Genomic DNA, 55,893 nt, shown 5'->3' on the forward strand with positions numbered 1-55,893 from the left:
GTGGGCGTCGTGGCGCGGTGTTCGGTGAGTTCGAGCTCGATGAAGGCCGCGATCATGGCGCGCCAGACCGCTTCGGCGACCTCGGGGGCCAGGCCCTCGGCCTCGGCCTTGGCACGGGCAGCGGCGACGACGCGTTCCACCCGGTCGGGGGCGCGTACCGCGTCCTCGTCCTTCTTGAAGCCGGCCGCTGCCCGGACCAGCGTCTGGCGGCGGGCCAGGAGGCCGACCAGTTCGGCGTCGACGGCATCGATGCCCGCGCGAACTTCGTTCAGGGACACATGGGTTGATGTCATGATCCCATTGTCGGCATACGGGCGGCCAGGCCGTCCAGGAAGGCCGTGAGGCCGTGAGGCCGTGAGGCCGAAGCGGAACAGGGACTCGGGGGTCAGGCCGGCCTCCGGGGCGGCCGCGCCGAAGGCGGGGAAGGTGCCGCCGGCGAGCAGTTCGGCCATCCGGTCCTGCTGAGCGGCCATCCCCTCGGGCCGCGGCACCTCGCAGGCGCTGATCGGCGCGTACGTGCCGGCCGGCGAGCCGGCCGAGTGCGGCGGGGACCACACGGCGGCGTTCGCCGCCTACGAGCGGGCGATGCGCGGTTACGTGGCGGAGCACCAGGCCCTCGGGCGTGAGGGCGCGGAGCGCTCCTTCATGCCGGCGCCGACCCGGGAGATGCTGGACGTGCTCGCGGCCGACGCCCCGGAGAACACCCGGACCGAGCCGGTCCGGCTGCGCGACTACCCGGCGGACCCGGCCCCGGCTCCGGCGCCGTCCCCGGCCTCGTCTCCGGCCGCCGCGAGCAGCTGAGCGGTCGTGACCACCTCGGCGAAGCCGCCGCCGTGGAGGCTGACCGCGGTGGCGGTGGCCAGTTCGTCCGCCGTCAGGTGCAGGCCGAACGGGCCGGCCAGGTCGAAGGTGTGGGTGGCGTCCAGCGGGAGGACGACCCGGTGGCCCAGGTTGCCGCCCATCCGGGCGGTGGTCTCCACGCACATGTTGGTCTGGACGCCCACCACGACCAGCTGGCCGATGCCCGCGGCCGTCAGCCACTCCCCCAGGTCCGGGGTGCCGTAGAAGGCGGAGTTGACCGTCTTGGTGACCAGGAGCGCGGCCTCGGCGCGCCGCTTCTCGACGAAGTCCCTGAAGCCGTTTCCGGGGGTGCCGGCCGCCAGCGGGCTGCCGGGGTTCACCGAGTCGTGGCGGACCAGGACCACGGGGCGGCCGGTGCGCTGCCAGGCGTCCATCAGGGCGGCGATGTTGCCCTCGGCGTCCGGGTTGTTGCGCGGGCCCCAGAAGCCGGCGTCCTCGAAGCCCTGCTGCACGTCGATGACCACCAGGGCCGCGTTCGGGTCCAGGGGGAAGCTGTCTCGCGTCGTCGTCATGGCTTCATCCTCGTGACAGGGGCGCGGCGGAAACAGCGGTGGCGCTGACCGGAACCGATGGGATCCTGCCCTAGTGGCAGGAATGCGGGTGCTTGCGGTGACATCATGGGGTGATGCAGCGTGTCGCACTGGTCGCCCAGCCCGGTATCCGCGGTTTCGACCTCGCGGTGATCACCGAGGTGTGGGGCGGACCGCCGGACCGCGTCCGGCCGGGGGTGCCCGCCTTCGAGCTGCGCCGTTGTGCCGCCGGACCGGATGCGCTGCCGCTGGCCGACGGACTGACCCTGAGCCCGGACCGGGGGCTCGACTGGCTGGCCGAGGCCGACCTGGTCGTCGTACCGGCGCTCTCGGACCCGGCCGGTCCGGTCGCCGGGCCGGTGCTGGAGGCGCTGCGGGAGGCGCACCGGCGCGGGACGCCGATCGCCGCCCTGTGCGCGGGGGCGTTCGTGCTGGCGGAGGCCGGGCTGCTGGACGGGCGGCGGGCGGTGACCCACTGGTCGCTGGTCGCGGAGCTGCGGGAGCGCTATCCGGCGGTGCTGGTCGAGGACGCCCCGCTGTTCGTGTCGGACGGCGGGCTGTGGACCTCGGCCGGGGTGGCCTCCGGGATCGACCTGTGTCTGCACCTGGTCCGGGAGGCGCACGGCTCGGAGGTGGCCGCGACGGTGGCCCGGACGATGGTCACCGGCCCGTTCCGGACCGGTGCCACCGCCCAGTACCTGGACCGGCCCGTACTCGCCGGGGACCGTACCGCCGAGGCGCTGGCCGCCGTACGGGCCCGCGCTCTGGGGCGGCTGCACGAGCCCCTGGACGTGGCGACGCTGGCCTCGTGGGCCGGGATGTCACCGCGGTCCTTCGCCCGCCACTTCCGGGCGGAGACGGGCACCACCCCGCACCGCTGGCTGCTGGACCGGCGGCTCGACGAGGCGCGGCGGCTGCTGGAGCGGACCGACCATCCGGTGGCCGAGGTGGCCCGGCGGGCCGGGTTCGGCAGCGAGGTGACGTTCCGCCAGCACTTCTCCGCCGTGGTGGGCTCCGGTCCGCGCGCCTATCGGGCGGCGGCGCGCGGGCGGAGGTAGCGGGCGCGGCAGGCCCCGTACGTCAGAAGTCGACGAGGGCCCGTACGTCGGCCCGGCCGACGGACTCCAGCTCGTACAGGGCGCAGTAGCGGTCGCGGATGTACTCGATGTCGGCGTTCCGGCGGTGCGCCTCGGTGGCGGGGTACATCACGGTCAGTTCCCAGGACTTCTCCCGGTTGATGTCGCCCTCGCGGTCGCGCCACTGGCCGCGGCCCTCCTGGAGGGTCAGGCCGGAGGGGAAGCGGGGGGTGATCACGTCCGCGACGAACGTGTTGAACTCGTCGTCGGAGATGGGCGGGTGGCCGTTGTGCCGGCCGGTCCCGAAGTACAGGTGGGTGGACACCCACGGGGCGCCGACCTGGCCGGCCGTCTCCCGGTCCGCGGCCGACGCGGAGGCGGCGGGGGTGCCGAAGGCGACCTCGGAAACGGGTCTGCCGAAGGTGAGGACGAGTACGGCGGCCAGCAGGACGGAGGCCGCGGGCATGGTGATGCGGATCGGTCGCATGGTGTGGTGTTCCTATCGGTGGTGTGGGGTGGAGGCGGCGGTGCGGGCCGCGGTGGCGGGCAGGGACTCCAGGAGGTGGACCGCCGCTTCGCGCAGCGGTGCCGGAGTACGGGCGTGCCGGCGCAGGCCGGCCGCCGTCCTGCCGAGGGTGTCGAGGGTGCGTACGGAGCCGATGGCGGCGACGCGCGGAGCGATGTCCGCGATCAGGCCGGCCGTCTCGGTCCAGGCTCCGGCCCGGGCCAGGGCGGAGAGGAGTTCGGCCGTGAACAGGTGCCGGTAGGCGGGTCCGGGGGCGGTGGCCGCCGCGTGGAGGAGCGGAAGGGCCCGGTCCCACTGCCGCAGCCGGGACAGCACCCAGCCTTCGTGGCCGGTCAGTTCGGCCTCGTCGATCCACCAGGCCCAGTCGGGGTCGTGGCGGGAGATGCCGTCCTCGAACCGGACGCGGGCGCGGGCGATCAGGTCCAGGGGCTCGGCGTGGCCGCCCAGGACGGCCGTGGCGTGGGCCCGGCGGATCAGGACGAGGGTGCCGACCCGGTGGGGGGTGCGGCGTCCGGCCACCCGGGCGGCGGACTCCAGGGCGGCCCGCGCGTCTCCGGTGTGGGTCTGCAGCATGCTGTGGTTGAGCAGGACCAGCCGGGCCGTCCGGGCGTCTCCGCAGAGCTCGGCGAGGGCCAGGGCGCGGGCGTTGGCCCGGGCGGCCTGCCGGTGGAGTCCGGCGTCGAACAGGATCCAGCCGATGACCTCGCAGAGCTCGGCCAGGGCGGCGGTCCGGTCGGTGTCGAGCGGGGCGGCGTCGGGCCGGGAGGTGGTGAGCTCCGGGACGGTGCGTAACACCTCACGGGCGGCACGCACCGCGGTGGTGGCGCCGGGCCCGGCGTCGAGGGCCAGCAGGTGCCGGGTGGTGCGCACCAGGTCGGAGACCGCGAGCACGGGCGGGTGCGCGGGCCGGTGCGGCGGCGGGTGCTCGGGCGGGTGCGGCGGGCCGGTCACCATGCCCCGGTCCTCGCCCCGTGTCCGGCCAGGGAGGAGAAGGAGGAGGCGACCTCGGACAGCCATTCCACCTCGTCGCGGAAGTCCTCGTGCGGCGGGCGGGCCGGGATGTCGGACTCCTCGCCCTGTTCCGCCCGCTCGGCCCGTTCCTCCGCCGGGCGGCCCAGTACGGCGCGCAGTTGGAGGGCCTCGCCGAGCGGTGAGGTCGGGTCCTCGGGGAGTTCCAGGGAGCGTGCCAGGTCGGAGAACTCGGCGAGGGAGAGCGAGGAGCGGAGCATCAGCTGGCCGTCGCGTATCTCGATGACCCGCCGGTAGAGGCGGTAGTGGAGGTCCCGGGGCGGTACGAGGTCGCGCGGCCAGGACCGCGGGGGGTCCAGGGCGATGTCCGGGGACGCCTGGTGCAGGGCCCACCACAGGGGGCGCAGCCGCAGGTAGCAACGGTAGCTGCGGATCCAGCCGGTGGTGCGGGTGATGTGGATGCCCCAGGAGGGGATGGTCCAGCCGGTGACCTGGAGCAGGGCGCCGATGCTGCCGCAGGACCACTGGACGGGGTCGAGGGCCGCGGCGTCGTAGTGGAGCCGGGTGCCGGCGATCTGGATGCCCCGGGTGACGCAGTAGACCAGGATCAGGGCGGCCCCGACGGTGACGGTGCGCATGCCGACGGCGAGCCACTGGCGGTTGGCCATCTTGGTGAAGCGGAGCGAGAGCCGCACCGTCTCGAACTGCCCGATCGCACAGATCAGCAGGTAGAAGGTCATGTAGAGGGCGTAGCGGCCGTCCTGGATGCTGAGCAGGATCGTGGAGGTCGCCGTTTCCGCCTTCGTGACGGGGCCGACGGCGAGTGAGGCGATCACCAGGACGACGAGCAGGACGCCGAAGAACAGCACCCGGCGGCGGGCCGTGCGGCGGGCCTCGTCGGGGGGCGAGGACCAGTGGACGAGGACGACCTGCTGGGCGGCGGTGAGGACGACGACGGCGACCTGGGTGATGAGCGAGGTGATGTTCGGCAGTCCGAAGAACCCGGAGATGTGGAGCCGGAGGAGGTCCAGGTCGACGAGGAAGCTGATGCCGGAGCACAGGAAGTAGACGCACAGCGCCCACAGGGCGACGTCGCCCTTGCGGCGCAGGGCGTCGGGGAGGCGGTAGGCGAAGGCCGCGAGACCGACGAAGGCGCAGACCCAGGCGAGGATTCCGTAGATCAGGGTCACGTGTGGTCCGCTTTGCCGTTGACGTTGAGGCTGACGTTGCTGCCGCCGCTGCCGCTGCTGCCGTTGACGTGGCCGATGCCGTGTTCGATCCGGGCGACGATGTCGGCGGCCTCGTCCGGGACGGCCCAGACCGGCTCCACCCACCGCTTCGTCGCCCGGGCCAGGATCAGCGAGGCCATCGTCTCCGCCTCCTGCTCCTCGTCGTCGCTGTAGCGGGAGCGCATCAGGACGCCCCGTACGGCGGCGGGATCGATCTCCGTCACCGCCCTGCCCGGATCATCGCCGTCCGGTTGCACCGAGCCCCGGTGCTCGAAGGCGATGTGGGCCAGTTCGTGGGCAATGATGTGTTCCTTGTGTGACGGCGATGCGGATTTCTCGAATGCGACGACGTCGAAGTCGTCCAATTTCAGCCATATGCCGAAGAGATGACGTTCGGGGAAGGAAGTCGGGACCAGATGGATGGGGCGCCGGCGCTGCTCGCTCAGATATCGGTGGAGTTCGTCGATACCGCAGCCGTGCTCCATACCCCAATCCGCGAGCAGTTCCGCACAGGTACGGCGCACTTTCTTCAGGCGACGCCTGAGCAGCCGGTCCTCCGAGGCCGGTGCCGCAGAGCCAGGTAACTTCATTCTCAGTCCTCCGGCGAACCCCAGCGGCCACCCTCGCGCGGTCATGATGCCATATGCCGAACAGGCTCACGGATAGGCAGAGTTCCATTCGGCCATTATCGTTCGGCGGCGCGCGGTCGGTGCGCGGATCAGTCGGCCGGGACCTCGGCGGAAAGGGGTCCGGAGGTGAGGAGCATCTCCGAGGACATGTCGACGAGCTGGCGCAATGCGGCCGAATAGTGTTCGTTACCGCCGAGTTCGTCGAGAATGCGGTGCGCCTGCGTCCGGTACGCCTCGATGTCCTCGCGGTACCGGTCGAGGGTGGCGGGCGCGAGCAGCAGGGCCAGGAGCTCCGACCGCGCCGCGTCGGAGTCCACGGCGGCTGCCGACAGGTCCAGGACCTGCCGACGGAGCTGGGGGGACGCGTCATCGAGGACGGAGGCGAGGAGATAGGTGACGGTCCCGTTCCGCAGGTCCTCGTTGCGTCCGGTGGTGATGTCCCACTGGTCGTTGAAGATCTGCCAGAGGATGCCGAAGACATCGCCGAAATCGCGCCACAGTTCCGTTCTGCGGGCGTCCTGGCCGGCCAGTATGGCGGCCATGGCGGTTATCATCGCGTAGGGTCCGCCGGATTTGCCGCGGTATGCGGTGACGACGGACTTCCTGGTGGCATTGGCGAGATCCCCGCGCATGTCGACCAACTGGCCTTCGACGCCGTTGATCCAGCCGCTCGCGAGTTCCGTGATCAGGGCGCCGCGCACCGGATCCGGAAGCCGCTGCGCCTGGATGAGCCGAATGGGCAGCGCATTTCCGGTGATGACCGATGCCAGCACCGCTTCGTTCGCGTCGAGGTGGGAGGCGGGAGCCGCGCCGTGTCCGTCGGCAAGGTCGTCGAGATAGCACGCCGAGGTCCACCAGAGCACGTGCACCGCGGCGAGCGGGACGGCCGGGGCGGTGGCGCCCGTCTCCACGGCGTGGATGAGCATCGGCAGGACGGACAGCGGGTACTTGAACTGCTGGTGCCGCAGGAGCTGGCGGACCCCCGCGCGGACCTCGTCCGCCGCCGGGCCCAGACCCAGCAGTGCGGCGTCGATCTCCGCCTGTATGTCCGCCGAGACCTCCCGGTGCAGGTCCTCGTACGTCATGGAATCCATCGGGCCGCTCCCTGTTCAGATGTGTCGCGAGCACCGGTGCGGCGGCGCCAAGGCCGATTCGATCATTCCGGCCGAAGAGGAGCCAGAGCGATTTTCGGCCATGGCCGGTTTCGGATGGACGGCGGCCGCGGCCGCCCGCGGCACTGCGCAGGACCGCATGGGACGGTGCAGTATCGCAGGGGACTCGGGCAGGTGGTGGCCGACCCGGCGGTCAGGTGAGGGCTCCTTCGAAGGCGGCGTAGGCCTTGGCGTCGAAGAGCACGAAGCGGACCTCCGCGACGGGAGCGGCGGAGGCCGTGCGGACGGTCTCGACGGCGATGCGGGCGCCGTCGTCCATGGGCCAGCCGTAGACACCGGTGGAGATGGCGGGGAAGGCGACCGTACGGGCGCCCAGCTCGGCGGCGATGCGGAGGGATTCGCGGTAGCAGGAGGCGAGGAGGGCGCTGCGGTCCTCCTCGCGGGACCAGACCGGCCCGACGGTGTGGATCACGTGGTCGGCGTGCAGGCGGCCGGCGGTGGTGGCGACGGCCTGGCCGGTGGCGAGGCCCCCGCCGTAGTGCGAGGCGCGCAGGGCCCGGCACTCCTCCAGGATCTCCGGGCCGCCGCGGCGGTGGATGGCCCCGTCGACCCCGCCCCCGCCGAGGAGGGAGGAGTTGGCGGCGTTGACGATGGCGTCCGCCCGCTGCTCGGTGATGTCTCCCTGCACGAGGGTGATCTGCACCATCGGGGTCTCCTTCGGTTCAGCGCGCCGACCTGAGCCGGCGCCAGACGGCCTTGGCCGCATTGTGCCCGGACATGCCGTGCACTCCGGGGCCCGGCGGCGTGGCCGAGGAGCAGATGAACACGGCCGGGTGTGCCGTCGCGTACGGGAAGAGGGTGGGCTTCGGGCGCAGCAGGAGCTGGAGACCGGAGGCGGCGCCGCAGGCGATGTCGCCGCCGACGTAATTGGGGTTGCGGGCGGCGAGCTCGGGCGGTCCGGCGGTGGCCCGGGCCAGCACCAGGTCGCGGAAGCCGGGGGCGAAGCGCTCCAGCTGCCGCTCGATCGCGTCGGTGAGGTCCCCGTCCCAGCCGTGCGGGACGTGGCCGTACGCCCAGAACACGTGCTTGCCCTCGGGGGCCCGGGAGGGGTCGACCAGGCTGGGCTGGGCGGTGATCAGGAACGGGGTGCGGGGGGCGCGGCCCGAGGTGGCGAGTTGCAGGGCGGCGTCGATGTCGCGGGTGTGCGGGCCGAGCTGTACGGTGCCGGCCCGGCGGGCCTCCCGGGCGGTCCACGGGACGGGGCCGGACAGGGCGTAGTCGATTTTGAAAGCGGCGGCGCCGTACTTGTACCCGCGGTACGCCTGCCCGAGCCCGGCGATCCTGGCCAGCGCGGTGGGCGAGGTGTCGAAGACGTAGGCGCGGGCCGGCGGGAGGTCGTCCAGGCGCTTGACCTCGAAGCCGGTGTGGACGGTGCCGCCGAGGTCCTTGAGATAGGCCGTGAGGGCGTCGGGGACGGCCTGCGAGCCCCCGCGCGGCAGGGGCCAGCCGTGGGCGTGCGCGGCCAGGGCGAAGACCAGGCCGACGGCGCCGGTGGCGATACCGCCGAGCGGGCTCATGACGTGGGCGACGAGGCCGGCCAGGAGGGCCCGGGCCCGGTCGTCGTGGAACCGGTTCAGCAGCCAGGTGGCGGGCGGCAGGCCGGCCAGTCCGAACCGGGCCAGGGTGGCCGGGTCCCGGGGCAGGGCGGTGGACGGCAGGGACATGAAGTCCCGGACCAGGGTGTCCCACTTGCCGTGGAAGGGGGCCACCAGGCGGCGGTAGACCCCGGCGTCGCGCGGCCCGAACGAGGCCGCGGTCTCGGCCACGGAACGGGACAGCACCGCGGCCGTGCCGTCGTCGAAGGGGTGGGCCATGGGCAGCGGCGCGTGCAGCCACTCCAGGCCGTACCGGCCGAGCGGCATGGTGGAGAACACGGGCGAGCCGATGCCGAGCGGGTGCACCGCCGAGCAGGGGTCGTGGCGGAACCCGGGCAGGGTGAGTTCCTCCGTACGTGCGCCGCCGCCGACGGTGTCGGCGGCCTCGAAGACCTGCACCGAGAAGCCCCGCCGGGCCAGTTCGACGGCGGCCGTCAGCCCGTTGGGCCCCGCCCCCACGACGACAGCATCGAGAATCGACGGCACGTTGCGCCTCCTTCGTCTCTTTCGGCTGCCCGGCTGACCCGGCCCTCCAGGGTATGACCGCGTCGTATACCGAAGGGTATTACCGCTCGCCCCGCAGCAGGCCGACGATGCGCCGTGCGGTGGCCTCGTCCCGGGCCACGCTGAACGGCAGGGCGTTGTCCCGGTCGATCCGGAACGGCTCGTCCGCCACCGTGGTCTGTGCCCCGCCCGCCTCGGCGACCAGCAGCAGTCCGGCCGCGTGGTCCCAGGCCGAGGGCCAGGTGAAGGCGAGGGCGTCCACCTCGCCGCGGGCCACCTTCAGGTACTCCAGACCGGCCGAGCCGCAGGGCCGGGCGGCCACTCCGGGAACGTCCAGCCGGGACAGCAGGTTCTTGTCATGTTCGCTGGTGTAGAGGGGGTGGGCGATGGCGACGCGGAGCTCGGCGCCGGGCTCGGGGGATCCGCTGCGGATGGCCTCCCCGTTGACGTACGCCCCCTGGCCGCGGACCGCCGTGGCGATCGTCTCCAGGGCCGGCGCGTACGTCCAGGAGGCGAGGATCTCGCCCCGCCGGGCGAGGGCCACCAGGGTGCAGAAGGCGGGCTCCCCGCCCACGAACTGGCGGGTGCCGTCGACCGGGTCCACGATCCAGACGGGGGCGTCCTCGCGCAGGGCCCCGTAGACGGCGGGGTCGGCGTGCACCGCCTCCTCACCGACCACCACCGAGCCGGGCAGCAGACGGGTGAGCGAGGCCGTCAGGTGTTCCTCGGCACTCCGGTCGGCGATCGTCACCAGGTCGTGGGGGCCGGTCTTCTCGACCACCTCGTGCTCGGCGAGCTGCCGGAACCTCGGCATGATCTCGACCGCCGCGGCCTTGCGGACGGCTTCTTCGACATCGGACAGCTGGTGTGCCAGAAACTCATCGATCATGCCGTCCATCTCACCACGCCACGCCGACATTCCCCACCGGCCCGGGTGGACGGGGGGTGAAGACCGTCACCTCGGGCCTACGACGGCACCCCGCCGCCGGGCCGCCCGCGCCGTTGGCACACCGCAGCAGCCCTCCCCGGCCGCGTCCTCGCGGCCCGGGAAGGCGGCGCGGTCAGCCGTTGACCGCCGGGATGACGTGCTGCCCGTACGCGTCGATGGTGGCCTCCCTGGCGTCGTGCATGTCGTAGACGGCGAACTGGTGGACCCCCAGGTCGCGCAGCGCCCGGAGCTTCTCGATGTGCGCCTCCGGCGGGCCGAGCAGGCAGAACCGGTCGACGATCTCGTCGGGGACGAAGTCGGTGGAGGGGTTCCCGGCGCGGCCGTGGTGGCTGTAGTCGTAGCCGTGGCGGGCCTTGATGTACTCGGTGAGCGCCTCCGGCACCATGTCGGAGTGCTCGCCGTAGCGGCTGACCAGGTCGGCGACGTGGTTGCCGACCATTCCGCCGAACCAGCGGCACTGGTCGCGGGCGTGGGCGAGGTCGTCCCCGACGTAGGCCGGGGCGGCCACGCAGATGGTGATCGCGTCCGGGTCGCGGCCGGCCTTGGCGGCGGCGTCACGGACCGCCCGCACCATCCATTCGGTGAGGTAGACGTCGGCGAGCTGGAGGATGAAACCGTCGGCCTTCTCGCCGGCCAGCGCCAGGGCCTTCGGCCCGTAGGCGGCCATCCAGACGGGCAGCCGGCCCTCGCGGATCCAGGGGATCCTGACGGGGTTGCCGTCGACCGAGGCCTCACGGCCCTCGGCGAGGTCGCGGATGACCTCGATGGCCTCGCCGAGCCGGGCCAGGGTGTTGGGTCTGCGGCCGGCCACCCGCATGGCGGAGTCCCCGCGGCCGATGCCGCAGACGGTGCGGTTGCCGTACATGTCGTTGAGGGTGGCGAAGGTGGAGGCGGTGACCTCCCAGGTGCGGGTGCCCGGGTTGGTCACCATGGGGCCGACGTGCATCTTCTGCGTGTTGGCCAGGATCTGGCTGTAGATGACGAACGGTTCCTGCCACAGCACGGCGGAGTCGAAGGTCCAGCCGTAGCGGAAGCCGTTGCGCTCCGCGCGTTTCATCAGGCTGATGACCTGGGAGGCGGGCGGGTCGGTTTGCAGGACGAGGCCGAAGTCCATCGCATTCCTCACTTACGTGCACTTACAGGTACTGGCAGGTGGAGCGGTGGATGAAGGTGCCGTGTCCGGCCCGGCCGGTGTACCGCCGGGCTTCGATGACGGTCTCGCCGCGGGAGAGGACGGTGTCGACGCGTCCGGTGATCCGTTTGCCCTCGTACGCCGAGTAGTCCACGTTCATGTGGTGCGTCTCGGCGGAGATGACCTGCTCGGCGTGCGGATCGTAGATCACGATGTCGGCGTCGGAGCCCGGCGCGATGGTGCCCTTCCGGGGGTACATGCCGAACATCCGGGCCGGGGTCGCGCAGGCGATCTCGATCCAGCGGCGGCGGCTGATGTGCCCGTCCAGGACGGCCTGGTGGAGCAGGTCCATCCGGTTCTCCACGCCCGGGAGCCCGTTGGGGATCTTGGAGAAGTCCCCGCGGCCGAGTTCCTTCTGGCCGCGGAAGCAGAACGGGCAGTGGTCGGTGGAGACCACCTGTAGGTCGTTGGTCCGCAGCCCCCGCCACAGCGCCGCCTGGTGCTCCCGGGGCCGCAGCGGGGTGGAGCAGACGTACTTGGCGCCCTGGAAGTCGGGTTCGGCGAGGTTGTCGGTGGAGAGGAAGAGGTACTGCGGGCAGGTCTCCCCGAAGACGGGCAGTCCCTTGTCGCGGGCGGCGGCCAGTTCCGCGACGGCCTCCTCCGCGGAGACGTGGACCACGTAGAGCGGGCTGCCGGCCACCCGGGCGAGCTGGATGGCGCGGTGGGTGGCCTCGGCCTCCAGGAGCACCTTGCGGACCTCGCCGTGGTGGCGGGGGTCGGTCTCGCCGCGGGCCAGGGCCTGCTCGACGAGGACGTCGATGGCGATGCCGTTCTCCGCGTGCATCATGATCAGCCCGCCGTTGGCGGCACCGCGCTGCATGGCGCGCAGGATCTGCCCGTCGTCGCTGTAGAAGACGCCGGGGTAGGCCATGAACAGCTTGAAGGAGCTGACGCCCTCCTCGACTAGGAGGTCCATCTCCTTCAGGGTGTGCTCGTTGACGTCGGAGAGGATCATGTGGAAGCCGTAGTCGACGGCGCAGTTGGCGTCGGCCTTGGCGTACCAGGCGTCGAGTCCCTCGCGCAGGGAGCGGCCGGCGGTCTGGACGGCGAAGTCCACGATGGTGGTGGTGCCGCCCCAGGCGGCGGCCCGGGTGCCGGTCTCGAAGGTGTCGGAGGCGGAGGTGCCGCCGAACGGCAGTTCCATGTGGGTGTGGGCGTCGACGCCGCCGGGGATGACGTACTTCCCGGTGGCGTCGATCGTACGGTCGGCCGTCCAGCTCCCGGCGGCCGCGGACCCGGTGGCGGCCAGGGCGGCGACCCGGCCGTCCTCGACGAGGACGTCCGCGTGGAGTTCGTCGGCGGCGGTGACGACGAGGCCGCCGCGGATCAGGGTGCGGGTGGTCACGGTTCCCCCCTCTGCTGGAGGCTGCGGGTGGTCACGCTGTGGGTGGTCGGACTGTGGGTGGTCGGGCTGTGGGTGGTCGGACTGGGCGCGTTCACAGGGCCCGGAGCGCCTGTCCGATGATCTCGGCGCCTTCCTCCGCCTCGGTGACGGTGAGGGAGAGCGGCGGGGCGATGCGGAGCACGCTGGTGTTGTGGCCGCCGCCCTTGCCGATGAGCAGGCCGCCCTCACGGGTCGCCTCCAGGACGGCGGCGGCCGCTTCGGGGTCGGCCTGGTCGGTGCCCGGCCTGGCGAGTTCGATGCCGGCCATCAGGCCGCGGCCGCGGACCTCGCGTACCGCGGGGATGCCCGCGGCCAGGGCGCGCAGGCGTTCCAGCAGCAGGCCGCCGACGCGGCGGGCATTGCCCTGGAGGTCGTGTTCCAGGAGGTAGCCGAGGTTGGCCAGGCCGGCCGCCATGGTGACGGGGGAACCGCCGAAGGTGGAGATGGAGTTGGAGTCGAGACAGTTCATGATCTCGGCGCGGGCGACGACACCGCCGATGGACATGCCGTTGCCGATGCCCTTGGCGAAGGTGAGGATGTCCGGCGGGCCGTTCCGGTCGTGCGCCTGCCAGCCCCAGAAGTGGTCGCCGGTGCGGCCCCAGCCGGTCTGCACCTCGTCGCTGATCCAGAGGATGCCGTGCCGGTCGAGGACCTCCCGGAAGGCGCCGTAGAGCCCGTCGGGCGGGGAGGTGAACCCGCCGACGCCCTGGACCGGTTCGGCGATCAGGGCGGCCACTCCCCCGCGGGCCTGCCCGAGTACGTCCTCGAGGTCGGCCACGGCGGCGGCCGTGAAGGCCGTGTCGTCGAGGTCCGCGAAGGGGCCGCGGCCGCGGACGGCGCCGTGCACGTAGTACGTCTGGAGCGGGGAGAGGCTGGTCGGGGACCAGCCGCGGTTGCCGGTGATGCCGACGGTGGAGAAGGAGCGGCCGTGGTAGCTGTTGCGCATCGCCAGGATCTGGTTGGAGCGCCGGTAGGCGGTGGCGAGCAGCAGGGCGGTGTCGTTGGCCTCGGTGCCGGAGGTGGTGAAGAAGACCCTGGCCTCGGGGATGCCGGAGAGGGCCGCGACCCGTTCGGCGAGCTCCACCATGGGGCGGTTGAGGTAGAGGGTGGAGGAGTGGATGATCCGCCCGGCCTGGTCGGCGACGGCCTTGGTGACCTCGGGCAGGGCGTGGGCGGTCATCGTGGTGAGGATGCCGCCGAAGAAGTCGAGGTAGCGGTTGCCGTCGGAGTCCCAGACGTACCGGCCTTCGCCGTGGGTGATTTCGAGGGGACGCTGGTAGTACAGCGCCAGCCAGTCGGGGAGGACGGCCTGGTGGCGGGAGTGCAGGGCGGTTGCCTTGGTGTTCGGGTGGGTCACGGCTGTACGAGCCCTCCGTAGGCGTCGGGGCGGCGGTCACGGTAGAAGGCCCACTGGGTGCGGACCTCTTCGATGAGGTCGAAGTCCAGGTCGCGGACGAGGAGTTCCTCCTCCTTGTCGCCGGCGGTCTCGCCGACGAACTGGCCGCGCGGATCGACGAAGTAGCTGGTGCCGTAGAAGTCGTTGTCGCCGTACTCCTCGCGGCCGACGCGGTTGATGGCGGCGATGTAGTACTCGTTGGCGACGGCGGCGGCGGGCTGTTCCAGCTGCCAGAGGTGGGCCGACAGGCCGCGGTGGGTCGCGGAGGGGTTGTAGACCAGCTGGGCGCCGGCCAGGCCGAGCTGCCGCCAGCCCTCCGGGAAGTGCCGGTCGTAGCAGATGTAGACGCCGACCTTGCCGACGGCGGTCTCGAAGACCGGCCAGCCGAGGTTGCCCGGGCGGAAGTAGTACTTCTCCCAGAACCCCTTGACCTGGGGGATGTGGTGCTTGCGGTACTTGCCGAGGTAGCTGCCGTCGGCGTCGATGACGGCGGCGGTGTTGTAGTAGAAGCCGGAGCTCTCCACCTCGAAGACCGGTACGACGATCACCATGCCGGTCTCTCGGGCGAGGTCCTGCATGCGGCGCACGGTGGGGCCGTCGGGGACGGGCTCCGCCCAGCGGTAGTGCTCGGGCTCCTGGACCTGGCAGAAGTAGGGCGCGTTGAAGACCTCTTGGAAGCCGATGATCCGGGCGCCCTGGGCGGCGGCCCGGCGGGCGTGCTCCTCGTGTTTGGCGATCATCGAGTCGGTGTCGCCGGTCCAGGTGGCCTGGACCAGCGCGGCGCGGACGATGTGGGCCATGAGCTGCTCCTCGCCTCTACGCACGTAGACGGTGTGCGTAGGTACGAGACCGTAAGCCTCGTCACACTTCGGGGCAAGACCACCGCGCACGGTCGGAGTAGTCGATCAAGTCCGTTCTGCGGAAGGTCGGTTGTGGTCGCTTCGGGTCACTTTCGATCCGCTTTCAAGCCCGCCACGCGCAGGGCGTGGACCAGGCCGCGCCGGTGGACGGCGGAGACCCGGCCGGCGGCGTCGAGCAGCCGCGGGGTGAGCGCGTGGGGGTCGCGGCGGGCCAGCCGGGCGGCGTCCTCGGGGGTACGGATCCGGACGAAGGCCGAGAGCAGCAGGTCTGCCTCGGTGCGGCGGCCCGCCGCGTCCAGGGCGAGGACCGCTTCGGCGATCTCGGCGGCGGGGCGGGTGATGCCCTGACGGAGCAGCCGTCCGCGGTCGGCGTCCCGGCCCGCGGTGCCGAGCGCGGCCGCGGCGGCGGCCAGCCGGTCCGGCGGCAGGCTCGCCGCGGCCTCCCACAGCAGCGTGGCCCAGTCCGCTCCGAGCCCGGCGCGCTCCAGCTCCCGTGCCAGCCCGGGCAGCGCCTCGGCCGGCCACGCCGCGGCCTCGCACAGCAGCACGTGCGCCTCCCCGGAGCGGCCCTGCCCCCGCAGCCCGCCGATCTCGGCCACCAGCCTTGCCGTGGCCTCGGCGGGTCCGGGCCAGGGGCGGGCTTCCGGTCCGGGTCCGGGCGACTGCTCCTCCGGCACCGCCCCGAGCCATGCCCCGGCCCCCGGTCCGACGCCCTGCGACTGCTCGGCCTCCGGTCCCGGCACCGGCCACTGCCCGGCCTCGTACGACCGCTCGGCCCCGGGTCCGGCCCCGCGCCACTGCCCGGCCTCGGGTCCGGCCCCGTACGACTGCCCGGCCTCGGGTCCGGCCCCGTACGACTGCCCGGCCCCGGGTCCGGCCCCGCGCCACTGCCCGGCTTCCGGCGCCGGGCGGTCCGCCGGTCCGGGAGCCGGCCACCACCCGGCCTGCTGCCCATCGTCCTGCGCGGCCGCCACCGGTTCCGGCCCCGACCCGGCCGAAGCCCCGGAGTCGGTGGTGCCCGGGGTCGGCGCGGTCCGGGGTTCGGGGCGGCCGAAGCGGGCGCCGCGCGGCAATGCGGTGCCGAGATCCGGCAGGGCGGCTGTCGGTGCCGGACCGCGGCCGTCGGTCGCGGTGCCGTCGGTCGCGGTGTCCTCGACGCCCGCGTACCGTGCCCCGCGCGTACGGCGTCCGGCTCCGCGCAGCCGGCGCCGTGCGGATGCCGCCTCGGCCGGCCCCGCAGCCGCGCCGCCCCCTCCGGGGCCGGCCGCCTCGCCCTCCCCGGGGCGGACCGGAGGCGCGGGCCGGGACTCACGGCCGGCGCCCCCCGGTACGGGTGGCCGGGCCGCGGGCACACCGTGCGCGGGGTCGGGGTGTCGGGCCGTCAAGGCGGTCAGACGGGTGGCCAGGTCCGTGTGGCGGGAGGCGGCTCTCGTCAGGTCGTCCTGGGTCCAGGTCAGTTCGCGGGTCAGGAACCCGGTTTCGGCCGGGTCGGTGGTGGTGGCGAGCCGGTCGGAGAGCGTGCGCAGGGCCGCCTCGGAGGAGGACCGCTGGGCGGCGGCCGCGCTCAGCAGGTGCCGCAGTTCCTCCGCGCCGCCCGGCCGGCGGTCGTACTCGGCGGCGGCCGCCCGGCGCAGTGCCGCCGCCCGTCGTCCGGCCTCGGCCGCGGACTCCGGCCCGCGGAGCGCCGCCAGGTCCTGGAGCAGCGACTCCAGCACGTCCCACGGTGGCAGCGCGGCGCCGTCGAGACAGGCCCGCATGCCCTCCGGATCCCGGCGCAGGAACTCGCCGTACCAGCCCGACCCGGGGTCGAGACGGGCCGTCACATGACGGATCCAGGAGGCCAGCATGCTGATCGCCGGCGCGCCGTCGTGCGGAGTCGCGGTCTCCATGGGGGCATTGCACCGCATCCGTGTTACGGGAGGACTACAGGAGTCTCAAACCTTCACGGCGATCGCGGTGTGCGGCCGCTTCCCGAGGCGTACGGCGGCCGCGGGCAGGTCCAGCGCCCAGAACCGCCAGGTGTACTTGCGGGACAGCAGTTTCCGCACCCGCCGCAGCCCTGCCTCGTCCAGCAGCCGCGCCGTGCCCTCCAGCACGGGTGCGCCGGGCGCGATCCGGCCGCGCACGTCGCACGGGGTCAGCGTGACCCGCCCGTTGTTGCGGATGCGTTTGACCTTCCACGAGTCCGTACGGGTCCAGATGAACAGTTCGCCCGCGTCGTACACGGCCCACACCGGGGTGGCCACAGGGGTGCCGTCCCGGCGGAAGGTGGTGAGACTGACGTACGGGCTCCGTCCGAGCTCTTCGAGCGTCACGGTTCCGGCCATGGCCCGACCCTACGCCCTCCGGCGGGACGGGTCACCGATGGGGACCGTGGCCGGGACCGGCCGCGGCCCGTCCCTCGGGGGCGGAGCCCGCCGCGACGAGCAGGCCGGTCGCCAGGAGCGCGCCGACGAGTGCGATTCCGAGCCGCTTGGCGGCGTTCAGTGCTGACACGCGCTCAGGTGTGCCCGCCGACGGCGGACCCGGATCCCCGATTGCGCCGATCGGCCCCGCGGCCTGCCACCGCGCCACGGCGGCGGCGGGCGACTCGTGCCGCCGTCACGCCGCCTGCGGGGCGGGCACCGGCGCGCAACGGCGGATCAACTCGTCCATGGACAGCCCGAGCGCCTTCGCGACGGCGGCGACGGTGAAGAAGGCGGGGGTCGGCGCCCGGCCCGTCTCGATCTTGCGCAGGGTCTCGGCGGAGAGCCCGGCCGAGGCGGCCACCTCGACCATGCTGCGGCTGCCGCGCGCCTCGCGCAGCAGCAGACCCAGCCGCTCGCCGCGCTCGCGCTCTTCGGGGGTGAGGGGGGTGCGGACCATGGGCCCATTTTAATACCGCTCCCCCGTCGCGGCGCCGCTCACCGCGGCCGGGATTCTTATACCGGTATAGTTATTGGCATGGTGGAGTTGAAGACCGAACACGAGATCGAAGAGATGCGGGCTGCAGGGCGCGTGGTCGCCCGCGCGCTGGCCGCCGTACGGGACGCCGCGCGTATCGGGACGTCCCTGCTGGACCTGGACCGGGTGGCCCGGGAGGTGCTGCGGACGGAGGGGGCGGACTCGCCGTTCCTCGGCTACCGGCCCTCGTTCGCCCCGGTGCCGTTCCCCGGGGTGATCTGCACCTCGGTCAACGACGCCATCGTGCACGGCGTCCCGGACGGCTACCGGCTCCGCGACGGGGACCTGGTCAGCGTCGACTGCGGGGCGCGGCTGGACGGCTGGGTCGGCGACGCCGCCGTCAGCTTCACCGTGGGCCGGGCGCGGGCCGCCGACCGCCGGCTGATCGGGACCGCCGAGGCGGCCCTCGCGGCCGGCGTCGAACAGGCCCGGCCGGGGAACCGGATCGGCGACATCGCGCACGCGATCGGCACGGTCTGCCGCGACGCCGGGTACGGCGTACCCGACGGCTTCGGCGGCCACGGCATCGGCCGCGCCATGCACGAGGACCCGGGCGTGCCCAACGAGGGGCGGGCCGGGCGGGGGCTGCGCTTGCGGGCCGGGATGGTGCTGGCGATCGAACCGATGCTGATCGCGGGCGGCGGGGACGATTACGTGACGGCCGGGGACGGCTGGACGCTGCGTACGACGGACGGCAGCCGGGCGGCTCACGCCGAGCACACGGTGGCCGTCACCCCGGCGGGACCGCGCATCCTGACGATTGCCTGAGCGGCGCTCCGTCGGGGGTGTGGGCGGCCTCCGCGAAGGTGTGCGGCAGCCTCCGCCGAGGTGTGGGCGGCCCCCGCCGAGGTGTGGGCGGCCCCCGCCGAGGTGTGGGCGGCCCCCGCCGAGGTGTGGGCGGCCCCCGCCGAGGTGTGGGCAGGCGTTCCGCTGGGCGGAACGGGTGGGCACACCGGAACGCCGCCCAGCGGGCTCGCTCCCGCCCCACCGAAGCCATGGCGCGCTTGGCCGCAGCGCCGCCCGGCCAGGGCGGTGGCTTCGCCGGACCCGGCACGGCCCGGAGCGGGAGCTCCGCCCGGACGGGGTCCGGACCGCTGCCGGACCGGGGCGGGGGGAGGCTGCGCGAACCCTCGCGGGACCGGGGTGCCGTGTGCCCACCCGTGCCGCCCTGCGGCACGACTGCCCACACGGCCGGCCGGACGGGTCCGGCACGCCCACTCACCGGCCGCGGCGTGGGGGCCGGCACGACTGCCCACACGGCCGGCGGGGTGGGCCGGCACGCCCGCGCCCACACGGCCGGCGGGACGGGGGTCGGCGCGCCCGCCCCACGGCCGTGGCAATGGCCGACACCCCACGGCGGCAGAAGGCCGGCACGGCTGACCGCACGCCGGGGGTGGGGGCGGTCAGCGGGGGTCGTCGGGGAAGACGACCATCGCCGAGCCGCCGCCCCGGCGGGACTTCTCCGCGGCGGCGAGCCAGCGGCCGTCCGGGAGGCGTTGGACGCCGGTGGCGGCGCCGATCTCCGGGTTGAGCCGGAAGGCGTGGCCCAGAGCCTCCAGCTCGGCCCGGAGCGGGCTGTTCCACAGGCCCGGTTCCAGCTCGGTGCTGGTCTGGTTGCGCTGGCTCGCGCGCGGTGCGGCGATCGCCTCGACCAGCGGCAGTCCGCGGTCCAGGTGCCCGGTGAGGGTCTGCAGCACGGTGGTGATGATGGTCGCGCCGCCCGGCGAGCCGAGCGCGAGCACCGGACGGCCGTCCGACAGGACGATCGTCGGGGACATGGAGGAGCGCGGCCGCTTGCCGGGACCGGGCAGGTTCGGGTCCGGCACGCCCGGAAAGGCCGGGGCGAAGGAGAAGTCCGTCAGTTCGTTGTTCAGCAGGAAGCCCCGGCCGGGAACGGTGATGGCGCTGCCGCCCGTCGATTCGATCGTCAGGGTGTAGGCGACGACATTGCCCCAGCGGTCCGCGACGGTGAGGTGCGTGGTGTTCTCCCCCTCGTACGTGGTGGGGGCCCCCTTCGCGCCGACCGTACAGGGCACCGGCTTCAGCGGGTCGGCGGGTGCGAGGGGGCTGGTCAGCGTGCGTTCGGGGTGGATCAGGCAGGCCCGGGAGTCCGCGAACCGCTGTGAGAGCAGGCCTCGGGTCGGCACGTCCTGGAAGGCCGGATCGCCGACCCAGCGCCCCCTGTCGGCGAACGAGATCCGGCTGGCCTCGATGAACCGGTGCAGGTACTGGACCTCTCCGTGCCGCGAGAGGTCGGTGCCCTCCAGGATGTTCAGGGCCTCGCCGACGGTCGTGCCGCCCGAGGAGGACGGGGCCATGCCGTACACGTCCAGGCCCCGGTAGCGGACGTGCGTGGGCGTCTGCCGCTTCGTCCGGTACGCCGTCAGATCGCGCGCGGTCAGGTCGCCGGACCGGACGTTCCGGGTGGCGGCCGGGTCCTTGGGCGGGGTGCGGACCGTACGGACGATGTCCGCGGCGATCGGGCCCCGGTACATCGCGCCCGCGCCCTTCCGGGCGATCTCCGCGTACGTGTCGGCCAGGTCGGGGTTCTTGAAGGTGGAGCCGACCACCGGCAGTGCGCCACCGGGCAGGAACAGCTCACGGGTGGCCGGGAAGTCCCGGAACCGGGCCTCGTTCGCCTCGGTCTGGGCCCGGAAGGTGGCGTCCACGGTGAAGCCGTCCCGGGCCAGCTTCTCGGCCGGCTTCAGCAGTTTGGCCAGCGGACGGCTGCCCCAGGAGTCGAGGACGGTCCGCCAGGTGGCAGGGGTGCCGGGCACGCCGACCCCGCGGCCGCTGGTCTGGCCCTCCGCGAAGGGGATGGGAACGCCGTTCTCCTGGAACAGCGTCGCGGTCGCGCTCGCCGGGGCCGTCTCACGCCCGTCGACGGTGTGCACGGTGCGGGACTTCGCGTCGTAGTAGACGAAGTAGCCGCCACCTCCGATGCCCGCCGAGTACGGCTCGGTGACGCCGAGCGCGGCCGCGGCGGCCACGGCCGCGTCCACGGCGTTGCCGCCGGACCGCAGCACGGATATGCCCACGGCCGAGGCCTCGGCGTCGACGCTCGCCACGGCCCCGCCCCAGCCGACCGCCTCCGGGACCTTCGGCGGGGCGGGCGCGGCGGTGGGCGGGGCTGCGGCGCCGGTGGAGACCAGCGCCCCGGCGAGGGCGAAGAGCGCTAACGGACGTACGGCGGGACGGCGCATGCGTTCCTCCAGTCGACGGCCCCTCAAGACCTGAAGTCGGCACTTTAACTTCACCACACCTCCCGCGTCAGGGCCTCGCAGGTGCGGCTACGATCCGCCGCATGGACGACAACGTTCGCGACATCCTGCTCGGGGTGATAGCCGCCGGGCTCAGCGGCGGCTTCGGCTGGTTCACCCGAACGTACCTGTGGCGCCGTGCGCTCCGCCGCAAACAGGGGTTCTTCGGGCTGCCGACCGGATCCGACTGCCTGTTCGTGGTGGGCAGGCAGATGCGGGCCGCCGAGACCTCGGTGCACCGCAACGACGCCTTCGCGTTGCTGGAGGTCGCCGCCCTGATCAAGGACTGCGGGGCGAACGTCCAGATCGTCTCGCACGACGAGGCGCGCCAGGGCTTCGGCGAGCGCGCCGAGTTCTGTGTCGGCGGGCCCACCTCCAACTCCCGCACGGGGGCGCATCTGGCGTCGATGCTGCCCGGGGTGCGGATCAAGGTGGACTCCGAGGAGCGCGAGGACCGGGGCGCGATCCAGGTGGGCGGCGAGACCTACCGCTGGCGGGCGGGCCAGGAGGAGTTCGTGGTGCTGGCCCGGCTGGTGGGCGGGGAGGGCGGCCGTCCGGTCTTCCTCCTCTCCGGGCAGACGGCGGTCAGCAACCAGGCGGCCGCCCGCTATCTGGCCCGGCACCACGATCGGCTGGTCCGGAAGTACCGGGTGAACTCCTTCTGCCTGGTGCTGAAGGTGGTCAACTCCCAGGCGTACGGCCCCGATGTGACGGAGCTGGTCGCGGACGTCACCCGGGCCGCCGTCACGCCCGAACCCGAACCGGCAGCCGCGTCAGCCCGTTGATGAAGTTCGACACCAGCCGCCGCGGCTGACCGGCGAGTTCCGGCGCCGGCATGAGGGTGCGCCACTCCTCGTGGAAGATGCGCAGCTGGAGGCGGGCGAAGTGGGCGCCGAGGCAGACGTGCGGGCCGTCGCCGAAGGACACGTGCGGATTGGGCGCCCGGTCGAGGTCGAGGCGGTACGGGTCGGTGAAGACCCGTTCGTCGTGGTTGGCGGAGGCGTGGAAGACGACCACCTTGTCGCCGGCCCTGATCCGCTGCCCGGCGAGCACGGTGTCCTGTGCGGCGGTGCGGCGGAAGCTGAGCACCGGCGGGTGGACGCGCAGGAGTTCGTCCACGGTGCGGGCGGGGTCGGCTTCCCCGGCGGCGAACCGCCGGTAGGCGTCCGGGGCGCCGGCCAGGGCCAGCAGGCCGCCGGGGGCGGCACTGCGGACGGTGTCGTTGCCGGCGACGGTGAGCAGGAAGAAGAACATCTCCAGTTCGGCGTCGTCGAGTCCGGCGTGGGCGAGCGCGGTCATCAGGTCGTCCGCGGGGTGGGCCCGCTTGTGCGCGGCGAGCTCGCGGGCATAGCCGAACATCTCGCCGAGCATGGCGGGCGAGCGCGGGTTGACCGGCCGGCCGTCGGGGCCGCGGACCGGCGGTGGCGCGTCCTCCGGGTCCTGGTAGCCGATGATCCGTACGGTCCAGTCCAGCAGCAGCCCGCGGTCGGCGGCGGGGACGCCGAGCAGGTCGGTGAGGTTGAGCAGGGCGTATTCGTCGGTGACGGTGCGGACCACGTCGGCGGTGCCGTCCTCGGTGGCGTCCCGGGCGGCGCCGAGCAGCGTACGGGCGCGGTCGCGCACCCGGGCGGCGAAGGCGTCGACGCGGGCCGGGGTGAAGGCGCGGGCGGCGAGCCGGCGGAGGCGGCCGTGGGCCGGCGGGTCCTGGTTGAGCATGGTGCGGCGGAGGAACGGCAGGTCGGCGGGGTCGGGGTCGCGGATCTGGGTGGCGCCGAGGTTCGAGGAGTACGTGCGGTGGTCGCGGAGGACGTGGACCACGTCGGCGTGGCGGGTGACCGCCCAGAAGCCGGGTCCGGCCGGCCAGTCCATGACCTCCGGTTCGGGTTGCCAGGCCACGGGGTGGTGGTCGCGGAGGGTGCGGTACTGGGCGTGCGGGATGCCCTGGGCGTACCGGAGCGGGTCGAAGACGTCGGGTACGGGGTGGGATGCGGGGTCCATGGCGGACACCGTGGCGTCGGTGGGCCACGGGGCGCAAGGGAGCGGGGTCCCGCCGGGTCAGGGACCGGGCGGGGGTGCGGTCGGGCGGGGTACGGCCGCTGGGCGGGGGTGTCCCGGTGTGCCCACCTCCCCCGGACTCCGTCCGGGGGGACCCCCACCCCCAAGCTCTCGGCTTCGCCCGAGCAGGTGGGGGTACCCCCGGCGAAGCCAGGGGGAGGACCCCCATCGCCCTGCGGGACGCCTGCCCACACCGGGGGGGGAGACCCAGACACCTGCCCGCACCGGGGGGACCCTGGCGCCCGCCCGCACCGGGGCGGGTCAGCCGATGCCGCAGGTGGCTTCGGGGAGGGAGCCGTCGGGGCCGGTCAGGACGACTCGGGCGCGGCCGGCCCGGGAGGTGGCGAAGGCGGTGGTGCAGACGAGTTGGCGGCGGGCGGTCTGGGTCAGTTCCGCGACCTTGTACGCCATGGTGACCCGGGTGGGGCCGCCGGTGCCGTTCGGGAGGTCGACGACGGCCGGCCGGAGGCGGTCCTTCAGGTCGGGGACGGTCGGAAGGTCGGATCCCAATCCGATCTTCCGTTCTTCCTCGGAAGGGCCGATCGCCAGCAGGCGCAGCAGGTCCGGTACGGAGTACGGCGGGTAGTGGTGGCGCTGCACCGGCGTGATCAGTCCGGTGGGGCCGACCAGGTAGATCATCGAGCTGCGGTCCCCCTCGCCGGCCACGGTGAGGGTGGCGGGCCGCCCGCTCTCGACCACCCCGGTGGGTTTCACCCCGCAGCCGGCCGCGAGCAGGGCCAGCAGCGCCGCGAGGGACGCGGCGGAGCGACGGCGGCGGCCCGTGCGGGTCATGTCCGTGCCTCCAGGGGCATGTCGACGGTGAACACCGCTCCGCCGGCGGGCCCGTTGGCGGCGCGTACGGTGCCGCCGTGCAGACGGATGTTCTCCAGGGTGATGGCCAGGCCGAGGCCACTGCCGGCGGACCGGGCGCGGGAGGCGTCGGCCTTGAAGAAGCGGTCGAAGATGTGCGGCAGCACCTCGGGGGCGATGCCGGGGCCGCTGTCGGCGACTTCGATCAGCAGCCGTCCGCCCTCTTCCCCCTCGGCGCCCGCCCCGGCGCCGGTCCGCACGGTGACCCGGACGGGGGCCCCGCCGTGCTTGAGGGCGTTGCCGACGAGGTTGGCGAGGATCACGTCGAAGCGGCGGGAGTCCAGCCGGGCCCGGATGTCCCGGGGCAGTTCGGTGCGGACCTGGTCGGGTCCCCAGTGGCGGCGCTGGAGGGTCTTGGTGACAGCCTCGGCGACGTCCACGTCGTCCAGGTTGAGTTCGGCGGCGCGGGCGTCGAACCGGGAGATCTCCATCAGGTCCTCGACGAGCACGGCGAGCTTGCCGGTTTCCGCGCTGATCAGCCGCAGCGCCTTGGCGGTGTCCGGGTCGAGGCGGTCGGCGTCCTCGTCGAGCACCTCGGTGACGGCGAGCATCCCGGCCAGCGGGGTGCGCAGTTCGTGGGAGACGTCGGCGGCGAAGCGGCGGGCCCGGGCCCCGGCCTGGTGGAGTTCGTCCACGGAGCGTTCCAGGGCACGGGCGGTCTCGTTGAAGGTGCGGGCGAGCCCGGCGAGTTCGTCAGCACCGCGGACCTCGATCCGGGTGTCGAGCCGGCCGCTGCCGATCCGCTCGGTGGCGCGGCGCATCTCGCGGACCGGGCGGAGCACGCTGCGGGCCGCGAGCAGGGCGGGGACCAGGGCGATGGCGAGGCCGGGCAGGGCGCCGCTGCGGGCGGCGTCGACCATCAGGGCGACGGTGTCCTGTTCGGAGGTCAGCGGCATGGTGATGTAGAAGACGAGCCGGGTGGGTTCGCGGACGCCGGAGTGGTCGTAGACCACCGGCATGCCCACCACCAGGACGGGGGTGCCGTTCGCGTCGGTGACCCGCTGGAACACGCCGGCCGGGGCGGCCTCGGTCCGGGCCCTGAGCTCGTCGCCGATCAGGCCGGAGGTGGGCTCGCCGGCGCTGGAGACCCGCAGCGAGCCGTATTCCGCGTACACGTACCAGGTATGGGGCTTGCTGCGCCTGGCCATGTCGGTGACGATCCGTTTCAGCTGGCCCTCGGTGAGCGGGAGGGAGACCGGCGATTGGCCCTCGACCTGTTCGCGCAGGGTACTGACGGCGATGTCCTGGCTCTGGGTGAGGATCGCGGTCCGGGCCTCGCGGTAGGTGAACGCGGCGGTCGTCACCGCGCTGATCGCGGCGACCAGCAGGAAGGCCGCGATCAGGCGGGTGCGCAGGCCCGGCGCGTGGAGGCGGATCACCGGTGGGCCCGGCCGCCGGTCGGGCGGGTCACAGGGGTCCGAAGCGGTAGCCGAAACCGCGGACGGTCTGGATGTAGCGGGGGCCGACGGCCGGATCCTCGATCTTGGTGCGCAGGCGCCGGACGCAGGCGTCGACCAGTCGGGCGTCGGCGTGGTAGCTGTGTTCCCACACGTACTCCAGCAACTGCTGACGGCTGAAGACCTGTTCGGGCGAGGCGGACAGGTGCAGCAGCAGTTTGATCTCGCTGGGGGCGAGGGCGAGGCGTTCGCCGTTCTTGGCGACGGTCAGGCCGGCCCGGTCGATGGCGAGTTCGCCGTGGACCTCCGTACCGGGCCGACCGGAGGGGTCGGTGAGGCGGCGCAGCACGGCCTTGATGCGGGCCTCTATGACCTCGGTGCGGGCGGGTTTGACGATGTAGTCGTCGGCGCCCGCCTCCAGTCCGACGACGATGTCGAAGTCGTCGCCGCGCGCGGTCAGCATGATGATCGGGACCTGGTTGTTCTCGCGGATGCGGCGGCACACCTGGACGCCGTTCATCCCGGGCAGCATCAGGTCGAGCAGCACCAGTTCGGGGCGGAACGAGGCCATGAGGGCGAGGCCGGCCTCGCCGGTCTCGGCGGCGCTGACGTCGTGTCCGCGGCGGCGGAGCCCGAGCGCGACCCCTTCCCGTACGGAGGGGTCGTCCTCGATCAGCAGTACGCGTGGCATCCGGTGAGTATCCCCCGTGGTCGGTCCGTGGTGATCAGCGTCCGTCGGGCCGGCGGCCGATGCGGCGGCGCAGGGTGCGCAGCGGCTCGCTGATCTCGGTGAGGCGCAGCGGCCCCGCGAGGGCGACGACGACGAGCGCCAGGGCCGTGGTTCCCGCGGCGAGCGCGGCGATGTCGCCCAGGGGGTCGGCGGCGCTGGCGGCCGCCCAGCCCGCCGTGGCGGCGGGGGCTCCGGCGAGGAGCAGTCGCAGGTGGGTGCGGAGGGCGGTGGTGCGGCGTTCGGTGCGGGTGCCGCCGCGCGGGCCGAGCCTCCGGGCGAGGGTGTACGCGGTGACGGCGCAGCCGGCGATCAGTGCCAGCGAGTAGGCGCCGGCCATGCCGGTGACCGCCCAGCGGGCGGGCAGCAGCCAGTAGGCGACGGCCGACAGGACGGCGTTGAGCGCGGCGATGACCAGGTTCAGCAGGAACGGGGTGCGGGTGTCGGAGAGGGCGTAGAAGCCGCGGGAGAGGACGTACTGGCCGGAGAAGGCGATCAGGCCGGGGGCGAACGCCGCGAGCATGCCCGCCATCACCTCGATGTCGGCGGCACCGGTGCGCCCGTACTCGAAGACGCTGCCCATGACCCAGGGGGCGAGGGCGGCGAACAGGCAGGCGGCGGGGACCACGAAGGCGGCGCTGGTGCGCAGGGCGTGCGAGACGTCGCGGCGGACGGCGGTGAGGTCGCCGTCGGTGGCGGCGGCGCTCATGCGGGGCATGAGGGCGGTCACCAGGGAGACGGTGATGATGCCCTGGGGGACGATCCAGAGCTGGTAGGCGTTGCTGTAGGCGGTGTAGCCCGCGCCGCCGGCGATGCCGGCGAGCTCGGCCTGCCGGCCGGTGGCGGTGGAGAGCCGGGTCACCACCCAGTAGGCGATCTGGTTGGTGAGCACCAGCAGGACGGTCCAGCCGGCGTTGCGCAGCGGGCGGGCGAGGCCGCTGCCGCGCCAGTCGAAGCGGGGCCGCCAGCGGAACCGGGCCGCGCGCAGGGACGGGACCAGGGCGAGGGCCTGGACGAGGATGCCGGCGGTGGTGCCGAGGCCCAGCAGCCGGGTCTCGGCTGCCGTCAGGCCGTCGGCGGCGTCGTGGGAGACGTACAGGAACAGGCCGAACACGCCGATGATGACGATGTTGTTGAGGACCGGGGTCCACATCATGGCGCCGAACCGGCCGCGGGCGTTGAGGACCTGCCCGAGGAGGGTGAACAGGCCGTAGAAGAGGATCTGCGGCAGGCAGTAGCGGGCCAGGGCCACGGTGGTGCTCGCGTCGGCGCCCTCGTAGGGGGTGTACGCGGTCACGATGAGCGGGGCGGCCAGGACCGCTGCGGCGGTGAGGACCAGCAGGGCGGCGGTGCAGGCGGTGAGCAGCCGGTCGGTGTAGGCGCGGCCGCCGTCGGCGTGTTCCTTGGCGGCGCGGACCAGTTCGGGGACGAAGACCGCGTTGAGGGCTCCGCCGATGAGCAGCATGTACAGGATGTTCGGGACGGTGTTGGCGACGGCGTAGGTGTCGCCGAGCAGTCCGGTGCCGAGGGCGGCGACGACCACGGCGGAGCGGACGAAGCCGGTGGCGCGGGAGACGATGGATCCGGCCGCCATCAGGGCGCCGCTGCGGAGTACGGAGCTCTTCCGTTCCGGGGTGTTCCGTTCCGGGGTGTTCCGTTCCGGGGTGTTCCGCTCCTGGGTCTTCCGTTCCGGGGTGTTCCGTTCCGGCTTCGCGGCGGCCGTGGTGGCGGTGGTGGTCCGGGTGCGTTCGAGGGCGGTGCTGTCGGTCACCGGCGGGCCAGGTAGGTCTGGAACGCCTTGTGCAGCGCCGTGTTGGCGTAGCCGGCCATGGGGGTCTCCCACTCTCCGAGGGTTTCGACGACCTGTCCGCCCGTGCCGAGCTTCCAGCGCAGCAGTCCGAACGAGCGTTCGTCGGGGTCGAGGGTGGAGGGTACCCCGCGCATGTCGTACTCGTCGGCTCCGAGGGCGTGGGCGTCGCACATCATCCGCCACTGCAGGGCGTTGCTGGGCCGGACCTCGCGGCGGTGGTCGGCGGAGGCGCCGGTCTGGTACCAGACGCGCCGGCCGGCCACGATCATGGTGTGGGCGGCGAGGACCTCACCCCGGTACTTCGCCAGGTAGAGCCGCATCCGGCCGGGTGCCTCGGCGTTGAGGACCTCGTACTGCTGCCGGTAGTACTCCAGGGAGCGGCCGAGCCGGAAGCCGTCGCGCTCCTCGGTGATGCGGAGCAGCCGGAAGAACTCGGGGAGGTCGTCGGCGGTGCCGAGGACGGTCTCCACGCCGGCCTTGCCGGCCTTGCGGATGTTGCGGCGCCATTCCTGGTTCAGCCCGGACCACAGGTCGTCCAGGGTGCGGCCGGCCAGCGGGACCCGGAAGACGTGGCGGGGCTGGGCGTCTCCGTCTTCCTCCCCGCCGCAGCGCTGCCAGCCCCGGGTGCGGAGCCGGTCGGCGACGGCGGTGCCGAGGGGGTCGACCTCGCCGGCGAGCACGTCGGATATCCGGCGGCCGGGTCCGGTGCCGGCCTTGGCGGCGGCGGCGTCCCAGCGGCGGTAGACGGGGGTGGGGCCGATCCGGACGGCGAAGGCGCCGGCGGCGCGCAGGTGGCGCAGCAGCGGGGTCAGCCAGCTGTCGAGGTGGGGATCGGACCAGTCGGCGACGGGTCCTTCGGGAAGGTAGGCGAAGTATTTGCGGGTGCGGGGGAGTCGGCGGTAGAGGACGAGGGCGCCGCCGTGGAGTTCGCCGGACGGCGGGCCCCAGCCGAGGAGCTCCGAGCGCCAGAGGTCCTTCACTCCGGCCCAGGACGGGTACTGCAGGAAGCTCGCGTGGCGCTGCCCCGCGAGGAAGGCCTGGTATTCGGGTACCGACAGGGTGCGGACGACCGCCTCCCGGTCGAGCCGGGCGTGGCCGGCGGGGGTCGTGAGCAGTGCGCACACGGCGGTGGTCCTTCCGGGACGGGCGTACGGGCGAGGGAACGCACAGGACTCTCACAGCCGTCCGTGACCGAAGTGCGCGGCGTTTGTGACCGGATGATGACCGTTCTGCTGCGGTCGGCGTCACAACCTGATTCCTGATTTTTTCCGCGGATTCCGGAACCTAAAGTCCCCTGCATCCGCTCTTGGTTTGCGGACGTCATTCATTCGGAGGGGTTTCGTTGAGCCGCACACGCCGTACCGCACGCATTGCCGCCATCGCGGGTTCCGCACTGCTGGCCGCCGCGCTGACCGCCTGCTCGGGCGGTTCCGGCGACGGTGCGGGCAGCGGTGACGGCAAGAACGCGGAGATGAAGCAGAAGGCCCCCATGGCCGTCTCGGTGAACCTGACCGGGAGCGAGGTCAAGGCCGGCGAGCCGGTCAAGGTGACCGTCGCCGAGGGCAAGCTGACGCAGGTGAAGGTGACCGACGCCAAGGGCGGGGAGCTGGTCGGACAGATATCTCCCGACGGCAGGACCTGGACCTCGGAGCGCAATGCCTCGCCGGGTGCGCAGTACAAGGTGGAGGCGCAGAACGGCGACGGCCAGAGCGCGAGCACGCAGTTCAAGACGGGCGCCGCGGACAAGGTGAACAAGGTCTCGATCTACCCGGGCAAGAATTCCACGGTGGGCGTGGCGCAGCCGGTCTCGCTGGTGTTCGACAATCCGGTGAAGAACAAGGCCGAGGTGGAGAAGAACCTGAAGGTGACCACCTCGAACAACACCGAGGGTTCCTGGGGCTGGATGACGGACTACTCGGGCAAGGACCGGGTGGACTGGCGGCCGAAGGAGTACTGGAAGTCCGGCACCGACGTCAAGGTGCAGATGAACCTCAACGGGGTCAACTCCGGTCAGGGCGGCGGCTACTTCGTCCGCGACTACAACACCGAGTTCAAGATCGGCAAGGACCGGCGGCTCCTGGTGGACCTCGACACCAGGCAGATGACGGTGACCGAGGACGGACAGACGGTCAAGACGATCCCGGTGTCGGCGGGCACGCCCGGCGGCCAGAAGGCCTCCTGGTCCGGGAAGATGGCGCTCATGTCCAAGGAGGGCACCATCAACATGAACTCCGAGACGGTGGGCCTGGGTGACGCCTACAACAAGATGGTCGACTCCTCGATGCGGGTGACCTGGTCCGGGATGTACATCCACGCGGCGCCGTGGAACGAGGGCAAGTTCGGCCGGGTCAACGCCAGTTCCGGCTGCGTGGGGATGAGCTCCGGCAACGCGGCGGCCCTGTTCTCGATGGCCCAGATCGGCGACGTGGTCGAGGTCTCCGGCGGGGGTTCGAAGGGCAACGCCAAGCTCGGCAACGGGTACACCGAGTGGAACCTGTCCTGGGACGAGTGGAAGGCCAAGAGCGCCGCCAACGGCGGCTGATTCCCTGCGGGTGTACGTTCAGCCAATCGTTACCGGTGCGTAACCTACCGACGGGTTACCACCGGTAAGTCGCTCCGGTTACCGTCGGGTCACTTTGTCGACCCGGCACTACGAGGAGCACTGGATGGCACGCACCCCCACCGCCGCCACCGTGGCCGCCCTGCTCGCCGCGACCGTCCTGGGCCTGTCCCCCCATCAGGCCCAGGCGGCGCCGGCCACCGGCACCGCGGCAGAGCAGAGCGAGCTCCGCTTCCACGACATCCCCGGATCCGGCGGCGTCGTCCTCAAGGGCAACGTCTTCACCCCCGCCGGTGCCCCGGCCGGCGCCACGTACCCGCTGATCGTGCTGCCCACCAGCTGGGCCACCCCGCAGATCGAGTACCTCGCACAGGCCAAGAAGCTGGCCGACTCCGGCTACGTGGTGGTCAGTTACACCCCGCGCGGCTTCTGGCGGTCCGGCGGCGAGATCGAGGTGGCCGGCCCGCCCGACACCGCCGACGTCTCCGCCGTCATCGACTGGGCCCTCGCCCACACCCCCGCCGACCCCGACCGGATCGGCATGGGCGGGGTCTCCTACGGCGCGGGCATCAGCCTGCTCGGCTCCGCCCACGACCCCCGGGTCAAGGCCGTGGTCGCCCTGAGCGGCTGGGCCGACCTGATCGACTCCATCTACTCCGGCCGCACCCAGCACAGCCAGGCCGCCGCCCTCCTCGGCGGGCTGGGCTACGCCACCGGCCGCCCCGGCCCCGAACTCCGGCAGATCCTCGGCGACTTCCTGGCCTCCCGGCTGGAGAAGGAGCAGGAGATGATCGAGTGGGGGAAGAAGCGCTCCGCCGCCGGCCAGGTGGACCGGCTCAACGCCAACGGCACCGCCGTGTTCCTCGGCAACGCCTGGGGCGACACCATCTTCCCGCCCAACCAGTACGCCGCCTTCTACGAGAAGCTGACCGGCCCCAAGCGCCTGGAGTTCCGGCCCGGCGACCACGCCACCGCGGAGGGCACCGGCCTGCTCGGCCTGCCCAACGACACCTGGACCAACGCCCGCCGCTGGTTCGACCGCCACCTCAAGGGCGAGCGCAACGGGATCGACACCGAGGCCCCGGTCCAGATCAAGTCCCGCAGCGACAGCGGCTACGAGGGCTACCCGGACTGGAAGTCGGTCGGCGCGGCCGGCACCGAGCGGCTCGCGCTCTCCGACAGCGAGCACCTCTACGCGAACGTCGACTCCGGCGCCGACGGCGGGATCGCGATCCTCTCCAACGCCCTGGACCAGTTCCTCAAGGTCCCGCCGGTGGTCTCCGTACCACTGCTCCCCCGCGCCTTCGCCGCCGTCTGGCAGTCCGAGCGCTACGACGCGCCCCGCCGAGTCCGCGGCTCGGCGAAGCTGCACACCACCGTCACGCCCACCCGCGGCGACGGCACCTTCGTCGCCTACCTCTACGACGTCGGCCCGCTCGGCATCGGCAAACTGGTCTCCAACGCCCCGTACACCTTCCACGACAAGACCCCCGGACAGGCCTTCGGCGTGGACCTGGACCTGTTCTCCACCGCCTACGACGTGCCCGCGGGCCACCGGCTCGCCCTGGTGATCGACACCGTCGACCCGCTCTACATCGAGCACAACCCCGCCGGCGCACAGCTGACCTTCTCCTCGCCGCGGTCCGATCCCTCGTACCTCTCGGTCCCGCTGCGCGAGCAGTGATCTCCGGCTGCCGCCGGGACGGGGCGGCTCTCCGCCGTCAGCCCTGTCCCGGCACCATCCCCGGGTCGGCCGGGGCGACTTCGACCGCCCTGGTCTTGAGACTGCGGCGCTCCCGCTTGGCCACCCAGGTCGCGAACCAGGACAGCAACATGCACATGCCGATGTAGACGGGTGCGATGACCAGGACCACCGGGATGAAGGGCAGGTCGTAGTCGAGGTTCGAGGAGATCAGCTTGCCGGCGTGCAGGAACTCCTCGTAGGTGATGAGGAACCCGAGCGAGGTGTCCTTCAGCGCCACCACCAGCTGGCTGATGATGGCCGGCAGCATCGCCCGGACCGCCTGCGGCGCCAGGACCTGCGTCATCACCTGGGTCTTGCGCATCCCCAGGGCGTACGCCGCCTCCCCCTGACCGCGGTCCACCGCGTTGACCCCGGTGCGGAACACCTCGGCCAGCACCGAGCCGTTGTAGAGGGTGAGACCGGCCACCAGTGCGGGCAGCGGCTGGACCTTCAGCGCCACGAAGATGAAGAAGATCATCACCAGCACCGGCATGGCCCGGAAGAACTCCACGCACGCCGTGGACACCCAGCGCAGCGGGCGGTGCACCGACAGCCGTCCGGTCGCCAGGACCGCGCCGAGCAGCAGCGACAGCACGGAGGCGTAGGCGAAGGCCTTCAGCGTGTTGCCCAGGCCCTGCAGCAGCAGTTCCTGGATCCCCTCGTACGCGAACGGGCTCCACTTGGCCTCGGTGAACTGACCGGTGTCGAACAGGAGGTAGAGGATCCAGCCGGCCAGCGCCAGGATCACCACCGTGGACAGGACCCCGTACAGCAGGTGCCGGCGCCGGGTCTTCGGTCCCGGGTAGTCGTAGAGGGCGCTGGAGCGGGTGTCGTCGTGCAGGCCGAGTGCGGTCATCGGGGGACTCCCCAGCGCTTCTCCAGCACGTTGAACAGCGCGCTGATGGACAGGGTGATGATCAGGTAGCCCACGGCGATCCAGACGAAGGTCCAGACGATGCTGTAGCCCAGCTCGTTCAGGGTCTTGTAGGTGCCGAGCAGCTCGGTGACGCTGAAGGCCCCGGCGATCGCCGAGTTCTTGGCGAGGGCGATCAGGGTGGAGCCGATCGGCGGGATCACCGTCCGGAAGGCCTGCGGGAGCACCACCGTGCCCAGGGTCTGGCCGAAGGACATGCCGAGCGACCGGGCGGCCTCGCCCTGCCCCGTGGGCACGGTGTTGATGCCGGAGCGCAGGGCCTCGCAGATGAACGCGGAGGTGTAGCAGCCGAGCGCGAGGACCGCGAAGAGCTCGAAGGGCAGCACCAGGCCGAACCGGGGCAGGCCGAGCATGACGGCGAAGAAGAGCAGGGTGAGCGGGGTGTTGCGGAGGACCGTCACCCAGACCGTGCCGAACACCCGCAGGGAGCCGACCGGCGCGACCCGGAACGAGGCCATCAGGAAGCCGAGGACCAGGGCGAGCAGGGAGGAGTAGACGGTGAGTTCGAGGGTTCCGAGGAAGCCCTCGGCATAGGTGGAGAAGTTCTGGACCAGGACGTCCATACGGGTGCGGCTCCCCTCAGCTCGCCGGGTAGCGGTCGATGGGCGGCGGCGTCGGGGCCGGGTTCCCGGACAGCCCGAGGGTGGCGTCGTACGCCTTCTTCCAGTCGCCGTTCTTCTCGTGCGCGGCGAGGGCGTCGTCGAGGGCGAAGCGCAGTGCCGTGTCGTTGCGCGGGACGCCGACGCCGTAGGGCTCCTCGGAGAAGGGCGTGCCGACGACCTTGAGCTCCTCGGGGACCTTGGCGGCGTAGCCCAGCAGGATGGTGTCGTCGGTGGAGACCGCGTCGACCTGGTAGCTGAGCAGGTTGTCCACGCACGCGCTGTACGTGTCGTAGGCGACGAGCACGGTGTCGGGGTATTCGCGTTCGAGCCGCTGGTAGGGGGTGGAGCCGGCGGCGGAGCAGACCCGCTTGCCGGCCAGGTCCTCGGGTCCCTTGATGTCCTTCTCGTCCTTGCGGACCAGCAGGGACTGGCCGGCCTGGTAATAGGGCCCGGCGAAGCCGACCTGCTTCTTGCGTTTGTCGTTGATCGTGTAGGTGCCGACGTAGTAGTCGATCTGGCCGTTCTGCAGGGCGGTCTCGCGGTTGGCGGAGGCGACGGTGCGGAACTCGACCTGTTTGTCGGGGTCGAAGCCGAGGGAGGCGGCGAGCATCCGGGCGATCTCGATGTCGAAGCCGTAGTAGCGGCCGGTGGCGGGGTCCTTTTCGCCCAGGTAGGGCTGGTCCTCCTTGACTCCGATGATCAGGCGACCGCGTTTGCGCGCCCGCTCCCAGGTGCGGGAGTCGGGCAGCCGGAAGTCGGTGGCCACCTGGTACTCGGGGAGGTCCTCGGGCTGGGGGCCCTTGACCGGAGGGCTCCCCTCCTTGCCGCAGCCCGTGGCGGCGGCGAGGAGGACGAGCAGCAGGGCGAGGACGGACAGACGGGTGCTGCGCACGGGGGTCCGCATGGAGGTCCGCAAGGAGGTCCGCAAGGTGATCCGCCCCCTCAGTGCTTGAGGATCTTGGAGAGGAAGTCCCGGGCCCGGTCGCTCTCGGGAGCGGTGAAGAACTCCTCCGGGGGTCGGTCCTCCACGATCTTCCCGTCGGCCATGAAGACCACGCGGTTGGCGGCGGAGCGGGCGAAGCCCATCTCGTGGGTGACCACCAGCATGGTCATGCCGTCCCGGGCGAGCTGCTGCATGACCTCCAGCACCTCGTTGATCATCTCGGGATCGAGGGCGGAGGTGGGCTCGTCGAAGAGCAGGGCCTTGGGGTTCATGGCGAGGGCGCGGGCGATGGCCACGCGCTGCTGCTGGCCGCCGGAGAGCTGGGCGGGGTACTTGGGCGCCTGGTCGGCGAGGCCCACCCGGGCGAGGAGCTCGCGGGAGCGCCGGTCGGCGTCGTCCCTCTTCCGCTTGCGGACCTTGACCTGCGCCAGCGAGACGTTGGCGAGCACGGTCTTGTGGGCGAAGAGGTTGAAGGACTGGAAGACCATGCCGACTTCGGCGCGCAGCGCCGCGAGCTCCTTGCCCTCGTCGGGGAGGGGCCGTCCGTCCAGGAGGACGGTGCCGGACTCGATGGTCTCCAGCCGGTTGATGGTCCGGCACAGGGTGGACTTGCCGGAGCCGGAGGGGCCGATGATCACCACCACCTCCCCGCGGCCGACGGTGAGGTTGATGTCCCGGAGGACGTGGAGTTCTCCGTAGTGCTTGTTGACGTCCCGCAGCTCGATCAACGGATCGACGGCCATGCGCTGCCCACCTTGTTGGCTCTCGGCTGTGACGAGGTCAGCGCAAGCTATCCAGCCGGGGAGGGCAGTTCACCTCGACACGCCTAAAAGAGACATAAAGCGCAACGTAGGCCGAATGGGCCGGTGGAGCGGGTCAACCCGCACAATGCGTCGCCAACCATCTACGTCCGAGGTACGAGATCGTTCAACATCATATAGACAGATCCTTAGGTACGCCTTACCTTACTCACGGATCACCCACTTGGAATCGAGGATTCCGCATGCCCAGACCCATCCACCGCACGGCCGCTACGGCCGCGGCGCCGACCCACGAGGCCTGATTGATGACCGCGCTCACCCCCGACACCGCCCTCGCCTCACCCGCCGACGCGCGTTCCGGCGCCGAGCCCCGGGTCACCCCGGTGCTGGTGCTCATCGCCCTCGGGCTGGCGGCCTGTGGTGTCGAGGCGGTGATGTGCTGGACCGCCGGCCACCTGCACGCCGACGCGACCCTCCAGACCGTGGCGCGGTTCCTGCACGTGGCGTCGCTGATCATCGGTTTCGGCGCGGTGCTGGCGGTGGACTGGATCGCCGTCCTGTGGCTGGTCGGCCGACGCCGGCTGACCCACATACTCGACTCCGCGAACGCGCTGGCGACCCCGATCTGGGCCGGTCTGGCGGGCCTCACCGTCACCGGTGCACTGCTGCGGCCCGACCTGGACAACCCGCTGACCCTGGTCAAGCTGGGCCTGGTGCTGACCGTCACCCTCAACGGCTGCTACGCGCACGGTCTCGGCCAGCGCCTGCACCGCTACCGGAACATGGGCCTGGGAGCCATTCCGCGCAGGCTGATCGTCCAGTCGGGCGTGGCCGCCACCGTCAGCCAGATCGGCTGGTGGGGCGCCGCCCTGATCGGATTCCTCAACAGCCAGAGCTGAGCTCGTCAGAGCTGCGGGCGTCCTGCCCCCTGGAGGCCGTCCGCGGCCCGTCCGGCCCGGTGGCCGGGCGGGCCACCAGGCGTTTGTGGCCCACGGGACCCCTGGTCTCGGAGGCTTCCGCGTAGACCTGGCAGAGCTCCGGGGAGCCGGTCATCGCCCAGGAGACACCGGTCTCCACCACGTTGAGCTCGCGGCCGCCGGCCAGCCGGACGAACGGCTGGCCGCCCGGCCACACCTGCCACACCGCGCCCGGCACCGTACGGACGATCACCGTGCCGAGGTAGAAACCCGCGTCGTTGCCCAGCCACGGCGTGGTCTCCGGATCGCGCCGCCAGCGCGGCATCAGCTGGTCCAGCGCCTCCAACGAGGCCGGGCTCTCGTCCAGTTCCAGCCCGTCCGACCTCGCCTGGACGCGCAGCATCTCGCACTCGGAGAAGAGCTCGGTGATCCCCTCCGGGTCCTCCGCGAGTGCCGCGGCCAGCGCCGCACCCCGCCCGGTCTCGTGCCGATTCAGTCGATTCAGCCAGTTGTCCAGGAAAGGGATGTTCATAGCCTCCAGCGTCGCATCAGACGTCGAGATCGACAACGACCGGCGCGTGGTCCGAGGCACCCTTGCCCTTGCGCTCCTCGCGGTCCACATAGGCGTCCTTGACCGCCTTGGCGAACGGCTGGTTGCCGTAGACCAGGTCGATGCGCATGCCCTTGTTCTTGGGGAAGCAGAGCTGGCGGTAGTCCCAGTACGTGTACGGGCGGTCGTACTTGAGCGGCCGCGGCACCACGTCCGACAGGCCGGCGGTGCGCAGAGCCTCCAGGGCGGCCCGCTCGGCCGGGGTGACGTGGGTCAGGCCGGCGAAGACCGCCGGGTCGTAGACGTCCTCGTCGGTCGGGGCCACGTTGAAGTCGCCGAGCACGGCGAACGGGCGCGGGCCGGCCGCGTCCTCGGCGACGGCACCGGCCAGCACGCGGAACCACTCCAGCTTGTAGCCGTAGTGGTCGTGCTCGACCTCGCGGCCGTTCGGTACGTACACCGACCACACGCGGACGCCGCCGCAGGTCGCGGAGATCGCCCGCGGCTCCTGCACCCCCTCGTAGTCCGGCCCGCCGGGCAGACCCGTGACCACGTCCTCCAGACCGACCCGGGAGAGCAGGGCGACGCCGTTCCACCGGCCGGTGGCGTTGACGGCCGCCTCGTACCCCAGCTCGCGCAGCTCGTCGAAGGGGAACTGCTCGGCGCTGCACTTGGTTTCCTGGATGCACAGCACATCGGTGCCGGAGGACTCCAGCCAGGCCAGCAGCCGCGGCAGCCGGGCGGTGATCGAGTTGACGTTGAAGGTGGCGATACGCATGCCATCCAACCTACCGCCCGGCACCGACAGTCACGGGGCAGGAGCCACCGGGCCGGAGTCACCGCGCCGCAGTCACGTCGCGGTCACACGGTGGTGCTCTCCCCCGCGCTCAACCGGCCGTGCGGCGCCCCGCCCAGGTTGGCCAGGGCCGTGTCGTAGATGGGACGGGCGAGGTCGGAGAGGTAGGCGTCGTGGATGTCGACGGCGCGGACCGGCTTGACCTCGCGGACGTAGTCGATCACCTCCGCGACCTTGTTCCAGGGCGCGTGCACCGGGAGCATCAGGGTCTCCACCGGGACTCCGGGCACGGTCAGCGCGTCCCCGGGGTGGAACAGGGAGCCCTCCACCAGGTAGCCGACGTTGGTGACCCGGGGGATGTCGGGGTGGATCACGGCGTGCAGCTCACCGTGGACCTGGACCTCGAAGCCCGCGGCGGTGAAGGCGTCGCCGTGGCCGACGGTGTGCACCCGCCCGGGGTAGGCGGGGGCGAGCCGCTCGGCGACGCTGCGCAGGGTCCACAGCCCGGCCGCCGGATTGGCGTCGAGGGCGGCCCGCAGCCGGCCCTCCTCGAAGTGGTCGGGGTGCTCGTGGGTGACCAGCAGGACGTCGGCCCCGAGGCCCGCGTCGGGTTCGCTGAAGGCGCCCGGGTCGATGACGAGCACGCGCCCGTCCTTCTCCAGCTCGATGCAGGAGTGCAGCTTCTTGGTGAGCTTCATGATCCCCAGGGTAGGGACTGCCCCGGCCTCACGGGGTGGCCGTGGACACCACGTACACCCGGGGCTTCTCCGGATCGGTCAGGTCCACCGTGACGTCCTGGGTGGGCCGGGGGTTCGGCTGGTCGTGGGTGGTGCCGAACCAGTGGCGGTCCGGGGCCCAGCTCCAGCCGGCCACGTGGGCGTCCCGCTCGCCGACGGACACGCCGGGGGTGAGCGCGGACCGGCTGCTGCCGATGGACTTGAGGAAGAAGTCCAGGTCGACGGGGTTGGTGGTGAACTGCACGTACAGCCGGCTGGTGCGCCAGTTGTTGGTCTCGTAGAAGCCCACCCCGGTGGACCAGTCCGGCACCGGCACCTCGTAGATGCTGCGCTGCACCCGGGACGGCCAGCCGGACCGCACCTGGGTGGCGGCCACCTTGGCCTCCTTGTCCCGGCCGCTGCTGCGGCTCTGCTCGGCGGAGACCACCAGGTACCCCGCCGGGACGCCGATCAGCAGCACGATGATGATCGCGGTGAGCCAGCGGCGGCGGACGACGTGCCGGCGGTCCTCGGCGGGCGGGGCGCCCCCGTCCGGGCCGCCGGCCTGGCGGGGCAGGGCGGGCGGCGGGGTGGTCTGGGTGGCGGACTGCGTGGTGGGCGGGGTCACTGCGGTTCCTGCTCCTCGGGCCGCGCGGGCCGGTCGGTCCGGCTGGGCCGGTCGGCGCCGAGCCGGCCCATGTAGCGTTCGTAGCGCTCGTACCGCTCGACCCGGCGGCGCTTGGCCCGCCGGAACCGGCGGGCGACCAGCCGGGCCAGGTCGGCGGCGCCGACCATACCGGCCTCGGGGCCGAGCTGGGCCTTGGCGATCCGGGCCTCCGGCCGGTAGCCGCGGCCGGTGAGATGGCGCCGGAAGGCGTCCCGGGCCGGGCCGATGAGCAGGTCGTCGGCCGCGCTGACGCCGCCGCCGATGACGAAGCAGGACGGGTCCAGGGCCGCGGCGAGGTTGGCGATGCCCACCCCCAGCCACTGGCCGATGTCCTGGAGCAGCTCCACGCACATGGCGTCGCCCTCGCGGGCCAGCTCGGTGATCAGCGGTCCGGTGATCTCGGGGATGTTCCCGCCGACCCGGGCGATGATGTTGTACGCCACCGGGGAGTCGGCGGCGGCCAGCTCGCGGGCCTCGCGCACCAGGGCGTTGCCGGAGCTGTACTGCTCCCAGCAGCCGCGGTTGCCGCACGGACAGCGGTGCCCGCCGGGCACCACCTGCATATGGCCGAACTCGCCGGCCACCCCGAACTTGCCGCGCTTGACCTGCCCGTCCTCCAGGATCGCGCCGCCGATGCCGGTCCCCAGGGTGATCATCACCAGGTGGTCCTCGCCTCGGCCGGCGCCGAACCGCCACTCCGCCCAGGCAGCGGTGTTGGCGTCGTTGTCGACCATCACCGGGACGGCCAGCCGGGACTGCAGGGCGTCCCGCAGCGGCTCGTCGCGCCAGGCCAGGTGCGGGGCGAACAGCACCCGGGACCGGTTGGCGTCGACCCAGCCGGCCGCACCGATGCCGACGGCGTGCACGTCGTGCCGGTCGGAGAGGTCCAGCACCAGCTCGGTGATGGTGTCCTCGACCACCTTCGGGCTCTTGGACTTGTCCGGGGTCTCGGTGCGGATCTTCTCCAGGATGGTGCCGTCGGCATCGACGACGCCCGCCATGACCTTGGTGCCGCCGATGTCGATGCCGACGGTGGGGACGCGGGGAGCGGTCAGGTGCGAGCGGCGCTCCCGGGTCCCGGCGGTCCGCAGGACGGTGCCGCGCGCCGACCCGCGGTGCGTGAAGTCGCGGTACGTGCTCATCGAGTCCTGTCGTCCCTGTCGTCGTCGGCCCGGTCGGCGTCGGCCCCGTCGTCGGCGGCCCGGGCGGCCGTACTGCTCGATTCTGCCACCCGGGCCAGTTCGTGGCTCAGCTCCTCCAGTTCGCTGCCGCCCGCCATCTGCCGGGTGAGCTCGTCCAGGGTGATGGAGTCCCGGGTGTACGAGCCCGCCATCGCACCGCGTTTGAGCAGCACGAAGCGGTCGCCGACCAGATGGGCGTGGTGCGGGTTGTGGGTGATGAGGACCACACCGAGTCCGGCGTCCCGGGCCGCCGCCACGTACTTGAGGACCACCCCGGACTGCTTCACGCCGAGCGCGGCCGTCGGCTCGTCGAGCACCAGCACCTTCGCGCCGAAGTACACGGCGCGGGCGATGGCCACGCACTGCCGTTCGCCGCCGGACAGGGTGCCGATGGGCTGGTCCACGTCCCGCAGGTCGATGCCCATGCGGAGCAGCTCGGCGTGGGTGGTGCGGCGCATGGAGTCGACGTCGAGGCGGCGGAAGGGGCCGCGCCCCCGGGTCGGCTCGGAGCCGAGGAAGAAGTTCCGCCAGACCGGCATCAGGGGGACCACGGCGAGGTCCTGGTAGACGGTGGCGATGCCGCGGTCCAGGGCGGCGCGCGGGTTGGCGAGAACGGTCTCCTCGCCCTCGGTCTCCAGGGTGCCGGCGTCGTGCCGGTGCAGCCCGGCGATGATCTTGATGAGGGTGGACTTGCCGGCTCCGTTGTCGCCGAGGACGCAGGTGATCTCGCCGGCGGAGACCTCCAGCGAGACGTCCTGGAGGGCGCGGACGCTGCCGTAGAACTTGCTGACCCCGGTCAGCTTCACCAGGGGGGTGCCCGTCGGGGCGTCCGTTGTCGTCCGTGGCGTGCTCATGCCCGTGCCTCCGCCCGCTTGCGGACCCATGCGTTGAGCAGCACGGCCAGCAGCAGCATCGCGCCGAGGAAGAACTTGAACCAGTCCGGGTTCCACTGGGCGTACACGATGCCGTTGCTGGTCATGCCGAAGATGAAGGCGCCGATGGCCGCGCCGATCGCGGAGCCGTAGCCGCCGGTGAGCAGGCAGCCGCCGATGACGGCGGCGATGATGTACAGCAGCTCGTTGCCGACGCCCTCGCCGGACTGGACCACGTCGTAGGAGAAGAGGATGTGCTGCCCGGAGATCCAGGCGCACAGGCCGACGCCCATGTAGAGGCCGATCCGGGTCTTGACGACGGGGACGCCGACGGCGCGGGCCGCGTCCGCCGAACCGCCGACCGCGAAGATCCAGTTTCCGGCGCGGGTGCGCAGCAGGATCCAGGTGGCGACGGCGACCAGGGCGATCCACCACAGGATGGTCACCTTGAGGGTGACCGCGCCCACGGTCCACTGGGAGGCGAAGACCGCGCGGGCCGAGGGGAAGCCCTCCATGTCGGCGATGCTCTTGGTGGAGACGGTGCCGCTGATCAGCTTGGTGAAGCCGAGGTTGAGGCCGGTGAGCATCAGGAAGGTGCCGAGCGTGATGATGAAGCTCGGCAGCCCGGTGCGGGTCAGCAGGATCCCGTTGAAGAAGCCGATGGCCAGGGTGACCAGCAGGGACACCCCGACGCCCACCCACACGTTGGCGGTCATCTGGTAGCTGAACATCGAGCTGACCAGGGCCGCGGTGGTGACCATGACGCCGGCCGACAGGTCGAACTCGCCGCCGATCATCAGCAGGGCCACCGGGACCGCCATGATCCCGATGGTGGAGGCCGAGTACAGGATCGTGCTCAGGCTGGAGGCCTGGAGGAAGCTGGGCGCGGCGAAGGAGAAGAAGACGAACACGGCCGCGGCGCCGACGACCGCGCCGAGCTCGGGCCGGCCGAGCAGCCGCCGCAGGAGGGACACGTGCGCGAGGCGTTCGTCGCGGGCGGCCGGGGCCGGGGCGGGCGGCGGGGCGGTGGTCGCGCTCATCGGGTGCCCCGCTTGATGAACTCCTCCAGCTTCGCGGCCTCGTCCTTGGTGACGATCTGCGGGCCGGTCAGCACCGGGCGGCCGCCGCCGAGCGTGTCGGCGTTGTAGCGGTACAGCCAGAGCAGGTCGACGGCCTCGTAGCCCTGGAGGTAGGGCTGCTGGTCGACGGCGAAGCCGAGTTCGCCGGACTTCAGACCGCGGGCCACGGCGTCGTTGAGGTCGAAGGTGTCCACCTCGGCCTTGCTGCCCGCGGTGTCCTTGGCCTTGACGGCGGTCGCCGCGAACGGGGCGCCGAGGGTGACCACGGCGTCGACGTCCGCCTCGGCCTGCAGCTTCGCCTGGAGGGCGGCCTGCACGGAGGGCATGTTGGTGCCCTCGACGTAGAGGTTCTCCACGGTGCCGGGGAAGGTCTTCTTCACCCCGGCACAGCGCTGCTCGTGGCCGACGTTCCCCTGCTCGTGGAGCACGCAGACCGCCTTCTTGCGGCCGCGCTTGCCGAGTTCCGTGCCGACCGCCTCGCCCGCGATCTCCTCGTCCTGCCCGATGTGGGTCAGGGCGCCGTACTCCTTCGACTGCGCCGAACCCGAGTTGACGGTGATCACCGGGATGCCGGCCTTCACGGCCTTGGCGAGGACGTCCTTGAGGGCCTCGGGCTTGGCGAGGCTGACGATGATCCCGTCGACCTTCTGGTCGATGAAGCTCTGGACGTACTGCGCCTGCTGCTGGGCCTGGTCGTCGTGGGCGTAGACGAAGTTGATGTTGTCCTTCGCCGCGGCCTCCTTGGCGCCCTTCTGCACGATGTCCCAGAAGGTGTCGCCGTCTCCCGCGTGGGTGATCATCGCGAAGGTCCAGCGCGGGGTGGAGACCGCCGGACGGCCCTGCGCCGCCCTGGCCCGTTCCTCCGCGCGCTTGCCGCCGGTGCTGCTGCAGGCGGCGAGGGCGCAGACGCCCAGTACCGCCGCGAGCACGGCGCCGGTCGCGCGTGTCCCTCTCCGAACCCTGGTCACGTTGTCGTGCCGTCCCTTCGAGCTGTGGAGACCCCGGGTTCCGCGGATCTCGTGGACCGCGTGGACCTCGTGGGTGCCGTGGATGCAAAGCCGGTCATTGTGGTGCCGGCCGCCCAGTATCCGCCACAGTGGACCATGACGGGCCATCGGGGCAGATTGACAGGCGCCCCGCACCGCGTCACGTTGAGTCCATGCGCATCGGGATCATCGGTACGGGCCGGATCGGCTCGTTCCATGCGGCCGCGCTCAGCCGGCACCCGGAGGCGGGGTCCCTGCTCCTGGCCGACGCCGATCCGGCGCGGGCGGCGAGGGTGGCCGCCCGGCTCCGCGCCACCGCCGCGCCCGGCGTGGACCAGGTGTTCAGCTGGGGCGTGGACGCCGTGGTGGTGGCCAGTTCCACCGCCTCCCATCCGGAGCTCGTGGTCCGCGCCATACGGGCCGGGCTGCCGGTGTTCTGCGAGAAGCCGGTGGCCCCCGACCTGGCCGGGACCCTGGCGGTGCTGCGGGAGGTCGAGGCGTCCGGCGCGGACCTGCAGCTGGGCTTCATGCGGCGGTTCGACGCGGGCTACCGGACGGCGCGTGAGCTGGTGCGTTCCGGGGCGCTGGGCCGCCTGCACACCGTACGGACCATGACCGCCGATCCCGCCCCGCCGCCCGCCGGCTATCTGGAGACCTCGGGCGGCCTGTACCGGGACTGCCTGGTGCACGACTTCGACATGGTGCGGTGGGTGACCGGCCAAGAGGTCACCGAGGTGTACGCGATGGGCTCGGACGCCGGTCCGGCGCAGTTCCGGGCGGCCGGCGACGTGGACACGGCCGCGTGCGTGCTCCGGCTCGACGGCGGGGCGCTGGCCACCTGCTCCGGGACCCGGTGCAACGGCGCCGGGTACGACGTACGGATGGAGCTGGCCGGGGAGCTGGACCAGGTCTCCTCCGGGCTGGACGACCGCACGCCGATCGCCTCGACCGAACCGCACGGCCCGCCGCCCGCGCGCAAGCCGTGGACGGGCTTCCTGGAGCGGTTCGGTCCGGCGTACGAGGCCGAACTGGCGGCGTTCGTCCGGCTGGTCCGCGGCGAGGGGAGCAACCCCTGCGACGGCCGGCAGGGGCTGGCCGCGCTGCGGGTCGCGGAGGCGTGCGAGATCTCGCGGCGGGAGCGGCGGGCGGTGGGCCTGGAGGAGGTGCCGGACCTGTAGCCCGTGGGTCTCCGGCTCCGGCGCGGGCTTCGCAGCCCACTCCGGCTTCGGCGCGGGCGCGGGCGCTGGCTCTGGCTCTGGTGCCGGCTTCGGCGCCGGCTGGGACACCCGGGCCTCCGCTACCAGCGGACCGGCAGGCGCTTCACGCCACGGATGAGCGTGCCGGATATCCACTCCGGCGGGCCGGCGGCCGTGTCCCGGGCCAGACCGGGGAACCGTTCCAGCAGGGAGCGGATGGCGATCCGGCCCTCCATCCGGGCGAGCGGGGCGCCCAGGCAGAAGTGGATGCCGTGGCCGAAGGCCAGGTGGCCCTGGGGGGCGCGGCGGATGTCGAAGGTGTCGGGATCAGGGAACCGCTCCGGGTCGCGGTCCGCTCCGGCCAGCGACACGATCACCGCCTGGCCCGCGGGAATGCGGAACCCTGCGAACTCGGTCTCCTCGGCGGTGAAGCGGGTGGTGGCGCTCTCCACCGGCCCGTCGTAGCGGAGCATCTCCTCCACCGCCCCGTCCAGCAGCTCCCAGTCGGCCCGCAGGTCGGCGAGCTGGGCGGGGTGGTCGAGGAGGGCGCGTACGCCGTTGGAGACCAGGTTGACGGTGGTCTCGTGGCCGGCGACCAGCAGCAGGAAGGCCATGCCGATCAGCTCGTCGGGGCTCAGCCGGTCGCCGTCGCCACCGGCGTCGCGGGTCCTGATCAGCGCGCTCATCAGGTCGTCACCGGGGCGGCGGCGCTTGTCCTCGATCAGCTCGGTCAGGTACGCGGAGCAGTCCGCCAGCGCGCGGGAGGTGTTCTCCGGGGTGGTGGGGGCGACGATCTCGTCGGACCAGCGCCGGAACGGGTCGCGGTCGAGGTCGGGGACGCCGAGCAGCTCGCAGATCACCGTCATCGGCAGCGGGAAGGCGAGCGCCCGGATCAGGTCGGCGCGGCGGTCGGGGCTGCCGGCCAGCTCCTCCAGCAGTTCGTCGGTGGTGCGCTGGACGAGGGGGCGGAGGGTCTCCACCCGGCGGGCGGTGAACTCGCGGGCGACCAGTTTGCGCAGGCGGGTGTGGCGGGGCGGGTCCGAGTCCAACATGTGGTCGTTGGCGGGGCTGGGGACGAGGTCCTCGAAGTAGCCGACCGCCTCCCGCCAGTGCTTGGAGAAGCCGGGGTGGGTGAGGGCCTGACGGGCCTCCTCGTGGCCCACGATCAGCCAGGCCCGGGTCCCGTCGGGGAGGGTGATCCGGTGGACGGGTCCGGCCTCGCGGAGTTCCGCGTAGTACGGGTACGGGTTCTCGTTGAATTCCTGTGCGCAGTCGCTGATGTCCAGGCTCGGCATGTGTCCTGTCCCTTCCCCGCCGTACCGGGCAGCCTAAGCGGCCGCTCACCGGAGGGGGTCGAGATTCGGACACGCGTTCTCGGGATGCCCGAGGGTGCCCGGGCGCAGAGGCGTAGGCGGCCTCCGCCGGAGGTGTGGGCAGGCCTCCGCCGAGGTGTGGGCGGCCCCCGCCGAGGTGTGGGCGGCCCCCGCCGAGGTGTGGCGGGCACCTCCGCTGAGGTGTGGGCAGGCGTTCCGCAGGGCGGAACGGGTGGGCACACCGGAACGCCGCCCAGCGGGCAGCGCTCCGGCCCCACCGAAGCCATGGTCGGCGCAGCCGCAGCCGCAGCCGCAGCGCCGCCCGGCCAGGGCGGTGGCTCCGCCGGACCCGGCACAGCCATGAGCGGAGCTCCGCCCGGACGGGGCCCGGACCGCAGCCGGACCGGGGCGCGGGGAGGCTGCGCGAGCCCTCGCGGGACCGGGGTGCCGTGTGCCCACCCTCCCCCAAGCTCTCGACTTCGCTCGAGCAGGGGGGACCCCCATCGCCCTGCGGCACGCCTGCCCACACGGCCGGCCGGACGGGCCGGCACGCCCACCCACACGGCGGCGGCGTGGGGGCCGGCACGACTGCCCGCACGGCCGGCGGGGTGGGCCGGCGCGCCCACCCACACGGCCGCGGCGTGGGGGCCGGCACGACTGCCCACACGGCCGTGGCAACGGCCGGCACCGCCACGGCGGCGGGACGGGGGCCGGCACGCCCGACGCCCGCCCGCACCGGAGGGGTATCGCTCAGGCGCCGATCACACCGAAGGTGGCACGGCCGGCAGGACGGTACGTGTGGATCGTCGTGCCCTTCTCCGTCGTGCGGTGCGCGACCAGTTCGCAGGCCGTGGGAAGACCCCCGGTCGGGAACAGGCGGCGGCCCGCGCCCAGGAAGACCGGGAAGACGAGCAGGTGGAACTCGTCCACCAGGTCCCGGGCCAGCAGGTACTGCGCGAGCATGCCGCTGCCGTGGACCTGGAGCTCCCGCTCGCCGTCGAGGGCGTCCTTGACCCGGACGATCTCGGACTGGAGTTGCTCTCCGTCCAGGACGGTGGTGTTCGCCCAGTCCGTGTCCGCCTCCTTCATCGTGGTGGACGCCACGTACTTCGGCAGGGTGTTGAGCTTCGAGGCCACCGGGTCCTCGGGATCGGTCTGCTCCGGCCAGTAGCCGGCGAAGATCTCGTACGTGCGCCGCCCGAGCAGGAAGGCACCCGCCCGGTCGAAGACCTGGTTGATGAAGCCGCCGAACTCGTCGTCCACGTAGGGGGCGACCCAGCCGCCGTACGCGAAGCCGCCGGTGGTGTCCTCCTCCGGTCCGCCGGGGGCCTGCATCACGCCGTCGAGGGTCACAAAGCTGGTGAGGGTCAGTCTGCCCATGGGGCCGCGCTCCTTGGTCGGGGTCCGTCGAGGTCCGTCGGTCTCCACTCGTTCAGACTCCCGCCCGGCCCGGGACTCATCGGTGCGGCACGCGCGGACACCCGGGCGAATCCGGCCGATGCCGCACCTTAGGCTGCTGTCCGTCAACCGGCGGTTGACCAGTGGATCGATCGGGGGGAGACCGATGGACGGCACGGCCGAGGTGTTCCGGCCCCTGCGGGCGGAGGACCCGCGCGTGGTCGGCGGCTACCGCCTCGCGGCCCGCCTCGGAGCGGGCGGCATGGGCCGCGTCTATCTGTCGCACACCCAGGGCGGCCGTCCGGTGGCCATCAAGGTGGTCCGGCCGGAACTGGCCGAGGACCCGGCCTTCCGGCGGCGGTTCCGCCGCGAGGTGGAGGCGGCCCGGCGGGTGCGCGGGGCGTACACCGCCGAGCTGATCGACGCCGACACCGAGAGCGCGGTGCCCTGGCTGGCCACCCTGTACGTGCCCGGCCCCTCGCTGGCGGACGCCGTGGCGCTGCGCGGTCCGCTCCCCGTGGCCGCCGTGCTGTGGCTGGTGGCCGGGGTGGCCGAGGCGCTGCAGGCCGTCCACGGCGCGGGCATCGTGCACCGGGACCTGAAGCCGTCGAACGTCCTGCTGGCCGCCGACGGGCCGCGGGTGATCGACTTCGGGATCTCGCTGGCCTCGGGCGTCAGCTCGCACACGGCCACGGGCGCCGCCGTCGGCACGCCCCAGTTCATGGCGCCCGAGCAGGCGACGGCCGGTACGGTCACCGCCGCCACCGACGTCTTCGCGCTGGGCCAGACCGCCGCGTACGCGGCGCTGGGCGAGCCGCTGTACGGTGACGGGCCCCAGCTGGGCGTGCTGTTCCGGATCGTCCACGACGAGCCCGACCTGTCGGGCCTGCCGTCCGCACTGCGTCCGCTCTTCGCCCGCTGCCTGGCCGCCGACCCGGCGGACCGGGCCACCCCCGCCGAGATCGTGGAGTGGTGCCGGAAGCATCTGGGCGGGGACTCCGACACCGGCGGCGGCCCCGCCGTGTGGCGGGAGGCGATGGGACCGCAGGTGGTCGTTCCCGGCCCGGTTCCGGACCCCACCCCGGTCGGCACCCTGGCCGCCGGCACCCTGCCGCGGGGGCCCTGGGCACCGTCCGCGGATCCGGCGGCGCCGTCCGGGCCGGACCGGGCGCGCAGGCGGCGTACCGCGGTGATCGCCGCCGTGGCGGTGGCCGCCGGGGCCCTGCTGCTGACCGGGGCCGCCCTGACGGCGCGGGACGCGGCGGACCGGTTCCGGGACTGGAGCGCGAGGCCGTCGCAGTCGACCGGGCGGACGGCGGAGCCGGGCGGGGAGACGGCGGAGCCGGGCGGGAAGACGCCGGGGCCCGGCGGGTCGACCACGCGCGAGGGGGCCGCCGGAGGCGGGAACGGGGGCGGCCGGGCTCAGGCCTCCTCGCCCGCACCGGCCCCGTCCGGACCCCCGCGGCCCGTTCCGTACCCCGTGCAGTGGCTGGACGCGAACACCTCGGTCGGCATCAAGGAGCCCGTCGACCGCAAGGACCGGTCCGGCGACATCCGCTTCACCTGCACGAGCGCGCACTCGGTCGGCTGCGCCCTGGAGAGCGGCACCAGCAGGTTCGCCATGCACTACCTGGAGGAGAGCGCCACCCTCGCCACCTGCCGGGCCGCCCTCGCCGTCGCCGACCAGCTCGGGCAGTCACCACGGGAGGCACGCACCCTGCCCCTGGCCGGAGCGGCCGTCGGCAGCCAGATCTGCGTCCGGCACCCGTCGGGCGACGTCGCCCTGCTCGTGATCCAGGGGAAGTCGACCGCCGTGCCCGCGTCGGCCCACCTGACCGTGGAGATGTCGGTCTGGCGGGCGTCCTGAGCGGACCGGCACGCGTCCGGGGTCGGGGACGGGGTCAACGGACGTGACGACGGAGGCCGGCCGGAACGGCCCCACCGCGCCTCACAGTCCCTGCGCGGCCCGAACCCGCTCGATCTGCCGGAGGACGGGCTGCTCGGAGAGCCGGGGCTGAGGCTCCGGGCCCATCCCCGTCATGTCGACGACGCACACGCCGACCCGGGCCACGATGCGGTCGAAGACGTCGGCGGGCTGGTCGGAGCCTTCATCGCGGACGGTGATCCGGATGCGGATCGTGTCCTCGGGGAACCCCGCTCCGTCGAGGTCCTCGAAGCGCACGGTCGCCTCCCTGCCCTCGGAGCCGTGCGGCGGGCAGGCGGCGACGGCCGAACGCAGCTGCGCGAAGGTCGTCGCGGCACCCGTCCCCGAATAGGACGCGAGGAAGGTCACCTGCGGGTTCCCGGGCGGGGCGTCGCCGAAGGTCTGGGTGACGGCCGCCTGGGCGCCGTGCTGGCGGAGCAGGGACCACATGGTGCGGCACGGGGCCGGCCCCGGTTCCGTCTGGTCGACGGTGCCCCTCAGCTCGGAAGGGTCCACGTCCCGGATGCCGGCGCCGTGGTCCGGGATCCCGGGGGCTTCGCCCGGCTGCAGCAGCAACTGCCTCAGCCACGCGGTGTCCGGAATTCCGCCGGCTGCTCCGCGCGTCGGCAGCGGGGCGGAGGGGGAAGGCGCCGCAGCCGTACGCGCCCCTGAGGGCGCGGCGGGGGCAGGAGTCCCGACGGGGGCGCCTGTGGCCGCGGGTTCCGGGCCTCCGGAACAGCCGGTGAGCACGAGGCAGCCGACGGCCGCCGGCAGGACGGAGAGATGGCGCTTGAACATGTGAGAAGCCCCCGGCAACGAGTGGACCGACCTGGTCCGCCGCGAACTGTAGCGGCGCCCGCCGCCGCGGTGGTGGGCACGGCCCCCTAGCGGTCGCCCTCGCCCGCGCCCGCCCGCGCCCGGGGTGGAAACGCGAGGTCGGATTCCCGCCAGCGCGCGTCTCCGCGCCCCGGTTCCATAGAACTCGTTGAACAGACAACCAATCGGCGAGGGGAAGACCATGAACAGCAGGACCGCGGTGATCACGGGCGGCAGCCGGGGCATCGGTGCGGCGATCGCGCTGCGACTGGCCCGGGAGGGCATGGACGTCGCGATCACCTACGCCCGGAGCGAGGAGGCCGCGGGCGAGGTGGTCCGCCGGATCGAGGCGCTCGGCCGCCGCGCGTACGCCGTACGCGCCGACGCCGGCGACCCCTCCGAGGCGGCCGGCTCCGTGGAGTGGGCCGCGGACGCCCTCGGCAGGCTCGACGTCCTGGTCAACAACGCGGGGATCGGGGTGCTCGGCCCGATCGGCGGCCTCTCGCTCGCCGACATCGACCGGGTGCTCTCCGTCAACGTCCGCGGCGCCTTCCTGGCCGCGCAGGCCGCTGCGGAGCGGATGGCGGAGGACGGACGGATCGTCACCATCGGCAGCTGCATGGCACAGCGGGTGCCCGGTCCGGGCGGAACCCTGTACGCGATGAGCAAGTCGGCGCTGTCCGGCATGACCAAGGCCCTGGCCCGGGAGCTCGGCGAGCGCGGGATCACCGCGAACCTGGTGCTCCCGGGCCCGGTGGACACCGACATGAACCCGGCTGACGGGCCGTTCGCCAAGGGGCAGGCGGACCTGACGGCGGTGGGCCGGTTCGGCCGTCCCGAGGAGATCGCCTCGATGGTCGCCTACCTGGCGAGCGCGGAGGCGGCGTACGTGACCGGCGCCGAGTTCTCGGTGGACGGCGGCCACGCGGCCTGACCGGGACCGACCGGCGGAACCCGAGCGGGCCGGCCCCCGCGCCATCGGGAAAGCCGTCCGGGAAAGCCGTCCGGGAAACGCCGACGGGGCGCACCGGAGCGGAATGCTCCGGTGCGCCCCACGGGCTGTCCGGGACCTCGGCGGGTTCCGGTGGCCCCGGGGGTGTCGGCCCCCGGGGACGTTTCACGGCAGCGTCAGCCGCCCAGCTCCTGGTTGCGGGCGGTCAGCGCGGCCGCGCCGTTCTCCGTCAGCGAGCCGTACAGGCGCAGGCGGGAGAAGCCGCCGTCCGGGTAGATGTCGATCCGGACGTGGGTGCCGACCGCCGGGGCGTCCAGCACGAACCGGTGGTTGGTGTCGGGCTGCAGACGGGTCCGGGGCAGGAACTCCTGCCACTCGCCCTCCTCGCCGGTCTTGACCGACAGGGAGGCCCAGCCGGCCGAGTTGCCCTTGAGGTAGGCGGTGTCGATCTCGATCGCACGGATCTCGGACTCGGCGACCAGCTGGTAGCGGATCCAGTCGTTGCCGTTGTCGCGGCGGCGGGCGGTCTCCCAGCCGTCGTCCATCTTGCGGGAGCGGCCCGGGTTGATGGTGTTGGTCGGCGGGGAGTAGAAGCGGTTGGACGCGTCCTGGACGGCGCCGCCGTTCTCCAGCGCGACCACGTCGAAGGAGCCGAGGGCCGCGAGCCACTTCGGGTCCGGGAGGACCTCGCCGTAGACGCGGAGGCGGGCGATGCCGCCGTCGGGGTGCTGGTTGACGCGCAGGTGCGTGAAGCGCTGCTCGACGGCGACCTCGAAGCCGTTGGCCGCGTGGCCGCCGACCGGGGTGCGCTCGACCAGGGTCGTCCACTTCACGTCGTCGCCCTGGAGCTCCTCCGGGGTCGGCGCGAGGGCGCCCTCCCAGTTGGTGCCCTCGATGGAGACGGCCTGCGGCATGTTGCCGCGGAAGTGGGCGGTGTCCACCACGATGCCGCGGATCACGCCGGGGGCGCCCAGGCGCACCAGCGCCCAGTCGTGGTCCTCGGCGGTCGGCCAGGGCTGCTCGGCGGAGACACCACGGCGGCGGCGGGTCTCCCAGCCGTCCATGACCTTGCCCTTGTGACCGAAGTCCTCGGGGTCGAAGTGCGCGGCCTCGGAGATCAGCAGGTTCTCGCGCTGGGCGAAGAACTCGTCGTTGGCGGCGATGACACCGGCGCCGAGCTCGCGCGCGGCGAGGTTCGCGTACTGGGTGAACGGGAACTCGGCCGTGCGGTAGTCGGCGTACGGGTCGCCGCCTCCGTACGGGTTCGCGTTACCGGTGAAGCTGGGGATCGCCACTGTCAGTTCTGCCTTTCGAGGAGGAGGCCGGTGGGCTCGGACGGGGTGCCGTGGTCGGCGATCTGCTGCCCGCGCAGCCAGGTGGACTTCACGACGCCGTGCAGGGTCTTGCCCGCGTACGCCGTGACCTGGTTGCGGTGGTGGAGCTCGGCCGGGTCCACAGTGAACGTTTCTTCAGGGGCCAGGACCGCGAAGTCGGCGTCCCGGCCGACCTCGATGGCGCCCTTCCGGTCCAGGCCCGCGAGCCTGGCCGGCGCGGCGGACATCCAGCGGACGACGTCCTCGAGGGAGTGTCCGCGCTCGCGGGCCGAGGTCCAGATCGCCGGCAGGCCCAGCTGCAGGGAGGAGATGCCGCCCCACGCGGTGGAGAAGTCGTCGGTCTTCAGGTCCGCGGTGGAGGGCGAGTGGTCGGAGACGATGCAGTCGATCGTGCCGTCGGCGAGCGCGCCCCACAGGAGGTCCTGGTTGGACGCCTCGCGGATGGGCGGGCAGCACTTGAACTCGCTGGCGCCGTCGGGGACTTCCTCGGCGGTCAGGGTGAGGTAGTGCGGGCAGGACTCGACGGTGATCTGCACGCCCTCGGCCTTGGCGGCGGCGATCAGCGGCAGTGCGTCGCTGGAGGACAGGTGCAGCACGTGCACCCGGGCGCCGAGCCGCTTGGCCTGGGCGATCAGGTTCTCGATCGCGGTGTTCTCGGCATCGCGCGGGCGGGAGGCCAGGAAGTCGGCGTACTTGGGGCCGGGCACGACGGGCGCGGAGTCGAGGTGGTGCGGGTCCTCGGCGTGGACGATCATCAGGCCGCCGAAGCCGGCGACCTCCGCGAGGGAGGCGGCCAGCTGCTCCTGGTCGAGCTCGGGGAACTCCTCGACGCCGGAGGGCGAGAGGAAGCACTTGAAGCCGAAGACGCCGGCGTCGTGCAGCGGGCGCAGGTCCTTGACGTTGTCCGGCAGGGCGCCGCCCCAGAAGCCGACGTCCACGTGCGCCTTCGCGCGGGCCACGTCCTGCTTCACGACCAGGTTGGCGGTCGTGGTGGTGGGCGGCAGCGAGTTGAGCGGCATGTCGAGGATCGTGGTGATGCCTCCGGCCGCGGCGGCGCGGGTGGCCGTCCAGAAGCCCTCCCACTCGGTGCGGCCCGGGTCGTTCACGTGGACGTGGGTGTCGACCAGGCCGGGCAGCAGGACGTCCTCGCCGAGGTCCACCAGGCGGGCACCGGCCGGCACCTCGGCATCGTGCGGCAGCACGGCCGCGATCTTCCCTTCGGCGACGGCCACCGAAGCGGCACGCGTCCCCTCGGGGGTGATGACGCGCGTCGAGCGCAGTACCAGTTCCACGGCCACGTCGGACACCCGGAACCTCCCCATCTACTTCCACAGAGCGAAATTCAACGTTCTGTTGACGGAGTCTTCACCCCGATTCGTGACCAGTCAAGACCGCCCGGAGGGACACCCCACGCGCCTCAGTCACTCTTGGAGGTTTCCACAGAATGGAATTAGGATTTCGCTCTACAGAACGTAGCTACCACCACCGGTAGCCCGGCAGGCACCGGCCGGAGGATGTCCACCACCCGGACAAACCCCCTCTGACCGGCGAGGACGTGATCTCCCTGGCGCTAGGGCCGACGGCCGTCGCCGGGTAGGCTGCTTCCTTGCCTGCCAGCATCGAAAGGACCGCGCCGTGCCGACGTCCAGCGCCAGCACCACCGACGCTTCCGCCAAGACGACCGCCGCAAGCGGTGGCGTCCAGTCCCTCGAGCGCGCCTTCGATCTGCTCGAACGGATGGCCGACGCCGGGGGTGAGGTCGGTCTGAGCGAGCTCTCCGCCGCCAGTGGCCTGCCCCTGCCCACCATCCACCGTCTCATGCGCACGCTGGTCGCCTGCGGCTACGTACGCCAGCAGCCCAACCGGCGGTACTCCCTCGGGCCCCGCCTGATCCGTCTCGGCGAGTCCGCTTCCCGGCTGCTCGGCACCTGGGCGCGGCCGTACCTGTCCAGGCTGGTCGAGGAAACCGGCGAGACGGCGAACATGGCGCTGCTGGACGGCGACGAGATCGTGTACGTGGCCCAGGTGCCGTCCAAGCACTCCATGCGCATGTTCACCGAGGTCGGCCGCCGGGTGCTGCCGCACTCCACCGGTGTGGGCAAGGCGCTGCTGGCGCACACCCCCGCCGAGGAGGTCCGCGCGCTGCTGGCCCGTACCGGCATGCCCGCCGCCACCGAGAAGACCATCACCACGCCCGAGGGCTTCCTGGAGGCGCTGGAGCAGGTCCGCAGGCTCGGCTACGCGGTGGACGACAACGAGCAGGAGATAGGAGTCCGCTGCCTGGCCGTGTCGGTGCCGAACTCGCCGACCGCCGCCGCGATCTCCATCTCCGGCCCGGCGGGCCGGGTCACCGAGGCGGTGGCGGAGTCCTTCGTGCCGATCCTGCAGGGCGTCGCGGCCGAGCTGTCGGTGGCCCTCGCCAACCAGAACGCCCCGGCGTAGCGGCCCCGCGGGCGCACACGCACCGAAGGCCCCGTCCGGGCCCCTGTGGGGGCTGGACGGGGCCTTCGGCGTGTCCGGGGTCCCGCCCGCCCCTCCCCGAGCAGACGGGACCCCGTGTCCTCCGGCCGGGCCGTGACGGAACCCCCCTGTGGCCCCGTCACGGCCCGCCCGGCGCCGCTCTACGCGGGCGCCGCTGCCGGGTCGGCGGGCCGGCTGCCCTCGGACAGCCGGCCGTCGGTCATCGTCACCGTGCGGTCGACCGCGGCCAGGTGGGCCCGGTCGTGGGTGACCAGCACGGTCGCGGTGGAGCGCTCCCGGGTCAGGGAGGCCAGCAGGTCCAGCACGGCCGCCCCCCGCTCGTGGTCCAGCGCGCTGGTCGGCTCGTCGACCAGCAGCACCGACGGTTCGTTCATCAGGGCCCGGGCGATGTTCACCCGCTGCCGCTGCCCGCCGGACAGCTGGTGCGGGCGCCGGTCCGCCTTGTCCGCGAGGCCGACCGCCGCGAGCAGGTCCAGCGCGCGGCGGCGCCGCTGCCGGGAGGGCCGGCGTCCGGACAGGTGGGTCATCACCTGGAGCTGCTCGGCCGCGGTCAGCGCGGGCAGCAGGTTGGGGTGCTGGAAGACGATCCCGATGTGGTCCCGGCGCAGGGCGGACTTCGCGGCGGCGGACAGTCCGGTGGTGTCCCGGCCCGCCACCACCACCCGCCCGGAGTCGGGGGTGACCAGCGTCGCGGCGACGGCGAGCAGGCTGGACTTGCCGGAGCCGGAGGGTCCGACCACCGCGGTCATGGTCCCGGCCGGCACGTCGAGGCGGACCCGGTCCAGGGCGGTGAGCCGGCCGTCGCCGTCCGGGTAGGTGAGCGTGACGTCGTCGACGAGCAGGGTCATCGGGCGCTCCCGAGGGCGGTCAGGGGATCGACGGCGGTGATCCGGCGGATGGACAGGGCCGCGCCGGCCGCACCCAGGGCGGTCATCACGGCGGCGGGGACCAGCACGGTGGGCACGTCGAGCACGAAGGGCACGTCCCCGCCGCTGATCAGCACCCCGAGGGCGGCCGCCAGCGCGGATCCCAGGCCGGTGCCGGCGGCCAGCATGACCAGGGCCTGACCGAGGGCGTCCCGCAGCAGGTAGGGGGTGGACGCGCCGAGCGCCTTCAGCACCGCGATGTCCCCGCTGCGCTGGATGGTCCACACGGTGAAGAAGGCCCCGGTGACCAGGGCGGAGATGGCGAAGAGGAAGCCGCGCATCAGCTGCAGCGAGCCGTTCTCCGCCTGGTA

54 protein-coding genes and 1 pseudogene (2 of these 55 only partly in view) are annotated in these 55,893 nt (G+C 72.7%); 11 read left to right on the top strand and 44 right to left on the bottom strand.

The window, feature by feature from the left end; all coding sequences use genetic code 11:
* Window positions 1-293 carry the 5' portion of a chorismate mutase gene (locus AC067U_RS02690; RefSeq protein WP_478827767.1) on the bottom strand. Its footprint begins 7 nt before the window's first position, so only the first 293 of its 300 coding nucleotides appear in the window; it begins with the start codon at window positions 291-293; its stop codon lies beyond the left edge, outside the window.
* 223 nt (window positions 294-516) lie between these two features.
* Here AC067U_RS02690 and AC067U_RS02695 point away from each other — a divergent pair, with 223 nt between their 5' ends.
* Window positions 517-801, top strand: a complete 285-nt coding sequence (locus AC067U_RS02695) for a hypothetical protein (RefSeq protein WP_478827768.1) — start codon at window positions 517-519, stop codon at window positions 799-801.
* Here the strand turns inward: AC067U_RS02695 and AC067U_RS02700 are convergent.
* The gene (locus AC067U_RS02700) at window positions 732-1,373 is read right to left on the bottom strand and encodes a cysteine hydrolase family protein (RefSeq protein WP_478827769.1); all 642 of its coding nucleotides are present in this window, start codon (window positions 1,371-1,373) and stop codon (window positions 732-734) included. The two genes, AC067U_RS02695 and AC067U_RS02700, sit on opposite strands and share 70 nt — an antisense overlap.
* Before the next feature lie 113 nt (window positions 1,374-1,486).
* Between AC067U_RS02700 and AC067U_RS02705 the strand changes: the two genes are divergently transcribed.
* On the top strand, window positions 1,487-2,449 hold the full coding sequence (locus AC067U_RS02705) for a GlxA family transcriptional regulator (RefSeq protein WP_478827770.1): 963 nt from the start codon (window positions 1,487-1,489) through the stop codon (window positions 2,447-2,449).
* 22 nt (window positions 2,450-2,471) lie between these two features.
* Here the strand turns inward: AC067U_RS02705 and AC067U_RS02710 are convergent, their stop codons facing one another.
* The 16 genes from AC067U_RS02710 to AC067U_RS02785 all read right to left on the bottom strand — a co-directional run bounded on the left by AC067U_RS02710 (window position 2,472) and on the right by AC067U_RS02785 (window position 17,737).
* The gene (locus AC067U_RS02710; RefSeq protein ID WP_478827771.1) at window positions 2,472-2,954 is read right to left on the bottom strand and encodes a DUF3574 domain-containing protein; all 483 of its coding nucleotides are present in this window, start codon (window positions 2,952-2,954) and stop codon (window positions 2,472-2,474) included.
* Between the two features lie 12 nt (window positions 2,955-2,966).
* Entirely contained in the window at window positions 2,967-3,947 is a 981-nt protein-coding gene (locus tag AC067U_RS02715) for a DNA-binding protein (protein ID WP_478827772.1), read from the bottom strand.
* Window positions 3,941-5,152, bottom strand: coding sequence for an MAB_1171c family putative transporter (locus AC067U_RS02720; RefSeq protein ID WP_478827773.1), 1,212 nt, complete (start codon window positions 5,150-5,152; stop codon window positions 3,941-3,943). Before AC067U_RS02720 ends, AC067U_RS02715 begins: the two co-directional genes overlap by 7 nt.
* Window positions 5,149-5,826 carry a hypothetical protein gene (locus AC067U_RS02725; RefSeq protein ID WP_478827774.1) on the bottom strand — a complete coding sequence of 226 codons (678 nt, stop codon included), beginning with the start codon at window positions 5,824-5,826 and terminating at the stop codon, window positions 5,149-5,151. The genes AC067U_RS02720 and AC067U_RS02725 overlap by 4 nt, the downstream gene beginning before the upstream one ends.
* 83 nt (window positions 5,827-5,909) lie before the next feature.
* On the bottom strand, window positions 5,910-6,914 hold the full coding sequence (locus tag AC067U_RS02730; RefSeq protein WP_478827775.1) for a polyprenyl synthetase family protein: 1,005 nt from the start codon (window positions 6,912-6,914) through the stop codon (window positions 5,910-5,912).
* Window positions 6,915-7,125: 211 nt separating this feature from the next.
* Complete coding sequence (locus AC067U_RS02735) at window positions 7,126-7,638, bottom strand: O-acetyl-ADP-ribose deacetylase (protein ID WP_478827776.1); 513 nt, start codon at window positions 7,636-7,638, stop codon at window positions 7,126-7,128.
* A 16-nt stretch (window positions 7,639-7,654) separates the two neighbouring features.
* On the bottom strand, window positions 7,655-9,073 hold the full coding sequence (locus tag AC067U_RS02740; protein WP_478827777.1) for a phytoene desaturase family protein: 1,419 nt from the start codon (window positions 9,071-9,073) through the stop codon (window positions 7,655-7,657).
* 79 nt (window positions 9,074-9,152) lie between these two features.
* The gene (locus tag AC067U_RS02745; protein WP_478827778.1) at window positions 9,153-9,980 is read right to left on the bottom strand and encodes an inositol monophosphatase family protein; all 828 of its coding nucleotides are present in this window, start codon (window positions 9,978-9,980) and stop codon (window positions 9,153-9,155) included.
* A 172-nt stretch (window positions 9,981-10,152) separates the two neighbouring features.
* Window positions 10,153-11,154 carry a TIGR03842 family LLM class F420-dependent oxidoreductase gene (locus tag AC067U_RS02750; protein WP_478827779.1) on the bottom strand — a complete coding sequence of 334 codons (1,002 nt, stop codon included), beginning with the start codon at window positions 11,152-11,154 and terminating at the stop codon, window positions 10,153-10,155.
* A gap of 22 nt (window positions 11,155-11,176) precedes the next feature.
* Entirely contained in the window at window positions 11,177-12,577 is a 1,401-nt protein-coding gene (hydA, locus tag AC067U_RS02755; protein ID WP_478827780.1) for a dihydropyrimidinase, read from the bottom strand.
* 91 nt (window positions 12,578-12,668) lie between these two features.
* A complete protein-coding gene (locus AC067U_RS02760) occupies window positions 12,669-13,973 on the bottom strand; it encodes an aspartate aminotransferase family protein (RefSeq protein ID WP_478827781.1) in 1,305 nt (434 codons plus the stop codon).
* Window positions 13,970-14,812, bottom strand: a complete 843-nt coding sequence (locus AC067U_RS02765) for a nitrilase-related carbon-nitrogen hydrolase (protein ID WP_478827782.1) — start codon at window positions 14,810-14,812, stop codon at window positions 13,970-13,972. Before AC067U_RS02765 ends, AC067U_RS02760 begins: the two co-directional genes overlap by 4 nt.
* A gap of 146 nt (window positions 14,813-14,958) precedes the next feature.
* Window positions 14,959-16,761 carry a hypothetical protein gene (locus AC067U_RS02770; protein ID WP_478827783.1) on the bottom strand — a complete coding sequence of 601 codons (1,803 nt, stop codon included), beginning with the start codon at window positions 16,759-16,761 and terminating at the stop codon, window positions 14,959-14,961.
* A 45-nt stretch (window positions 16,762-16,806) separates the two neighbouring features.
* Window positions 16,807-17,187 carry a PPOX class F420-dependent oxidoreductase gene (locus tag AC067U_RS02775; RefSeq protein WP_478828272.1) on the bottom strand — a complete coding sequence of 127 codons (381 nt, stop codon included), beginning with the start codon at window positions 17,185-17,187 and terminating at the stop codon, window positions 16,807-16,809.
* Between the two features lie 43 nt (window positions 17,188-17,230).
* A complete protein-coding gene (locus tag AC067U_RS02780; protein WP_478827784.1) occupies window positions 17,231-17,368 on the bottom strand; it encodes a hypothetical protein in 138 nt (45 codons plus the stop codon).
* Between the two features lie 105 nt (window positions 17,369-17,473).
* Window positions 17,474-17,737 carry a helix-turn-helix domain-containing protein gene (locus AC067U_RS02785; RefSeq protein WP_478827785.1) on the bottom strand — a complete coding sequence of 88 codons (264 nt, stop codon included), beginning with the start codon at window positions 17,735-17,737 and terminating at the stop codon, window positions 17,474-17,476.
* Between the two features lie 78 nt (window positions 17,738-17,815).
* Here AC067U_RS02785 and map point away from each other — a divergent pair, with 78 nt between their 5' ends.
* Window positions 17,816-18,583 carry a type I methionyl aminopeptidase gene (gene map, locus AC067U_RS02790; protein ID WP_478827786.1) on the top strand — a complete coding sequence of 256 codons (768 nt, stop codon included), beginning with the start codon at window positions 17,816-17,818 and terminating at the stop codon, window positions 18,581-18,583.
* Window positions 18,584-19,218: 635 nt separating this feature from the next.
* On the opposite strand, the gene ggt is transcribed toward map, so the two are convergent.
* Complete coding sequence (ggt, locus tag AC067U_RS02795; protein WP_478827787.1) at window positions 19,219-21,018, bottom strand: gamma-glutamyltransferase; 1,800 nt, start codon at window positions 21,016-21,018, stop codon at window positions 19,219-19,221.
* A gap of 101 nt (window positions 21,019-21,119) precedes the next feature.
* Here ggt and AC067U_RS02800 point away from each other — a divergent pair, with 101 nt between their 5' ends.
* Window positions 21,120-21,860: a hypothetical protein gene (locus AC067U_RS02800; RefSeq protein ID WP_478827788.1), complete on the top strand. Its 741-nt coding sequence runs from the start codon at window positions 21,120-21,122 to the stop codon at window positions 21,858-21,860.
* Here the strand turns inward: AC067U_RS02800 and AC067U_RS02805 are convergent.
* From AC067U_RS02805 to AC067U_RS02830, 6 genes are all read right to left on the bottom strand, one after another.
* Window positions 21,820-23,073, bottom strand: a complete 1,254-nt coding sequence (locus AC067U_RS02805) for a cytochrome P450 (protein ID WP_478827789.1) — start codon at window positions 23,071-23,073, stop codon at window positions 21,820-21,822. The genes AC067U_RS02800 and AC067U_RS02805 overlap by 41 nt on opposite strands.
* 318 nt (window positions 23,074-23,391) lie before the next feature.
* A complete protein-coding gene (locus tag AC067U_RS02810) occupies window positions 23,392-23,922 on the bottom strand; it encodes a hypothetical protein (RefSeq protein WP_478827790.1) in 531 nt (176 codons plus the stop codon).
* Window positions 23,919-25,379 carry an ATP-binding protein gene (locus tag AC067U_RS02815; protein WP_478827791.1) on the bottom strand — a complete coding sequence of 487 codons (1,461 nt, stop codon included), beginning with the start codon at window positions 25,377-25,379 and terminating at the stop codon, window positions 23,919-23,921. Before AC067U_RS02815 ends, AC067U_RS02810 begins: the two co-directional genes overlap by 4 nt.
* Before the next feature lie 28 nt (window positions 25,380-25,407).
* On the bottom strand, window positions 25,408-26,088 hold the full coding sequence (locus AC067U_RS02820; protein ID WP_478827792.1) for a response regulator: 681 nt from the start codon (window positions 26,086-26,088) through the stop codon (window positions 25,408-25,410).
* A 34-nt stretch (window positions 26,089-26,122) separates the two neighbouring features.
* Window positions 26,123-27,895, bottom strand: a complete 1,773-nt coding sequence (murJ, locus tag AC067U_RS02825; protein ID WP_478827793.1) for a murein biosynthesis integral membrane protein MurJ — start codon at window positions 27,893-27,895, stop codon at window positions 26,123-26,125.
* Window positions 27,892-29,058 carry a lipid II:glycine glycyltransferase FemX gene (locus AC067U_RS02830; RefSeq protein ID WP_478827794.1) on the bottom strand — a complete coding sequence of 389 codons (1,167 nt, stop codon included), beginning with the start codon at window positions 29,056-29,058 and terminating at the stop codon, window positions 27,892-27,894. The genes murJ and AC067U_RS02830 overlap by 4 nt, the downstream gene beginning before the upstream one ends.
* Before the next feature lie 218 nt (window positions 29,059-29,276).
* Between AC067U_RS02830 and AC067U_RS02835 the strand changes: the two genes are divergently transcribed.
* Together AC067U_RS02835 and AC067U_RS02840 are read left to right on the top strand one after the other, a co-directional pair.
* Entirely contained in the window at window positions 29,277-30,476 is a 1,200-nt protein-coding gene (locus AC067U_RS02835; RefSeq protein WP_478827795.1) for a L,D-transpeptidase, read from the top strand.
* A gap of 124 nt (window positions 30,477-30,600) precedes the next feature.
* Entirely contained in the window at window positions 30,601-32,178 is a 1,578-nt protein-coding gene (locus AC067U_RS02840; protein ID WP_478827796.1) for a CocE/NonD family hydrolase, read from the top strand.
* Window positions 32,179-32,215: 37 nt separating this feature from the next.
* Here AC067U_RS02840 and AC067U_RS02845 read toward each other — a convergent pair whose 3' ends face one another.
* Genes AC067U_RS02845 through AC067U_RS02860 form a run of 4 tightly spaced genes read right to left on the bottom strand, consistent with a single transcriptional unit; the run spans window position 32,216 to window position 35,460 of the window.
* Window positions 32,216-33,094: an amino acid ABC transporter permease gene (locus tag AC067U_RS02845; protein ID WP_478827797.1), complete on the bottom strand. Its 879-nt coding sequence runs from the start codon at window positions 33,092-33,094 to the stop codon at window positions 32,216-32,218.
* Entirely contained in the window at window positions 33,091-33,735 is a 645-nt protein-coding gene (locus AC067U_RS02850) for an amino acid ABC transporter permease (protein WP_478827798.1), read from the bottom strand. Before AC067U_RS02850 ends, AC067U_RS02845 begins: the two co-directional genes overlap by 4 nt.
* Window positions 33,736-33,751: 16 nt before the next feature.
* Window positions 33,752-34,678 (bottom strand): glutamate ABC transporter substrate-binding protein, encoded by a 927-nt coding sequence (locus AC067U_RS02855; RefSeq protein ID WP_478827799.1) that lies wholly within the window; start codon window positions 34,676-34,678, stop codon window positions 33,752-33,754.
* 38 nt (window positions 34,679-34,716) lie between these two features.
* Window positions 34,717-35,460, bottom strand: a complete 744-nt coding sequence (locus tag AC067U_RS02860) for an amino acid ABC transporter ATP-binding protein (protein ID WP_478827800.1) — start codon at window positions 35,458-35,460, stop codon at window positions 34,717-34,719.
* A gap of 323 nt (window positions 35,461-35,783) precedes the next feature.
* Here AC067U_RS02860 and AC067U_RS02865 point away from each other — a divergent pair, with 323 nt between their 5' ends.
* Window positions 35,784-36,377 (top strand): hypothetical protein, encoded by a 594-nt coding sequence (locus tag AC067U_RS02865; protein WP_478827801.1) that lies wholly within the window; start codon window positions 35,784-35,786, stop codon window positions 36,375-36,377.
* Window positions 36,378-36,483: 106 nt separating this feature from the next.
* Here AC067U_RS02865 and AC067U_RS02870 read toward each other — a convergent pair.
* The 8 genes and pseudogenes from AC067U_RS02870 to AC067U_RS02905 form a co-directional block, all read right to left on the bottom strand.
* Window positions 36,484-36,927: pseudogene (locus AC067U_RS02870) on the bottom strand (DUF6278 family protein); the annotation flags it as partial.
* Between the two features lie 16 nt (window positions 36,928-36,943).
* A complete protein-coding gene (locus AC067U_RS02875; protein ID WP_478827802.1) occupies window positions 36,944-37,723 on the bottom strand; it encodes an exodeoxyribonuclease III in 780 nt (259 codons plus the stop codon).
* Between the two features lie 83 nt (window positions 37,724-37,806).
* Entirely contained in the window at window positions 37,807-38,439 is a 633-nt protein-coding gene (locus tag AC067U_RS02880; protein WP_478827803.1) for an MBL fold metallo-hydrolase, read from the bottom strand.
* Window positions 38,440-38,467: 28 nt separating this feature from the next.
* Entirely contained in the window at window positions 38,468-39,085 is a 618-nt protein-coding gene (locus AC067U_RS02885; RefSeq protein WP_478827804.1) for a hypothetical protein, read from the bottom strand.
* A complete protein-coding gene (locus AC067U_RS02890; RefSeq protein ID WP_478827805.1) occupies window positions 39,082-40,266 on the bottom strand; it encodes an ROK family glucokinase in 1,185 nt (394 codons plus the stop codon). Before AC067U_RS02890 ends, AC067U_RS02885 begins: the two co-directional genes overlap by 4 nt.
* Window positions 40,263-41,159 carry an ATP-binding cassette domain-containing protein gene (locus AC067U_RS02895; protein ID WP_478827806.1) on the bottom strand — a complete coding sequence of 299 codons (897 nt, stop codon included), beginning with the start codon at window positions 41,157-41,159 and terminating at the stop codon, window positions 40,263-40,265. The genes AC067U_RS02890 and AC067U_RS02895 overlap by 4 nt, the downstream gene beginning before the upstream one ends.
* Complete coding sequence (locus AC067U_RS02900) at window positions 41,156-42,217, bottom strand: ABC transporter permease (RefSeq protein ID WP_478827807.1); 1,062 nt, start codon at window positions 42,215-42,217, stop codon at window positions 41,156-41,158. The genes AC067U_RS02895 and AC067U_RS02900 overlap by 4 nt, the downstream gene beginning before the upstream one ends.
* Window positions 42,214-43,224 carry a sugar ABC transporter substrate-binding protein gene (locus AC067U_RS02905; RefSeq protein ID WP_478827808.1) on the bottom strand — a complete coding sequence of 337 codons (1,011 nt, stop codon included), beginning with the start codon at window positions 43,222-43,224 and terminating at the stop codon, window positions 42,214-42,216. Before AC067U_RS02905 ends, AC067U_RS02900 begins: the two co-directional genes overlap by 4 nt.
* Window positions 43,225-43,415: 191 nt before the next feature.
* Here AC067U_RS02905 and AC067U_RS02910 point away from each other — a divergent pair, with 191 nt between their 5' ends.
* Window positions 43,416-44,420 (top strand): Gfo/Idh/MocA family protein, encoded by a 1,005-nt coding sequence (locus AC067U_RS02910; protein WP_478827809.1) that lies wholly within the window; start codon window positions 43,416-43,418, stop codon window positions 44,418-44,420.
* Between the two features lie 119 nt (window positions 44,421-44,539).
* On the opposite strand, the gene AC067U_RS02915 is transcribed toward AC067U_RS02910, so the two are convergent.
* A complete protein-coding gene (locus tag AC067U_RS02915; protein ID WP_478827810.1) occupies window positions 44,540-45,733 on the bottom strand; it encodes a cytochrome P450 family protein in 1,194 nt (397 codons plus the stop codon).
* A gap of 768 nt (window positions 45,734-46,501) precedes the next feature.
* Window positions 46,502-47,131 (bottom strand): dihydrofolate reductase family protein, encoded by a 630-nt coding sequence (locus AC067U_RS02920; protein WP_478827811.1) that lies wholly within the window; start codon window positions 47,129-47,131, stop codon window positions 46,502-46,504.
* Window positions 47,132-47,315: 184 nt separating this feature from the next.
* On the opposite strand from AC067U_RS02920, the gene AC067U_RS02925 reads away from it, so the two are divergent.
* The gene (locus AC067U_RS02925; protein ID WP_478827812.1) at window positions 47,316-49,016 is read left to right on the top strand and encodes a serine/threonine-protein kinase; all 1,701 of its coding nucleotides are present in this window, start codon (window positions 47,316-47,318) and stop codon (window positions 49,014-49,016) included.
* Between the two features lie 81 nt (window positions 49,017-49,097).
* Here AC067U_RS02925 and AC067U_RS02930 read toward each other — a convergent pair whose 3' ends face one another.
* Window positions 49,098-49,649, bottom strand: coding sequence for a hypothetical protein (locus AC067U_RS02930; protein ID WP_478827813.1), 552 nt, complete (start codon window positions 49,647-49,649; stop codon window positions 49,098-49,100).
* Window positions 49,650-50,091: 442 nt separating this feature from the next.
* Between AC067U_RS02930 and AC067U_RS02935 the strand changes: the two genes are divergently transcribed.
* The gene (locus AC067U_RS02935) at window positions 50,092-50,823 is read left to right on the top strand and encodes an SDR family NAD(P)-dependent oxidoreductase (RefSeq protein ID WP_478827814.1); all 732 of its coding nucleotides are present in this window, start codon (window positions 50,092-50,094) and stop codon (window positions 50,821-50,823) included.
* A 194-nt stretch (window positions 50,824-51,017) separates the two neighbouring features.
* Here the strand turns inward: AC067U_RS02935 and alc are convergent, their stop codons facing one another.
* Both alc and allB read right to left on the bottom strand, forming a co-directional pair.
* A complete protein-coding gene (gene alc / locus AC067U_RS02940) occupies window positions 51,018-52,136 on the bottom strand; it encodes an allantoicase (protein WP_478827815.1) in 1,119 nt (372 codons plus the stop codon).
* Window positions 52,137-52,138: 2 nt separating this feature from the next.
* Entirely contained in the window at window positions 52,139-53,497 is a 1,359-nt protein-coding gene (gene allB / locus AC067U_RS02945) for an allantoinase AllB (protein ID WP_478827816.1), read from the bottom strand.
* Window positions 53,498-53,810: 313 nt separating this feature from the next.
* Here allB and AC067U_RS02950 point away from each other — a divergent pair, with 313 nt between their 5' ends.
* On the top strand, window positions 53,811-54,617 hold the full coding sequence (locus tag AC067U_RS02950; protein WP_478827817.1) for an IclR family transcriptional regulator: 807 nt from the start codon (window positions 53,811-53,813) through the stop codon (window positions 54,615-54,617).
* Between the two features lie 179 nt (window positions 54,618-54,796).
* Here AC067U_RS02950 and AC067U_RS02955 read toward each other — a convergent pair whose 3' ends face one another.
* The gene (locus AC067U_RS02955) at window positions 54,797-55,504 is read right to left on the bottom strand and encodes an ABC transporter ATP-binding protein (RefSeq protein WP_478827818.1); all 708 of its coding nucleotides are present in this window, start codon (window positions 55,502-55,504) and stop codon (window positions 54,797-54,799) included.
* Window positions 55,501-55,893 carry the end of an ABC transporter permease gene (locus AC067U_RS02960; protein WP_478827819.1) on the bottom strand. 690 nt of this gene lie beyond the right edge of the window, so the window shows 393 of its 1,083 coding nt (coding positions 691-1,083); the start codon falls outside the window, past its right edge — the gene reads right to left on this strand; its stop codon occupies window positions 55,501-55,503. Before AC067U_RS02960 ends, AC067U_RS02955 begins: the two co-directional genes overlap by 4 nt.

The sequence above is a fragment of the Streptomyces sp. NPDC043853 genome (genome assembly GCF_056436025.1).

Bases quoted from the DNA above. Each gene is read 5' to 3' on its own strand.
- AC067U_RS02700 (WP_478827769.1), bottom strand. From the start codon at position 1,373: ATGACGACGACGCGAGACAGCTTCCCCCTGGACCCGAACGCGGCCCTG.
- AC067U_RS02705 (WP_478827770.1), top strand. From the start codon at position 1,487: ATGCAGCGTGTCGCACTGGTCGCCCAGCCCGGTATCCGCGGTTTCGAC.
- AC067U_RS02710 (WP_478827771.1), bottom strand. From the start codon at position 2,954: ATGCGACCGATCCGCATCACCATGCCCGCGGCCTCCGTCCTGCTGGCC.
- AC067U_RS02715 (WP_478827772.1), bottom strand. From the start codon at position 3,947: ATGGTGACCGGCCCGCCGCACCCGCCCGAGCACCCGCCGCCGCACCGG.
- AC067U_RS02725 (WP_478827774.1), bottom strand. From the start codon at position 5,826: ATGACCGCGCGAGGGTGGCCGCTGGGGTTCGCCGGAGGACTGAGAATG.
- AC067U_RS02730 (WP_478827775.1), bottom strand. From the start codon at position 6,914: ATGGATTCCATGACGTACGAGGACCTGCACCGGGAGGTCTCGGCGGAC.
- AC067U_RS02735 (WP_478827776.1), bottom strand. From the start codon at position 7,638: ATGGTGCAGATCACCCTCGTGCAGGGAGACATCACCGAGCAGCGGGCG.
- AC067U_RS02745 (WP_478827778.1), bottom strand. From the start codon at position 9,980: ATGATCGATGAGTTTCTGGCACACCAGCTGTCCGATGTCGAAGAAGCC.
- AC067U_RS02750 (WP_478827779.1), bottom strand. From the start codon at position 11,154: ATGGACTTCGGCCTCGTCCTGCAAACCGACCCGCCCGCCTCCCAGGTC.
- AC067U_RS02765 (WP_478827782.1), bottom strand. From the start codon at position 14,812: ATGGCCCACATCGTCCGCGCCGCGCTGGTCCAGGCCACCTGGACCGGC.
- AC067U_RS02770 (WP_478827783.1), bottom strand. From the start codon at position 16,761: ATGGAGACCGCGACTCCGCACGACGGCGCGCCGGCGATCAGCATGCTG.
- AC067U_RS02785 (WP_478827785.1), bottom strand. From the start codon at position 17,737: ATGGTCCGCACCCCCCTCACCCCCGAAGAGCGCGAGCGCGGCGAGCGG.
- map (WP_478827786.1), top strand. From the start codon at position 17,816: ATGGTGGAGTTGAAGACCGAACACGAGATCGAAGAGATGCGGGCTGCA.
- ggt (WP_478827787.1), bottom strand. From the start codon at position 21,018: ATGCGCCGTCCCGCCGTACGTCCGTTAGCGCTCTTCGCCCTCGCCGGG.
- AC067U_RS02800 (WP_478827788.1), top strand. From the start codon at position 21,120: ATGGACGACAACGTTCGCGACATCCTGCTCGGGGTGATAGCCGCCGGG.
- AC067U_RS02805 (WP_478827789.1), bottom strand. From the start codon at position 23,073: ATGGACCCCGCATCCCACCCCGTACCCGACGTCTTCGACCCGCTCCGG.
- AC067U_RS02810 (WP_478827790.1), bottom strand. From the start codon at position 23,922: ATGACCCGCACGGGCCGCCGCCGTCGCTCCGCCGCGTCCCTCGCGGCG.
- AC067U_RS02820 (WP_478827792.1), bottom strand. From the start codon at position 26,088: ATGCCACGCGTACTGCTGATCGAGGACGACCCCTCCGTACGGGAAGGG.
- AC067U_RS02840 (WP_478827796.1), top strand. From the start codon at position 30,601: ATGGCACGCACCCCCACCGCCGCCACCGTGGCCGCCCTGCTCGCCGCG.
- AC067U_RS02845 (WP_478827797.1), bottom strand. From the start codon at position 33,094: ATGACCGCACTCGGCCTGCACGACGACACCCGCTCCAGCGCCCTCTAC.
- AC067U_RS02850 (WP_478827798.1), bottom strand. From the start codon at position 33,735: ATGGACGTCCTGGTCCAGAACTTCTCCACCTATGCCGAGGGCTTCCTC.
- AC067U_RS02855 (WP_478827799.1), bottom strand. From the start codon at position 34,678: ATGCGGACCCCCGTGCGCAGCACCCGTCTGTCCGTCCTCGCCCTGCTG.
- AC067U_RS02860 (WP_478827800.1), bottom strand. From the start codon at position 35,460: ATGGCCGTCGATCCGTTGATCGAGCTGCGGGACGTCAACAAGCACTAC.
- AC067U_RS02865 (WP_478827801.1), top strand. From the start codon at position 35,784: ATGACCGCGCTCACCCCCGACACCGCCCTCGCCTCACCCGCCGACGCG.
- AC067U_RS02875 (WP_478827802.1), bottom strand. From the start codon at position 37,723: ATGCGTATCGCCACCTTCAACGTCAACTCGATCACCGCCCGGCTGCCG.
- AC067U_RS02880 (WP_478827803.1), bottom strand. From the start codon at position 38,439: ATGAAGCTCACCAAGAAGCTGCACTCCTGCATCGAGCTGGAGAAGGAC.
- AC067U_RS02890 (WP_478827805.1), bottom strand. From the start codon at position 40,266: ATGAGCACGTACCGCGACTTCACGCACCGCGGGTCGGCGCGCGGCACC.
- AC067U_RS02895 (WP_478827806.1), bottom strand. From the start codon at position 41,159: ATGAGCACGCCACGGACGACAACGGACGCCCCGACGGGCACCCCCCTG.
- AC067U_RS02900 (WP_478827807.1), bottom strand. From the start codon at position 42,217: ATGAGCGCGACCACCGCCCCGCCGCCCGCCCCGGCCCCGGCCGCCCGC.
- AC067U_RS02910 (WP_478827809.1), top strand. From the start codon at position 43,416: ATGCGCATCGGGATCATCGGTACGGGCCGGATCGGCTCGTTCCATGCG.
- AC067U_RS02915 (WP_478827810.1), bottom strand. From the start codon at position 45,733: ATGCCGAGCCTGGACATCAGCGACTGCGCACAGGAATTCAACGAGAAC.
- AC067U_RS02920 (WP_478827811.1), bottom strand. From the start codon at position 47,131: ATGGGCAGACTGACCCTCACCAGCTTTGTGACCCTCGACGGCGTGATG.
- AC067U_RS02925 (WP_478827812.1), top strand. From the start codon at position 47,316: ATGGACGGCACGGCCGAGGTGTTCCGGCCCCTGCGGGCGGAGGACCCG.
- AC067U_RS02935 (WP_478827814.1), top strand. From the start codon at position 50,092: ATGAACAGCAGGACCGCGGTGATCACGGGCGGCAGCCGGGGCATCGGT.
- allB (WP_478827816.1), bottom strand. From the start codon at position 53,497: ATGGGGAGGTTCCGGGTGTCCGACGTGGCCGTGGAACTGGTACTGCGC.
- AC067U_RS02955 (WP_478827818.1), bottom strand. From the start codon at position 55,504: ATGACCCTGCTCGTCGACGACGTCACGCTCACCTACCCGGACGGCGAC.